Here is a 54,718-nt window from a genome sequence, read left to right on the forward strand (position 1 = left end):
CGCGACGTCGATCGTCCGGGGATCGACCTCGATGGAGATCTCGGCATCGGCCGCGAGGCGGAAGTGACGATGCAGCAAGGCCATCAGCATCGACAGCTCGCGGTCGGCCAGGAAGGTCGGCGTGCCACCGCCGAAATGCAGCTGCGACACCAGCGCGCGCGCCCCGAGCCGCCGGTGCACCAGCACCATCTCCGCCTCCAGCGCGTCGACATAGACCGCCGCGCGTTCGTGATGGCGGGTGACCACCTTGTTGCAGGCGCAGTAGTAGCAGACCGACTCGCAGAACGGGATGTGGACATAGACCGACAGCGGCTGCGTCGCCGCGGGGCCGAACGCGCGCAGCGCCAGCGTCTCTCCATGATGTTCGGCATCGATGCCTGCATGAAAGCGGTCGGCCGTCGGATAGGAGGTGTAACGCGGTCCGGCGATGTCGAACCGGCGCAGCAGATCGGCATCGGGGATGCTGCGGTCCCACGGGGTCGGATCAGGGTTCATGGGCGGCGATCCTCACCCTTTGCTGCCAAATCGTCATTGATTGATGTCATTGCCGGCGCCGGGGCCCCGACAAAGAATCCGCCGCTTCCTCGCATGCCTGACCGCCTCATGTCGAGCCGCCTCCGACTTCCCCCGCCCCCTTCCGCGCCGCACGACCTCTTCAAGATCAGCTGCTCGACTTGCGCACTGCGCCAGATCTGCCTGCCGACCGGCCTGCCCGCCGCGGAGGTGCTGCAGCTCGAACGCATGGTGAGCGATCGGCGCGCGATCGCGCGCGGAGCGGTGCTGTTCAAGACCGGCGACGTCTTCGAGGCGATCTACATCGTCCGCACCGGCTTCTTCAAGACCTCGGCGTCGGCGCAGGACGGCCGCGATCAGGTCACCGGCTTCCACATGGCCGGCGAGCTGCTGGGCCTGGACGGCATCTATGACGGCGCGCACGCGAGCCAGGCGGTCGCGCTGGAGGACTCGCAGGTGTGCGTCGTTCCCTACGGTCGGCTGGAGGACCTCACCCGCGAGTTCGACCGCCTGCAGCGCCAGTTCCATCGGCTGATGAGCCGGGAACTCGTGCGGGACCAGGCCATGATGGTGCTGCTCGGCTCGATGCGGGCGGAACAGCGCGTCGCCGCGTTCCTGATCAACCTGATGCGTCGGCTGCGTGCACGCGGCTTCTCGTCCTCCAGCGTCGTGCTGCGCATGACGCGCGACGAGATCGGCAGCCATCTGGGGCTCACGCTGGAGACGGTCAGCCGCACTTTCTCGCGCATGCAGGAGGACGGCGTGCTGGAGGTGCGGGCGCGCGAGTTGCGCGTCCTCAAGCCGCGCCGGCTGCTGCAGCTGGTCCGCCGCGCCGTGTAGGCACGAGCCCGGACCAGGATCGATCAGGGGGTCTGCCCGCCTGTCGCCGCGTGGTTGCGCGCCTTCATCGCAGGGGCCATCGCGGCGTCGGCGCCCGCTTCCGCTGCCACACCGCTCCGATCGACGCCGTCCGACGAAGGGACGACCGGGTCGGGATGCGTCAGCGCGAGCACCAGGGTGGCCACGCCCGCCACCACGACCATGCCGGGCCCGCCGACCACCAGCCACATCATCGGATGCCGCCACCAGGGACCGCTGCCCGGCGTGTCCAGGTCGTTGATTCGTGTCGTCGTCATGGAAGCTCCCGCTGAAGGCCGGGGCGCCGACGAGGCGCCGGATCGGATGCCGCGCTCATCGCGGCACCATGAAAGTGGATTTCTCGAACAGTTCGCGTGCATCGCCGGCCCCCGACGGCCCGCCGGCCTCCACCCGGCGGATCGAGAACCGCATCGGATGCACGCCCGGTCCCAGCCGCCGCGCCTGCTCCGCGGGCAGACGCAGCGAGACGGTGACCCAGCGCGCCTCGGCGGGCGCCAGCGTCAATCGCCCGGTCGGTGCGGCGACCCGCAGGCCGGGGATGCCCTCGACGTCCAGCACGAACACCTGCGTCGATTCGGCGGCGTTCATCAATTGCAGGCGATAGACGTTCTCCACGACGCCGTCCTCGACCTCCCGCGCCAGCGCGGCGCGATCGCGCACCACATCCACCTTGAAGGGCATCCGCACCGCCAGGCTCCAGACCAGCGCCGCCGACACCGCCAGCAGGATCCCGCCGTAGATCAGCACGCGGGGCCGCAACACACGTCGCCATTGGCGCGCGGCGCCCCAACGATGCTGCATGCCGTTCTGCGTCGCGTATCGGATCAAGCCGCGCGGATAGCCGAACTTGTCCATCACGTCGTTGCAGACGTCGATGCAGGCGGCGCATCCGATGCACTCGTGCTGCAGGCCCTTGCGGATGTCGATGCCGGTGGGACACACGTGGACGCACTGCTGGCAATCGACACAGGCGCCGAGTCCGATCGTCGACAGGTCCGCCTTCTTCGAGCGCGGGCCGCGCGGATCGCCGCGCTCGGCGTCGTAACTGATGATCAGCGTGTCCCGATCCAGCATCGCGCTCTGGAAGCGGGCATAGGGACACATGTACTTGCAGACCTGTTCCCGCAGGTAGCCCGCATTGCCATAGGTCGCCAATCCATAGAACAGGATCCAGAAGACTTCCCATCCGCCGAGCGCCGCCTGCATGGCGTTCTCGCCCAGCATGCGGATCGGTTCGAAGTAACCGACGAAGGTGAAACCGGTCCAGAGCGACACGGCCAGCCACGCGGCGTGCTTCGCCGTCTTGCGTCCCAGCTTGCCAAACGACCAGCCCGCCTTGTCCAGACGGATGCGCGCCGCGCGGTCGCCCTCGGTGTGCCGCTCGATCCACAGGAAGATCTCGGTGTAGACCGTCTGCGGGCAGGCGTAGCCGCACCACAGCCGGCCCGCCACCGCGGTGAAGAAGAACAGCCCGAAGGCCGACACGACCAGCAAGGCGGTCAGGTAGATGAAGTCCTGCGGGTACAGGATCAGGTCGAAGATCAGGAAGCGCCGCGCGTCCAGGTCGAACAGGACGGCCTGGCGGCCGTTCCAGCTCAGCCAGGGCAGCCCATAGAACAGCAGCTGCGTCGCCCACACCAGCGCCCAGCGCCAGAAGGCAAACCACCCATGCACCGCGCGGGGATAGACCTTCGCCTCGGAGGCATACAGCGAGATCGTCTTGAGCTCAGGGCCGCTCATGGGACAGCCCCCAGACATAGGCCGCCAGCACGCGGATCTGCTCGGGGCTGAGCCGGGAGCCGTGCTCCGGCATGTGGCTGTGCTTGCCGTTGTTGATCATCGCGACGATCGCGGGCTCGCCCCAGCCGTGCAGCCAGACCTTGTCGGTGAGGTTGGGAGCGCCCAGCGCCTGATTGCCGCGTCCGTCCATGCCGTGGCAGGCGGCGCAGGCGGTGAATCTGGATTTGCCCAGCGCGGCCGCCACCGAGTTGTGCGGACTGCCTGACAGGCTCAGCACGTAATGCGCCAGGTTGCGCACATCCTCGCCGTTGCCGACCGCCGCCGCCATCGGTGGCATCGTGCCTTCCCGGCCACGCGTGATCGTCTCGATGAGGGTCTCGCCGCTGCCGCCATACAGCCAGTCGTTGTCGGTGAGGTTCGGGAAACCCTTGGACCCCTTGGCATCGGAGCCATGGCAGGTGGCGCAGTTGTTGGCGAACAGGCGTTCGCCGATGCCCATCGCCTGCGGATCCCTGGCCACGGTTTCCACCGGCAGCCCGTCGAACTTGGCGTAGATCGTCCGCATGGCCTCGCGGGCCTGGGCCTGCTCGGCGTCGAACTGGCCGGTGCTCGACCAGCCCAGCCGACCGGCGTAGCCGCCCAGACCCGGATACAGCGCCAGATAGAGCACCGAGAAGACCACCGTCAGCACGAACAGCACCATCCACCAGCGAGGCAGCGGATTGTTGAGCTCCCGGATGTCCTCGTCCCAGACGTGGCCGGTGGAGTTGTCGGCGGCCATCACCTTGCGGCGGCTGGCGATGATCAGCAGGGCCAGGCACAGGGCCAGGCCCAGCACGGTGGCGGCGGCCACGAACAGCGACCAGCCGTTCGAAACGAAATCACTCATGACGACCTCCTTGGAGCGTCACGTCCTCGTCCGACAGGACGAGCGCTCCCTGGTCTTCGAATCGTTCCCGGTTGCGGCGGGCATAGGCCCAGCCCACGATGCCGGCGAATACCAGCAGCGACAGCACGGTCACCGCGGAGCGCAGCACATTCACATCGATGTCAGGCATGACGGCGCTCCGATCAGGGCTTCAGCGCGGTGCCCAGCACCTGCAGGTAGGCGACGACGGCATCCATTTCGGTCCTGCCCTGGACGTCGGCGCCGGCCTGGGCGATCTGCTCGTCCGTGTAGGGCACCCCGACGGTCCGCAGCGCGCGCATCTTGGGCGCGAGGTCCTTGGGATCGAGCGCCGCGCCCGACAACCAGGCGTAGGCCGGCATGTTGGACTCGGGCACCAGGTCCCGCGGATTGGTCAGGTGCAGGCGGTGCCACTCGTCGCTGTACTTGCCGCCGACCCGGGCCAGGTCGGGGCCGGTGCGCTTGCTGCCCCACTGGAAGGGGTGGTCGTAGACGAACTCGCCGGCGACCGAGTAATGCCCGTAGCGCAGCGTCTCGGCGCGCAGCGGGCGGATCATCTGGGAGTGGCAGTTGTAGCAACCCTCACGGATGTAGACATCGCGACCGGCGAGTTGCAGCGGCGAGTACGGCTTCAGATGCTCGACGGCCTGCGTGGTCGAGCGCTGGAAGAACAGCGGGACGATCTCGACGATGCCGCCGACGATCACCGTCAGCAGCACCAGCACGATCATCAGGAAGTTGCTGGTCTCGATGCGCTCGTGACCGGTGGCGGGGGCATGGGCGTTGGCCATGACGTGCTCCTTGGGGTCCGGGCGTTCAGACGGCGGCCGCGAATGCGGCGCCGGGAATGGGATGGCGGGCCGGGCGGCCGACACGGACCGTCATCACGACGTTCCAGGCCATCAGGCACATCCCGCTCAGGTACAGCAGGCCGCCCAGCAGCCGCACCACGTAGAACGGGTAGGTCGCCTTGACGCTCTCGGCGAAGGTCCAGGTCAACGTGCCGTCCGGATTCACCGCGCGCCACATCAGGCCCTGCATGACGCCGGCGATCCACATCGCGGCGATGTAGAGCACGATGCCCAGCGTGGCGATCCAGAAGTGCAGTTCGATGGCGCGCTTGGAATACATCTCCACGCGGCCGTACATGCGGGGGATGAGGTGGTACAGCGCCCCCATCGAGATGAAGCCCACCCAGCCCAGCGCGCCGCTGTGCACGTGGCCGACGGTCCAGTCGGTGTAGTGGGACAGCGCATTGACGGTCTTGATCGACATCATCGGCCCCTCGAAGGTCGACATGCCGTAGAACGACAGCGCCACGATCAGGAACTTCAGGATCGGGTCGTCGCGCAGCTTGTGCCACGCGCCGCTGAGCGTCATGACGCCGTTGATCATGCCGCCCCAGCTCGGCGCCAGCAGCACCAGCGAGAACAGCATGCCGACGCTCTGCGCCCAGTCCGGCAGCGCGGTGTAGTGCAGGTGGTGGGGACCCGCCCACATGTAGGTGAAGATCAGCGCCCAGAAGTGGACGATCGACAGCCGGTAGCTGTAGACCGGCCGGTTCGCCTGCTTGGGGATGTAGTAGTACATCAGGCCGAGGAAGCCGGCCGTCAGGAAGAAGCCGACCGCGTTGTGGCCGTACCACCACTGCACCATGGCGTCCTGGACGCCGGCATAGGCGGAGTAGCTTTTGGTCAGCGAGACCGGGATCTCGGCGCTGTTGACGATGTGCAGCAGCGCCACCGCGATGATGAAGGCGCCGAAGAACCAGTTGGCCACATAGATGTGGCGCACACGTCGAACGCCGATCGTGCCGAAGAAGACAACCGCATAGGCGACCCAGACCACGGCGATCAGGAGGTCGATGGGCCATTCGAGTTCGGCGTATTCCTTGCCGGTGGTCAGGCCCAGCGGCAGGGTGATCGCGGCGAGCACGATGACGAGCTGCCAGCCCCAGAAGGTGAACCACGCCAGCGCGGGGGCGAACAGCTTCACATGGCTGGTGCGCTGGACGACGTGGAAGGCGGTGGCCATCAGCACGCAGCCGCCGAAGGCGAAGATCACCGCGTTGGTGTGCAGCGGCCGGAGCCGGCCGTAGCTGAGCCACGGAATGCCGAAGTTCAACTCCGGCCAGGCGAGCTGCGCGGCGATGACCACGCCGACCAGCATTCCCACCACGCCCCACAGCACCGCCGCCAGCGCGAAGGCGCGGACCACGCCGTCCTCGTAGCTGGGCGCGCCTGCGCGTGCTCCCGTTGACTCTGATTTGCTTGCCATGCTGGCTCCTCGAGGCGCTCTTCGCGCGATTGGCGGCGATTGTTCGGCGCCTGGTTCGCCGGCGTGTTGATGGCGGTCAAGCTCCGGCGTCGTCCTCGAGGATTCGTTGACCTTCCCGGTCCAGCGACTCGAGCTGTCCGTCCTGCACGGCCCAGCCGAACACCATCAGCACCAGCAGGACCAGCACGACCGAGAACGGGATCAGCAGGTAGAGGATGTCCATGTGCGGGTTCCGGAACGACGTCGAGGAATCGGGGATGGCCTCATCGGCGAAAGGTCGTGTCGCGTCCGAGGCGTGCGGCGTTGGCCACCACCAGCAGCGAACTCGTCGCCATGCCCAGGCCCGCCGCCCACGGCGGCAGCCAGCCCACGAGCGCCATCGGCACGCACGCCGCGTTGTAGAGCGCCGACCAGGCCAGGTTCTGACGGGCCACCTGGCGCGTGCGCCGGGCCAGGCCGAGCGCGGTGGTGATCGCGCCGAGCCGGTCCGACACCAGCAGCGCGTCGGCGCGCGACTTGGCGAGGTCGGCGCCCTGCCCCATCGCCACCGAGACCTGCGCACGCGCGAGCACCGGCGCGTCGTTGATGCCATCGCCGATCATCAACACGCGATGGCCGCAGGCCTGCAAGGCCGCCACGTGGGCCAGCTTGTCCTCGGGGCTCGCGCCGCCGCGCCATCGCACCGGGCCGACCTGGTCCGCGATCGCGGCCACGCGCTCGGGTGCATCGCCGGACAGCAGGTGCACCTCCAGCCCGCGCTCGCGCCAGGCGCTCACCGCCGTCCGCGCATCGTCGCGCAGCGCCTCGTCGAACTGCCAGGCGGCCCGGGCGATGCCGTCACAGGCGAGCACGACCTGCGCATCGGCCACGCCGGTTCGCCGCTCCTGCGGCTCGAAGTGCGTCAGCGCCCAGCGCGGCACGCCGAGCCGCCATCGCCGTCCATCGTCGGCCAGCGCTTCCAGGCCACGACCGCTGAACTCTTCGATCACCCACTGCTTTGCCGAAGGCGACGGCGACGGGGGCGGAGCGTCGCGTTCGGACTCCAACGCTCGCGCGAGCGAGCGCGCCAGAGGATGGTGCGACGCGCCGGCCAGCGCGAGCGCCGCCGACCGCGCGTCGGCGTCGAGCGTGTCGGGCCATTGGCGCCGGGGCCGGGGCGATGGATCGGTCAGGGTGCCGGTCTTGTCGAGGACGACGACGTCGATGTCGGCCAGCGTCTCGATCGCATCGAGCCGCGACAGCAGCAGCCCGCGTCGCGCCAAGGTGCCCGCGGCGGCCACCCAGGCCGCCGGCGCCGCCAGCGACAGCGCGCAGGGACAGGTCACGATCAGCACGGACACCGCCACGGCCACCGCCCGCGAGGGATCGATCAGCTGCCACGCGAGCGCAGCCAGGCCGGCCAGCACGAGCACCGCCGCCAGGAACCATCCCGCCACGCGGTCGGCCATGCGCAGCGTCGCCGGGCGGTCCTGGAAGGCCTGCGTCATCAGCTGGCGGATGCCGGCCAGCCGGGTCTGTTCGCCCACCTGCCGCACGCGCAGCATCAGCACGCCCTGGAGGTTCAGGCTGCCGGCGAGCACCTCGTCACCAGGCGCCTTCGCGACCGGTCTGGACTCGCCGGTGAGCAGCGACTCGTCCACCGCGCCAGCACCGGCGTCCACCGTGGCATCGGCGGGAATGCGCTGCCCGGCCGCCATGCGCACGAGGTCGCCCGGCGCCAGCTGCGCCACGGGCACCGTTTCGACGCTGCCGTCCGGCTTCTGGCGCTCGACCCGCTCCGGCAGTTCGCCGGCGGCGTGCTCGAGCGCCTGCGCGGCGCGGTGTCGCGCGCGCAGTTCGAGGTAGCGCGCGCCCAGCAGGAAGGCCACGAACATGGTGATCGAGTCGAAGTAGACCTCGTGCCCGAAGAGCCCGCCCGGATCGAGCGTCGCGCCGCTGCCGGCGACGAAGGCGACCGCCAATCCCAGGGCCACGGGCACGTCCATGCCGATGCGGCGCTGGCGCAGCTGCGAGGCCGCGGCCTGGAAGAACGGGCCCGCCGCCAGCAGCATGACCGGCAGCGTCAACACCCATTGGCCCCAGCGCAGCAGGGCCGCCTGGTCCGGCGCCATCTCGCCGGGCGCGGCCACGTAGGACGGCCACGCCAGCATCATCACCTGCATCATCAGGAAGCTCGCCACGAACAGCCGCCAGACGGCCTGTCGGTGCTCGCGCCGGCGCAGTTCGCGCGCGGGCCCGGCGAGGTCAGGGGCGAGGTCGTAGCCGGCGGCCCTCAGCGATTGCCGCAGCTCCTCGAACGGGACATCCGCCGGCGACCAGTCCAGCAACAAGGTCTGGGTGGAGGCGTTCACCTGCGCCGCGTGAACCCCGCGACGCGCGAGCAGCGTGGTTTCGATCAGGCCGGCGCAGGCGGCGCAATGCATGCCCGAGAGCCGCAAGCGCGTGCGCGCGATGCGCTCGCCGCCCGCTGCTGCATGCCATTGCGTGACGGGGCGCAGCGCTTCGTCGGGCCCGTCGAGCCCATCGGGCGCCGAGGGCGCCGCCGGCGTCAGCGGCGCGTCGCGGCGGGGGCGATTGGCGGGCCGGATGTCGGCGCCCCGGGCGCCGGCATCGGCCGAGGCGGCGGGGGCGGGCAACATGGCCGCGATAATCCGCCCATCCTCGAGGTCACGTCATGCTCAATATCAAACGCGCCGCATCGTCCGCCGCCCTGTCGACCGCCCTGTTGATCACCGCGCTGTCGGCCGCCACGCCCGCCGTGGCCCAGCAGATCCCGCAGACCGGCCTGCCGGTCGTCGAGCTCGGCGCGGGCATGCACCTGATCCATGCCGAGGTCGCCCGCACCGACGAGCAGCGCGCCATCGGCCTGATGGCCCGCAAGGAGATGGCGCCCAACGCCGGCATGATCTTCGTGTTCGAACAGCCCGCGCAGCAGTGCTTCTGGATGCGCAACACGCTGATCCCGCTGTCGGCCGCGTTCGTCGCCGACGACGGCACCATCGTCAACATCGTCGAGATGCAGCCGCTGTCCGACGCCTCGCATTGCTCCACCAAGCCGGTGCGCTACGTGCTGGAAATGAACAAGGGCTGGTTCGACAAGCGCGGCCTGAAGGCCGGCTCGAAGCTGCGCGGCGGCCCCTGGCCCAAGTGAAGCGAAGCCGCGAGGTCGCGGCGCCCCCCTGAAACGACAACGGCCCGGGAGCGATCCCGGGCCGTTGGTCCATCCGGCGCCCGCTCGCGCAGGCGCCGCGGCTTCAGTTGCCGAAGTTGGCTTGCGCGAAGTCCCAGTTGACCAGGCTCTTCAGGAAGGTCTCGACGAACTTCGGACGCGCGTTGCGGTAGTCGATGTAGTAGGCGTGTTCCCACACGTCGATGGTCAGCAGCGCGGTGTCGGCGGTGGTCAGCGGGGTGCCGGCGGCGCCCGTGTTGACGATGTCGACGCTGCCGTCGGCCTTCTTCACCAGCCAGGTCCAGCCGGAACCGAAGTTGCCGACGGCGCTCTTCTGGAAGGCTTCCTTGAAGGCATCGACGCTGCCCCACTTGGCATTGATCGCGTCAAGCAGCTTGCCGGTCGGCGCGCCGCCGCCGTTGGGCTTCATGCAGGACCAGAAGAAGGTGTGGTTCCAGATCTGGGCGGCGTTGTTGTAGATCGGACCGCTCGAGGTCTTGACGATCTCTTCCAGCGTCTTGCTTTCGAACTCGGTGCCCTTCTGCAGGTTGTTCAGGTTGTCCACGTAGGCCTTGTGATGCTTGCCGTGGTGGTACTCGAAGGTCTCGGCGCTGATGTGCGGCTCCAGCGCCTTCTTGTCGTACGGCAGATCGGGCAGGACGTGTTCCATGAGGGACTCCTAATCGGTTGGTGGTGGGACGGATGTCGCGGGCGATTGTAGGCAGCGAAATCAAGCCCCTGCCGGGAGCACGCGTACCCCGCCGCCCCGGGGCGCAGGTCGCCCCTCAGCGCTCCCGGCGGGCGATGCGCCCGACCCGCAGGTCGGCCTCGCCGTCGGCCAGCACGGCGCGCAAGTCCTGGCCCTCATGGAGCTGGTCCACCGAAACGAGCGCCCGCCCCTGGCCATCGTCCAGCCAGGCGTAACCGCGCGCCAGCACCTGGCGCGGGTCGAGCGCCTGAAGGCGCGCCGCCAGCCCCTCCAGCCGCTGGGCGCCGCGCTGCGCCTGTTGCGGCAGCGCGCGGTCCAGCCGCTGCGCCAGGTGCCGCAGCCGCTGCTGTTCCAGGGCGGCGGCGCGGGGCGCGACCTGGGCCAGGCGCTGCGCGAGGTGGCGCAGGCGCTGGGTCTCCATCGACACGGTCCGCGGCGCGACCTGTCTCAGCCGCTGCGACAGCAGATCGAGCCGCCGGCGTTGTCTCGACAGCGCGTCGCCCGGCCGCGCCAGCCGCAGCGCGAGCCGGTCCAGCCGCTGCGCCGCCGCGTCCAGGCGTTGCTCGACACGGCGCCGCAGCTGCCGCTCCAGCGCATCCAGGCTGTCCAGGCATTGCTGGCGTGCCACGGTCGCCAGCTCCGCGGCGGCGGTCGGCGTCGGCGCCCGCAGGTCGGCCGCCAGGTCGGCGAGTGTGATGTCGGTCTCGTGCCCGACGCCGCAGATCACCGGCAGCGCCGATTCGCCCACCGCCTGCACGACGCGCTCGTCGTTGAAGGCCCAGAGGTCCTCGAGCGAACCGCCACCGCGCACGAGCAGCAGCACCTCGGCGTCGGCACGGGCGTTCGCCGCGGCCAGCGCGCGAACGATCGCCGGCGGGGCCTCGCTGCCCTGCACCAGCGTCGGGTAGATGAACACCCGCGCATGCGGCGCGCGCCGGCGCAGCGCCGTGAGCACGTCATGCAGGGCCGCGCCGCCGGTCGAGGTGATCACGCCGATCCGGCGCGCGTAGGGCGGCGGGCGGCGCTTGCGGTCGGGATCGAACCAGCCCTGCGCCTCCAGCCGCGCCTTCAGGCGCAGGAACTGCTCGTACAGCGCGCCCTCGCCGGAGCGCCGCATCGCCTCGACGATGAATTGCAGCTCGCCGCGCGGCCCGTAGAGGTCGAGCCGGCCTCTCAACTCGACGGTCATGCCGTCGCGCGGCGCGAAGTCGACCATCGACGCGGCGCGCCGGAACATCGCGCAGCGCAGCATCGCCGGTTGGCCGTCGGCATCCTTCAGGCTGAAGTAGCAGTGGCCGCTGGCCGCGCGGGTGAAACCCGACAGCTCGCCTTGCACCGTCACGATGGGGAATCTGGCCTGCAATGCGTCGGAAAGGGCCGTCAACAGGGCCGCGACACCCCAGACCATCCGTGGCGATGCGGGTTGTGGGGCGTCAATCATGCGCAAACCCAGCAATGGCGCGGGTCGGGAACTCCACAGCCGCGCCAATGCTGGCTCCGCAGGCCATATTGCCCGTCATGCCCGCGTCACATATCGATAAGCGCTTGTTTTTCAAAAGCTTTTTCCTGCTCATTTTTGAAGCAGGCTAATCCTTGCCGTTTGCTGACGGGCCCTGGCGCGGTTCCGCGACCAGTTGCCCACAAAGTTATCCACAGGTTCGGTGGATGTTTGTAAGGGCTTGTGATGAGGGGCCGCGGTGGTCGAAGCGCGGGCGGCGTGGCGCCATAATGCGCCGCCGGGCCGGAGATGCCCGAACGGAGGGAAAGCCTTGTTTTCGATCATACAAGCCGCCGGTTGGCCGATCTGGCCGCTGCTGCTGTGTTCCGTGGTGGCCCTGGCGCTGATCATCGAGCGCGTCGTGAGCCTGCGCGCCGCCCGGGTGGCGCCGCCCAGCCTGATCGAGGAAGTGCTGGGCGTGACCCAGCTGCAGATCCCGAGCGGTGAGGTCGTCGGCAAGCTGGCCGAGAACTCGCTGCTGGGCCAGGTGCTGGCCGCCGGGCTGCGCGCCTCGCAGGCCGATCCGCGCGCCGGCGAAGCCCGCCTGCGCCAGGTCTTCGAGCTGGCCGGCCGCCACGCGATCCACCAGATGGAGCGCTACCTCAACACGCTGGGCACCATCGCCGCGGCCGCCCCGCTGCTGGGACTGCTCGGCACGGTGGTGGGCATGATCGAGATCTTCGGCAGCCAGAGCCCCACCGGCAACAACCCCGGCCTGCTGGCGCACGGCATCTCGATCGCGCTCTACAACACCGCGTTCGGCCTGATCGTGGCGATCCCGTCGCTGATGTTCTACCGCTACTTCCGCGGCCGCATCGAGGCCTACGTGGTGGACATGGAACAAGCCAGCGAGCGCCTGCTGACGCACCTGGTGAACCGCGCGATGCCCGCCGGCGCCCATGCGGCCAACACCGGTCCGGTGACCGTGCCGCCGCCGGTGGCCACGCCCGCGCCAGGCAAGGCCAAGGCATGAAGTTCCGCCGTCGCCAGAGCGAGGAACCGGAGATCAACCTGATCCCGTTCATCGACGTGCTGCTGGTCGTGCTGATCTTCCTGATGCTGTCGACCACGTATTCCAAGTTCACCGAACTGCAGCTGACGCTGCCGACGGCGGACGCCCAGCAGCTGAAGGACCGGCCGGCCGAGATCATCGTGGCGATCTCGGCGGACGGTCGCTACGCGATCGACCGCAACGCGGTCGAGGGTCGCAGCGTCGACCTGCTGACCGCCGCGCTGCTGCAGGCCGCGCAAGGCAAGCAGGAACCGGTGGTCATCGTCTCCGCCGACGCGGCGACGCCGCATCAGGCGGTGGTCAACGCGATGGACGCGGCGCGTCGCGCCAACCTGACGCGACTGACCTTCGCCGCCAACAAGCCGCAATGACCGCCGTGGGCGCCGCGGCCAGCCGGGCCCGCGCATGACCCGGCCCGCACTTGAAGACCGGCTGCAGCGCGCCTGGCGCGACGACGACCGCCTGGCCCACCTGCTCCGCCCGCTGGCCGCGCTGCACGGCGCGGTGATCCGGCTGCGGGTGCTGCTCTACCGGCTCGGCCTCAAGCGCAGCGAGCCGCTGCCGGTGCCGGTCATCGTCGTCGGCAACTGGGTGGTCGGCGGCGCCGGCAAGACCCCCACCACCCTCGCGCTGCTGGACACGCTCCAGCGCCTGAACCTGCGTGCCGGCGTCATCTCGCGCGGCTACGGCCGCGCCGACGAGGCGCAGGTCCGCGTCATCGCCGACGGCGACCGCGCCGAGGACGTCGGCGACGAACCGCTGCTGATCAAGCTGCGCGCCGGCGTGCCGGTGGCCGTCGGCCGCGACCGCATCGCGGCGGCGCGCGCGCTGCTTGAGGCCAACCCCGACATCCAGCTGCTGGTCTCCGACGACGGCCTGCAGCACTGGCGGCTGCCGCGGCAGCTGAGCCTCCTCGTCTTCGACGAGCGCGGTCTGGGCAACGGCCGGCTGCTCCCGGCGGGGCCGCTGCGCCAGTCACGCGCCCTGCCGCCGCCGCCGGGCTCCTGCGCGGACACCCTGGTGCTCTACAGCACCGGCCGGCCCAGCACCGCCCTGCCCGGCTACGTCGGCACCCGGCAACTGGCCGGCGCGGTCGCGCTGGCGGACTGGTGGCGCGGCGAGCCCGCCCGGCTCGAGCGCCTGCACGCGCTGCGCGGCAAGCCGCTGCTGGCGGCCGCCGGCCTGGCGCGGCCGCAGCGCTTCTTCGACATGCTCGGCGAGCAGGGCCTGAACTTCCGCGCGCTGGCCCTGCCCGACCATGCCGCGCTGGACCCGCTGCCCTGGGCGCGCACCGACGAGGTCGTCATCACCGAGAAGGATGCCGTCAAGCTGCGCCCCGAGGCGCTGCAGGGCTGCCGCATCTGGGTGGTGGCGCTAGACTTCCGCCCCGAACCCGCTTTTGAAGAGGCGCTGCAGCGCGAGTTGCGGCGGCTGCTCCCCCATGGACCATCGACTGATTGAGATGCTGGTGTGCCCCGTCTGCAAGGGCCCGCTGGAAGACCGCCGCAACGCCGCGGCGACCGGCCTGCCGGACCGCGAGCTGGTCTGCCCCGCCGACCGCCTGGCCTTCCCGATCCGCGACGGCATCCCGGTGATGCTGGCCAACGAGGCCCGCTCCACCGACGCCGAAGGCGACCCGGCGTGAGCACGCCCTTCCACATCGTCATCCCGGCCCGGCTGGCCTCGACGCGGTTGCCGAACAAGCCGCTGGCGGACATCGCCGGCGCGCCGATGATCGTGCAGGTCGCGCGCCGGGCCGCGCTGGCCGGCGCGGCCCAGGTCGTGGTGGCCACCGACGCGGCCGAGGTGCGCCAGGCCTGCGAGGCCCACGGCATCCGCGCGCTGATGACCCGGGCCGACCACGCCAGCGGCAGCGACCGCCTGGCCGAGGCCTGCGAGCTGCTGGCCCTGCCGGACGACGCGCTGGTGGTGAACGTCCAGGGCGACGAGCCGCTGATCGCGCCGGCGATGATCCGCGCCTGCGCCGAGCTGCTGGCCGCGCGGCCGCAGTGCGCGATGGCGACGGTCGCGCACGCGATCGACGACGACGCCGAGTTCGCGAATCCGAACGTGGTGAAGCTGGTGACCGACGCGCAAGGCCTGGCGCTGTATTTCTCCCGCGCGCCCATCCCCTGGTGGCGCGACGCGCCCGGCGGCGGCGCCCGCATCAAGCCCGGGGCGGTCCTGCGCCACGTCGGCCTGTATGCCTATCGAGCCGGTTTCCTGCGCCGCTTCCCGACGCTGGCCGTCTCGCCGCTGGAGCAGATCGAGGCCCTCGAGCAACTGCGCGTGCTGTGGCACGGCGAGCGCATCGCGGTGCATGTCAGCGACGAGCGGCCCGGTCCCGGCGTGGACACGCCCGAGGACCTGGAACGCGTCAGACAGCTGATGGCCAGCTGAATCGCGGCCCTGGCCCGACCGGGTGACGGCCCCTGTCATTCGACGGTCGCGTCAGCGGGGCGTAGGCAGGCCCGTGCTATCCTCGCCCGCAGTTTTCGAGGGCGCGTCGACCCGTGCGGCGCGCCCTCTCCCCATATCGAGGAGACCCATGCGACTGATTCTTCTGGGCGCCCCTGGCGCCGGTAAAGGCACCCAGGCGGCTTTCATCTGCCAAAAGTTCGGTATCCCGCAGATCTCCACCGGAGACATGCTGCGCGCCGCCGTCAAGGCGGGCACCGAACTCGGCGTCGCGGCCAAGAAGGTGATGGACGCCGGCGGCCTCGTCAGCGACGACATCATCATCGGCCTGGTCAAGGAGCGCATCGCGCAGCCGGACTGCGCCAAGGGTTTCCTGTTCGACGGCTTCCCCCGCACCATCCCGCAGGCCGACGCGATGAAGGCCGCCGGCGTGAAGCTGGATTTCGTGCTCGAGATCGACGTCCCTGACGCCGCCATCATCGAGCGCATGAGCGGCCGCCGCGTGCACGTCGGCTCGGGTCGCACCTATCACACCAAGTTCAACCCGCCCAAGGTCGCCGGCAAGGACGACGTCACCGGCGAGGACCTGATCCAGCGCGACGACGACAAGGAAGAGACCGTCAAGAAGCGGCTCGAGGTGTACCAGGCGCAGACCCGCCCGCTGGTGGACTACTACTCGACCTGGGCCGCCAGCGGCGACGCGCAGGCGCCGCAGTACCGCCGCATCGAAGGCATCGGCACGGTCGACGAGATCACCGGCCGCGCCCTCGCCGCGCTGGGCTGAGACCCGACGATCCGCGACGCGCGCGCGTCGCGGCAGCAACGATGGCGGCCCACGAGGTCGCCATTTTTCCGCCGACAATTGACGTTTACGTCAACGGCAACCAGCCGGTGCGCGGCCGCCCCGCCGCCGCCCGGACACAGGAACCCCCTGGAAGGAGACATCCCATGGACATCGCGAACAAGGTCTTCATCGTCACCGGCGGCGCGTCGGGACTGGGCGAGGGCACGGCCCGCATGCTGGCGCGCGAAGGCGCGACCGTCGTCATCGCCGACCTGCAGGTCGAGCGCGGCGAAGCCCTGGCCCGGGAGCTGAACGGCGCCTTCGTCAAGTGCGACGTCAGCCAGGAGGCCGACGCGCAGGCGGTCGTCGCCAAGGCGGTCTCGCTGGGCAAGCTGATGGGCCTGGTGAACTGCGCCGGCATCGCGCCGGCCGCCAAGACGGTCGGCAAGGACGGCGCGCATGCGCTGGCGACCTTCTCCAAGGTCGTCACCGTCAACCTGGTCGGCAGCTTCAACATGATCCGCCTGGCCGCCGAGGCGATGAGCCGGAACGAACCCGAGCCGACCGGCGAGCGCGGCGTCCTGATCTCGACCGCCTCGGTCGCCGCCTATGACGGCCAGATGGGCCAGGCGGCCTATGCGGCCTCCAAGGGCGGCGTGGTCGGCATGACGCTGCCGATCGCGCGCGACCTGGCCCGCAACGGCATTCGCAACATGACGATCGCCCCCGGCATCTTCGGCACGCCGATGCTGTTCGGCATGCCGCAGGAAGTGCAGGACGCGCTGGCCGCGAGCGTGCCCTTCCCGTCCCGCCTGGGCCGCCCGGAGGACTACGCCAAGCTGGTCCACCAGATCGTCACCAACGACATGCTCAACGGCGAGGTGATCCGCCTGGACGGCGCGATCCGGATGGCGCCGAAGTGAGCATCGAGGGGGGCGCCGGGCGGACGCTGCGGCGTCCGCCGCGCCTCACTTCAGCCGGTCCAGGCTCTCCCTCAAGCGGATGAACGCGGGGGCCGAACGCAGCGCCTCGGCGCCCGCCTTCTGCAGCTCCTGCACGTCGCGGCCCTCGATGGTGAAGGCCGTCGGCACGCGCAGCAGGCTGTGGCGGATCTTGTCGTCCGGCACGTCATGCAGGCTCACGCTGACGATGTGGAGCTCGGCGTCCGCCGCGAACGGACTCCCCGGCGTGCCGCGCGTGCGCATCAGTTCCGCCTGCCAGCGACGGTGGTCGTCGTTGAGCATGGCCAGCGTGACCTGCGTCTCGCGCGCGCCCGCGCCGAAGACCAGCGTCTCGATGACCTGCCCCGTCGACGGCACCCGGTCGCTGGCGTCGATGCGCTCGGCCAGGTCGCGCTCCGAGTTCACCGTGATCAGGACCATCCGGTGGATCGAGCCGGGCGGCGCGTCCGGGAAGGACGAGGCGATCGAGCCGCCGGCCAGCAGCCGGTCCAGCATCAGCCGCGCGCCGGTGTTGTCCGAGACCCCGCCGTCCACGAGATGGATGTAGGGACGCTCGTTGGCGTCGCGGTAGCTTTGCGCGCTCAGCGCCAGCAGCCGGGTGCGGTAGTCGTCGGACGTCGCCGGGCCGCGCGGCGCCGCCGCCGCGGGGGCACATTCGCCGGCGTGGTTCTTCAGGGTCATCGGCGACAGCAGGATGGGCACCGCCGACGAGGCCGCGACCGCGAACGACAGCGGTGTGCGGTCCAGGTCCGAGCAGATCAGGCCGAACTGCTCGGGCGTGAAATCGAAGGGGGCGCCGGTGGTGAGGTCGGTGGCGGTCACCATCAGGTCCGGCGCATGGGGGCGTGACTTCAGGTCGCCGAAGGTCAGGCCGCGATAGAGCTCGTCGAGCCGCTGCGCCAGGATGTGGCTGCGGCCGTACCACGGCGAGGTCAGGTGATACAGGCGTGTCGGCGCGAAGGCCTGGCGGATCAGACCGGCCTCGAAGGGCACCATCAGGAAGTCGGGCTCGAAGCGCGTCAGCGTCTCGTCGCCGAAGGCCGCGAAGTGCGCGGCCAGGATGCTGCCGCCGGACACCCCGCTGACCAGCGCGACCTGGTCCAGCAGCGTCGTGGGCTGGCCCTCGAGACTGAACGGCGTGGCCTTCAACTCGCGCAGCACGCCCAGGCCGAACGCGGCCGCCCGCGCGCCCCCGCCGGACAGCGTGACGGCGGCCACGACCGCCGGCGGCGTGCGGCGCGGGGCGACCGGCGCNCCCGCCGCGAGGCCGCCATTGATCCAGGGCCGATAGGTCGAGCAACCGGCCAGCGTCGCCGCCAGCACCAGCATTCCGAGACGTCTTCCAATTCCCACGCACATCACCTTCAAGGGCTGACTCCCCGCCGAGATGCGGCCGGGGGACAAGCCGCCGACCGCACCGGGCGCGGAGCATCTCATATTCCGTCCAGGCGCGAGCGAGGCAGATCCTGGCGGTGAAAGCGCGACCTCACCGCGAGCAGCCCGCAGCGATCAGCGCGCGACCCAACCGCCAAGGTCGAGCCGCCACAGCGCGCCTTCACGAACCCAGCCAGGAGCGCGGTAGCTGTATCCGCGGCGCGCGGTTTCCCATCGCCCCCCGATCCATTGGTATCGATCCCCCGTCCAGTCCCAGTAACCACCTACCCACAGGGCGCCTTCGAAGGGCGCGGGCGGGATGCGCTCGACCATCGGAGGCGGTGGCGCCTGGTCGAGCACGATCGCCGACACGGTGACGTGTGGGGGTGGAAGCAGCGGCAATGGCGGCGGCAATGGCGGCGGCGGTGGCAATGGCGGCGGCGGCAGTGGTGGCAATGGTGGCGGTGGCAGGAGCGGCACCGGAAGCGGGACCGGAGGCGGAGGCTCCTGGCCGTGGCCGACGAGCGGCACCAGGCACATGAGGATGACCAGCGCCTGGATGCAACGCACAAGCTTTGTCATGGGACTTCCTTGAGAAGGCGGGCGATCGATGCGACCGGCGAGGGGGCCTGCCGCGCCCATCGCGTGCTCATAGGAGCGCGAAGGCCTTGGCGCCCACCGCCACCGTCAGCGTCAGGCTCGAGATCAGCACCCACCGCGCGGAACGCGATGCCCGGTGCTTCTCCACCGCGCGGTGACTCATGTCGAGCAGCACGAACCGGAGTCCCGCGGCCAGGTGGTGCAGGAAGGCCCACAGCAGGACCAGCGACAGCAGCTTCATGAGCCAGCCCGGCAGGCCGCCCCAACCGGTCGAGAACACCGCCGTCAGCCGTTCGTAGGAGCCCTCGGAGGCGAGCGCGGCCTCGAGGGTCGCGATGACCAGCGGCAGCGCCAGAACCAGGAGCAGGCCGCTGACGCGATGCAGCAGCGACACCCAGGCGGTGGCCGGGAACCTGGCCATGTAGGCCGGCAGTTGCGCAAGCCCGACGTTCCTGTGTGCCGGACGCATTTCTTTTTTCATCGGTGACAAGTCCTCGCGAATCAAGTGGGACGGTTGTGATCGGGCCCCGTCGCGGCGACCCCGGCGACGCAGCCCTCACACCGGCTGGAGCCGCTCCTGCGCCGGCCCGGCGCCGACCAGCCGGCGCAGCGCCTGCGCGAGCGCATGCTCGCCGGCGATGTCCCTGGGCATGAAGGCCATGAACTCGATGAGCGAGCCCATGACCATCGCGTGCGCGAGCTGCACCCGGTGCCGCCGCGCCACGCGGCCGAGCACGTCGCGCCGGGCCACGCAATGCCGCGCCAGGAACCAGGTGACCGCCACCCGCACCCGGGCCATCCGCGCCCGCGCCGCAGCCTCCGACGCGTTGAACAGCAGCGTCACGCAGAGCCCGCGCAGGCGCTCCTGGGTCACGCAGGCCATCACCGCCCGCGCCAGCGTCGTGCAGGGATCCTCCCAGGCCTGCTGCCGCAGTTGCTCCAGCGGCAGCGTCGTCGCCGCGAGCGACTCCTCCACCAGGCGCTCCTTCGACCGGAAGTGCCAGTACACCGCGCCCCGCGACACCCCCGACGCCGCGCACACTTCCTCCAGCGTCATGTTGCGGATGCCGCGCTCCTGCAGCACGCGGATCGCCGTCGACAGCAGCATCGACCGCCGCGACGGCCGGCCGCGCGGCGCGGGCGCCGGGCCCGCTGGTTTCGTGTCGCCTTCCTGGTCCATGGATGCCCTCCTGGTGCTCAACACTGCCCCTCGCGACGCGGTCGCGGCCGGCGCTCAGCCGTTCCAGCCACCGCCCAGCGCCTTGTAGAGCGTCACCCCGTTGGTCAGCCGCGAGAGCCGCATGCCGATCAGCGTCTGCTGCGCGCCGTACCAGGAGCGCTGCGCATCCAGCACGTCCAGGTAGCTGTCGACGCCGCGCGCGAAGCGGGCATCGGACAGCTTCAGCGCGTCGCCGCTCGCTTCGACCAGCGACTGCTGCGCCTGCAGCTGACCGCTCAGCGCCTCGCGCTGCGCCAGCGCGTCCGCCACCTCGCGGAAGGCGGACTGGATCGCCTGCTCGTACTGCGCCACGGCGATGTCGCGTCCGGCGATGGCGCTGTCGAGCGAAGCCCGGTTGCTGCCGCCGTCGAAGATCGGCAGGCTGATCTGCGGCAGGAAGGTCCAGGTCCCCGAACCGCCCTTGAACAGGCCCGACAGGTCCGCGCTGCCACTGCCCGCCGAGGCCGTCAGGCTGATGCGCGGATAGAAGGCCGCGCGCGCCGCGCCGATGTTGGCCGTGGCGGCCTTGAGCTTGTGCTCCGACTGCAGCAGGTCGGGCCGGCGCAGCATCAGCTCGGACGGCAGTCCGGCCGGCAGCTCGGGCAGCGCGCCGGGCCCGTCGCCCAGCGCGCCCGGCGCCAGTTCGCCAGGCACCGGCGCGCCCAGCAGCAACGCCAGCGCGTTGCGGTCCTGCGCGATCTGGCCGGTGTAGCGCGCCACGTCCACGCGCGCGCTGTCGACGCTGGTCTGCACCTGCCGCAGCGTCAGCGCCGAGGCGCTGCCCAGCTCGAAGCTGCGCTGGGTCAGCGTGTAGGTGTCGGACTGGCTGCGCAGCGTCTCGCGCGCCAGCGCCAGGCGCTCCAGGTCCGCGGCCCAGGTCAGGTAGGCCGTGGCCACCTCGGCCACCAGCGAGATCTGGGTGCTGCGCCTCGCCTCCTCGGTGGAGAGGTATTGCTCCAGCGCCTGCGCGCTCAGGTTGCGCACGCGGCCGAACAGGTCCAGCTCGTAGGCGCTGACGCCCAGCGTCGCGCTGTACTGGTGGCTGGTCAGCGCCTCGCCGGTCGCCGAGAGGCTGGCCGGCGTGCGGGTCGCGGTGCCGCTGCCGCTGGCGCTCAGCGTCGGCAAGGTGGCCGCGTCCTGGATGCGGTACTGCGCGCGGGCCTGCGCGATGTTGAGCACCGCCACGCGCAGGTCGCGGTTGTTGTCGAGCGCCAGCTCGATCAGGCCGCGCAGCTTCGCGTCGGCGAAGAAGGTCCGCCAGCCGACGTCCGCGTTCGCGGCGCCGTTCGATCCAGCGTCTGTCGGAGCGTCCGGGTAGTGCTCGGGCACCGGCGCGGCGGGACGCTCGTAGCGCGGCGCCAGGTTGACGCAGCCGCTCAGCAGCAGGGCCGCCGCCAGCGCCGTCAGGCCGGGCCAGGTCGGCGAAGGGACAAGAGAAATCAGTCGGGTCATGTCAGTGGCCCTCGTTCAACAGGGGGGAGGCATCGGCGGCGGGGGCCCCGGCGGACTCGGCCGCCGCGGGCTTGTTGCGCCCGAACAGTCCCTGCACGACGACGAAGAACAGCGGCACGAAGAAGATCGCCAGCACCGTGCCGGACACCATGCCGCCGACGACGGCCGTGCCGAGCGCGTTCTGCGCGCCGGCGCCGGCGCCCTTGCTGACCATCAGCGGCAGCACGCCCAGGATGAAGGCCAGCGAGGTCATCAGGATCGGCCGCAGGCGCATGCGCGCCGCGGCGATCGCGGCCTCGAGGGTGGACATGCCCCTCGCATGCAGCTCCTTCGCGAACTCGACGATCAGGATCGCGTTCTTCGAGGCCAGGCCCACCGTGGTCAGCAGGCCCACCTGGAAGTAGACGTCGTTCATCTTCCAGGTCAGCACCGCGCCGACCAGCGTGCCCAGCACGCCCAGCGGCACCACCAGCACCACCGAGAACGGGATGGACCAGCTCTCGTACAGCGCCGCCAGGCACAGGAACACCACCAGGATGGACACCGCGTACAGCAGGCCCGCCTGGCCGCCGGCCTCGCGCTCCTGGCGCGAGACGCCGGTCCACTCGTAGCCGATGCCCGGCGGCAGCGCGGCCGCGTGGCGCTCGACCAGGTCCAGCGCCTGGCCGCTGGACAGCGCGCCCGGCAGCGCCATGCCCAGGATCTCCACCGACGGCACGCCGTTGTAGCGCTCCAGGCGCGGGGAGCCGAGGGTCCAGCTGGCGGTGGCGAAGGCGCTGAAGGGCACCATGGTCCCGGCGGCATTGCGGACGAACCAATGGTCGATGTCGCCCGGCAGCATCCGGAACGGTGCGTCCGACTGCAGGAAGACCTTCTTCACCCGGCCACGATCGATGAAGTCGTTGACGTAGTTGCTGCCCCAGGCGGTCGAGAAGGTCGCGTTCACGTCGCTCATCGACAGGCCCAGCGCGCCGACCTTGTGCTCGTCGATGTCGAGCCGGAAGTCGGGCGAGTCCTCCATGCCGTTGGGCCGCACGGCGACCAGGCCCGGCTCCTTCATCAGCGCGCCCAGCAGCTGGTTGCGGGCCTGCATCAGCGCGGCATGGCCGAGGTTGGCGCGGTCCTGCAGCATCAGGTCGAAGCCGCTCGCATTGCCCAGCTCCGACACCGCGGGCGGCACGATCGCGAAGACCGTCGCGTTGCGGATCTTCGACAGCGTCTCCATCGCCCGCCCGGCCACCGCCGCGGCCTTCAGCTCCGGCCGGACGCGGTCGCCCCAGGGCTTGAGCTTCACGAAGGCGAAGCCGGCGTTCTGGCCGCTGCCCGCGAAGCTGAAGCCCGCCACCGAGAAGATCGAGTCCACCGCGTCTTTCTGCTCGACCAGGAAGTGATGGTCGACCTGCTGGAGCACCTCCTGCGTCCTGGCCTGCGTGGCACCGGGCGGCAGTTGCACCAGCGTGAACAGCGTGCCCTGGTCCTCTTCCGGCAGGAAACCGGCGGGGATCTTGCTGAAGACAAATCCGACCACTGCCACCAGCACCGCGTAGCCGGCCATGTAGCGCCAGCCGCGGCCCAGCATGTGCTGCACGATGCCCTGGTAGCGGCGATTGCCGCGATCGAAGGCGCGGTTGAACGCGCCGAAGAAGCCGGTCGTGGCCAGCGCATGGCCCTTGGCCACCGGCTTGAGCAGGGTCGCGCACAGCGCCGGCGTCAGGATCATCGCCACCAGCACCGACAGCGTCATCGCCGACACGATGGTCACGGTGAACTGGCGGTAGATCACACCGGTCGAGCCGCCGAAGAAGGCCATCGGCACGAAGACCGCCGCCAGCACCAGCGCCACGCCGACCAGCGCGCCGGTGATCTGCCCCATCGACTTGCGCGTCGCCTCCAGCGGCGACAGGCCTTCCTCGCTCATCACGCGCTCGACGTTCTCGACGACGACGATCGCGTCGTCGACCAGCAGGCCGATGGCCAGCACCATCGCCAGCATCGTCAGCGTGTTGAGCGAGTAGCCGAACACCGCCAGCACGCCGAAGGTGCCCATCAGCACCACCGGCACCGCGATCGTCGGGATCAGCGTGGCGCGGAAGTTCTGCAGGAACAGGTACATGACCAGGAAGACCAGCACCACGGCCTCGACCAGCGTCTTGATCACCTCCTCGATGGAGATGCGCACGAACGGCGTCGTGTCGTAGGGCTTGATCACCTTGACGCCGGGCGGGAAGAACTTGCTGAGCTCGTCGAGCTTCGCATCGATGCCCTTGACCGTGTCGAGCGCGTTCGCGCCGGTCGCCAGCTTGATCGCCAGGCCCGCCGCCGGCTTGCCGTTGAAGTGCGCGACCGTGGCGTAGCTCTCGCTGCCCAGCTCGACGCGCGCCACGTCGCGCAGCCGCACCGCCGAGCCGTCCGCCTGCGTGCGCAGCAGGATGGCCTCGAATTCCTCGGCCGTCTTCAGCCGCGTCTGCGCGGTGATGGTGGCGTTGAGCTGCTGGCTCGGCACCGCCGGCAGGCCGCCGAGCTGGCCGGCCGAGACCTGCGCGTTCTGCGCCTGCACCGCGGCCTTCACATCCAGCGGCGTCAGCTTGAAGCTGTTGAGCTTGCCCGGATCCAGCCAGATGCGCATCGCGTATTGCGAGCCGAACAGCGTCGTGTCGCCCACGCCTTCCACGCGGCTGATCGGGTCCTGCACGTTGGCCGCGACGTAGTCCGACAGGTCGGACCCGGTGAGCCGGCCGTCCTCCGAGATGAAGGCCAGCACATTCAGGAAGTTGTTGGCCGACTTGGCGACCTGAACGCCCTGCTGCTGGACCTCCTGCGGCAGCAGCGGGGTCGCCAGCGCCAGCTTGTTCTGGACCTGCACCTGCGCGGTGTCGGGATTGGTGCCGGTCTCGAAGGTCAGGGTGATGGTCACGCTGCCGGTCGATTCGCTGGTCGAGGCGATGTAGGACAGGCGGTCCAGTCCCTTCATCTTCTGCTCGATGACCTGCGTGACGGTGTCCTCCAGGGTTTTGGAGGAGGCGCCGGGATAGTTCGCCGTGATGGCGATGGCGGGCGGGGCGATGGTGGGGTATTGCGCGATCGGCAGGGTCAGCACCGCCACGGTGCCGGCCAGCATCGTGATGATGGCCAGGACCCAGGCGAAGATCGGACGGTCGATGAAGAAGCGAGCCATGAGGGTCTCCGTCCGGCGCTCAATGCGCGGTCGCGGCGCTGGCCGCGGCGGTCTTCACGGCGACGGGCACGGACGGCGCGGCCGCCGCCTTGACCTCGACCGGCTGCCCCGGACGCGCCTTCTGCTGGCCCTCGACGACGAGCCGGTCGCCCGCCTTCAGGCCGCTGCCGACCAGCCACTGGTCGCCGATGGCCCGCTCCGTCGTCAGCGCGCGCTGCGCGAGCTTGCCGTCGCCGTCCACGACGAAGGCCACCGGCTTGCCGGTGCTGTCGCGACTGACCGCCGGCTGCGGCACCAGCACGGCCTGGTCGATCACGCCCTCCTCGATCACCGCCTTCGCGTACATGCCGGGCAGCAGGTCGCCGCGCGGATTCGGGAACTCGGCCCGCAGCGTCACGGCGCTGGTGTTCTGGTCCACCGTCACCTCGGAGAACTGCAGCTTGCCGGCCTGCGGATAAACGCTGCCGTCCTCGAGCACCAGCCGCACGGCGGCCGTGCCGCTCTTGAGCCGGCCATTCTCCAGCGAGCGCTTGAGCGCCAGCAGCGTGCCGCTCGATTGCGTCACGTCGACATAGATGGGATCGAGCTGCTGCACCGTCGCCATCGCGGCGGCCTGGTTGGCGGTGACCAGCGCGCCCGGCGTCACCGTGGAGCGGCCGATGCGCCCGCTGATCGGCGCGGTGATGCGGGTGTAGGCCAGGTTGATGCGCTGCGTCTGCAGCGTGGCGCGCGCGGCGCCGACATCGGCCTCGGCCTGCAGCAGGCTGGCGGCGGCATCGTCGGCCTCCTGCTGGCTCACGGCCTTGATCGCGGACAGCTCGTGGTAGCGGCCGGCCTTCAGCCGCGCCGACACCAGCGTCGCCTCGGCCTTGGCCAGCGTGGCCTGCGCGTTGTCGACGCTGGCGCGATAGGTCGCCGGATCGATCTGGTACAGCAGTTCGCCGGCCTTGACCTCGCTGCCCTCCTTGAAGCGGCGTTCCTGCACCAGCCCACCGACCTGCGGTCGCACCTCGGCGACGAGCGCCGCCGTGACCCGGCCCGGCAACTCGGTCGTCAATGCCAGGCGCTGCGGCTTGACGGTCGTGACAGCGACCTGCGGCGTGCCGTTGCCGCCCATGTTGGGCGGATGCGGCGGCTCGCCGCAGGCAGCGAGGGCCAGTGCCGCAACAGCGGCCAGCAGCGCCGTGGGCAGGAAGGGATCGTGGCGGATGCTCATGGCGGATCTCCAGGTCGAGCAGTCTTGGTCATTTCTAAAACGTACCGAACGGTTCGGTATTGGCGCGGATTATTGGATTGACAGTTCCCGGGTGTCAAGAAAAAATGGACCGATTGGTACGGTTAAGGAGATGTCGTGAAAGTCCGCACTGAAGCGCGCCGCGAGGCCATCCTCGAAGTGGCCTCGCAGGTATTCCTGGAGTTCGGCTACGAGCGCGCGTCGATGGCCGAGATCGTCAAGCGCATCGGTGGATCGAAGTCGACGATCTATGGCTACTTCGCGTCGAAGGAGGAGCTGTTCCTCGCAGTGACCGAGGCGGCCGGCGACCGGCACATGGCCACGGCGCTGGCGGAGATCGCGGAGTACCGCGGCGGCGACCTCGAGGCCAGGCTCACACGCTTTGCCGAGAAGCTGACGGCGTTCCTGACCAGCGACGAATCGGTGTCGGCGCACCGCATGGTGCTGGGCGCGGCCGGCCATTCGGACATCGGCCGCATGTTCTACGAGGTCGGCCCGCAGCGGGGCATGGCGGTCATGACGGAGATGTTCCGGCAGGCGGTGGAACTGGGCGAGCTGCGCCGCGAGGACCCCGGGCTCCTGGCCCAGTACTTCGGCGCGCTGGTCAACGCGGAGCACTACCACCGGTGGTTCCACCGCGATCTTCCGCCGCCGAGCCGGCTCCAGATCAAGCGAGCGGCGCGACGCGCGGTGGACGTCTTCCTCAGGGCCTACGCCCCCGCCGGCGCGCCCCCCGCCCCTTCCGCCCGGAAGGAAGCGCGATCGTCCTGATCACTCCAGGCGGGCGAGCGTCCATGAAAAAAGCGCCGACGTTACCGTCGGCGCTTCTTGGCGTTTGACCGGCGCCGCGAGGAGCGCCGGGCAGTCTGTCGCGATCAGTGCTTCGCGCTGCGCGCGTACACCGACCACAGGCCGGCCAGGTCGGCCGAGCCGTCGGTGCCCTTGACGGTGCGCCAGGTCGCTTGCGCCTTGGCCTTATCGCCGGCCAGGAACTGCGCCAGGCCCAGGTAGAGCTTGGCATCGTCCGGACGCTTCAGGTTGCCCTTGGCGATGCCTTCCTCCATCAGCTTGATGCCGGCGGCGGCCTGGCCGCGCTGCACCTGCGCGAAACCGACCTTCACCAGCTCGTCGCCTTCACGGGCGCCGCGGGCGGCCGTCTCGGCGGCGGCGGCGCCGGCCTTGGCTTCGGCGATGCGCTTGTCCAGCAGGTCGGCCAGGCGCTTCGGACGGCCGTTGTCGTCGGTCGGCTTCAGGACGCCGGCGGCGAAGCCCTTGTCCAGCACCTTCTTGCCTTCGTCCGGATAACCCGCCGCGCCCGCCAGCTGCGCCAGCTCCATGTAGTCGTTGGCGCCCTGCATGTTGTCGGTCACCAGGCGCAGGCGCAGCACGTCGACCTGGTAGCGGCCGGCGGCGAAGCCCTTCTTGCTCTGCAGCGTGCCCAGCGACTGCGCCCACAGCTTCTGCGTCGGGTAGTAGTTCAGCAGCTTCTGGATCAGCGCCGACTCGGTGGCGCCGTCGCCCTTCTTGTTGGCGGCCCACAGCGCGGTGTTGAGCTTGTCCTGCGACGGCGTGCGACCGGCCTTCTCGTCGGCGGCGATCTCGGCCAGCGTGTCCTTCAGCACCGTCGTCACGTCACCGGAACGCAGCTGCGCGGCGCTCTGGATCTGCTTCATCGTCGGGCTGTTGCCCCCGGCGGCGTTGTACTTGTTGACCCACTCCAGCGCCTTGGCGCCATTGCCCGCGCGGAGGTAGGTGCCGGCGATGGCTTCCATCGTCAGCAGCTTGTTGGCCGCGGGCATCTTGCCGGCGGCGCTCAGCGCGTCATAGGCCTTGGCCATGGCGTCGGCATCGCCCAGGCGCGAGGCGGCGGACAGGCGCAGGCCTTCCAGCGTCGCGTTCTCGTCGGCATTGCGGCCGGGAACGGCCTCGGCCTCGCGGATCTTGGCCATCGCTTCCTGCGCCTTGCCCGCCTTGAGCAGGTCGGACGCGGCCTTGAGCGCGCCGCCGACTTGCGGGCGCACCTGCGCGGCGGCCTGGGACAGGACGCTCAGGCTGCCTTCGGGCGTCGTGCCCAGCACCAGCGCGGCGGCGCCCACGGCGGCGGTTGCCAGCAGTTTGAGTTTCATTCGCTTGCTCTCCTACGAAGAAAAACGCGCCACCCTCGCGGGCAGCGCGTTCTGGTCAGACACCAATCAGACAGGCATCCGGTCTCAGTTCAGGAACTGCTCGTTCCCGACCATCGCCATCTTCTTGACGCCCAGGCGCTGCGCCGACGCCATCACGTTGGCGACATAACCGTACTCGGCCAGCTTGTTCGGCTTGATGTGCACTTCCGGTTGATCCGGAATCGCCGCGATCTCGGCCATCTTGGCCTCGAGCGCCGCGTGGTTCGGCACGGCCGCGCCGTCCCAGAACACGGTGCCGTCGAAGTCGATCGCCACTTCGTGGACGATCGGCTCGGTCGGCGGCGTCTGGTTGTTGGGCGGCGGCATGTCCAGGTTGACCGAATGCAGCTGGATCGGGATGGTGATGATCAGCATCACCAGCAGCACCAGCATCACGTCGATCAGCGGCGTCGTGTTGACGTCCAGCATGGTTTCGGGATCGTCACCACCACCGGAGCTTCCGACATTCATACCCATTCTTCAGCTCCTTCAGCCACCACGAGCCGGCGGCTCGGTGACGAACTTGATGGACATGATGCCCGCGCGCTGGCACGCGACCATCACCTTGCCCACGTTCTCGTAGCGCGATTTCTCGTCGCCACGGATGTGGACTTCCGGCTGAGGATTCAGAACCGCCACCTTCTTCAGGCGCGCCACCAGCGTTTCCGTATCCGGAATCGGCTGCACGCCCCAGTAGATGTCGCCATCCTTGGTCACCGCGATTTCGATGTTCTCCGGCTTGGTGACGCGGACGACGTTCGTCTCCTTCGGCAGGGTCACCCCCACCGATTGCGTCACCACCGGCACGGTGATCAGGAAGATGATCAGGAGCACCAGCATCACGTCCACCAGGGGCGTGGTGTTGATGGTCGAGACCACCTCGTCGTCGCCACCGGACGAACCTACGTTCATCCCCATATTGCGTCTCCGGGACTGCTGTGGATTAGCGGCCGGCGACCTTGCGGCTGCCCATCAGGACGCCGTGCAGGTCAGCAGCGAAGGCACGGACCTGGCCCATGACCGACTTGTTGCGGTTGACCAGCCAGTTGTAGCCCAGCACGGCCGGAACGGCCACGCCCAGACCGATGGCGGTCATGATCAGCGCGGCACCCACGGGGCCGGCGACCTTGTCGATCGAAGCCTGACCGGCCACGCCGATCTGGGTCAGCGCCTGCAGGATGCCCCACACGGTACCGAACAGGCCGATGAAGGGGCTGGTCGAGCCGACGGTGGCCAGGAAGCCCAGGCCGCCTTGCAGGCGCGAGTTCACTTCCTGCACGGCGCGGTCGATGTTCATCGTGACCCAGGTGTTGTGGTCGATGTTCTCGGTCAGCGCGCCTTCGTGGTGTTCCGAAGCTTCCACGCCGGTCTGGGCGATGAAGCGGAATGCGCCGGTCTCGCTCAGGCTCTTCAGGCCTTCCTGCAGGGAAGCCTTCTTGAAGAACGAGGCGCGGACTTCCTTGGCTTCACGGGCGATCTTGGAGGTGTCCCAGAGCTTCGTGAACAGGATGTACCAGGAACCCATGGACATGATGGCCAGGATGGCCAGCACGGCCTGGTCGACCACGTTGCCGTGGGCGACGATGTTGCCCAGGCTGTAGGGGTTGTCGACCGGCTTGGCGGCGGCCGGTTCGGCGACGGCGGCGGGAGCGATGTCGGCAGGAGCGGGAGTGGCTTCAGCGGCGGAGGCGGCGGCCGAGGCAGCCTGGTCCTGCGCTTGGGCGGCCAGCGGGGAGACGGCCAGGGTCGCGGCGCAGGCGACGGCCGCAAACAAGGCAGACAGACGAGAGATCATGGAGTTAGCTCCTACGCAAAAAGTCTTGAACTCAGGGTTGAGGGGTCCGGAGCGCGTCGGGCGCTCCGTATTCAGTCGATCGCGGGTCGGACGGTCCCGCGGATCATTCCATGTTGAACACGAATTCCTGTTCCAGGACCGCGTCCACGCATTCATAGGTCTCCGACAGCGTCGAGGTGATCGCGTTCTTGAGCGCGCGATCCGCCTTGCGGTCGCTGGCGCCACGCAGGGTCGCCAGGGAGATCTCGACCACCTTGCCACCCCTGACGGTGAACGTGGCCTTGTAGCTGGCGGTGCCGCTCCAGTTGAGCGCCGGCATTTCCGGCTTGCCCATCTTGCTGCAGCTGCCGATCGCCGAACGCACCTTCGGGGCCGGCGGGGCCGGCGGCGCGGGAGCGGCCGGCGGCGGTGCCGGGCGGAATTCCTGGGCCGGCGGCGGCGTCGTCGACTGCACGGCCACCGTCTGGGTCGGCGGCGGCGGGGCCGTCACGACGACTTCGGGCGGCGGCACGAACGGCGGCGGCGGCGCCTTGATGTCCGGGGGCGGCGGCACGACCTTTTCAGGCGGCGGCGGCGGCTTGACCTTTTCCTCGACGACCTTGACGTCGATCGGGCCCTTCACCGCCTCCTTGATCTTCGTCGCCAGGCCGCTGGCCAGGGCGCCGACGATCAGGACGTGGACCAAGACAACGAGGCCGAAGCCCGTCAGGCGCGATGACCCGCCTTTATCCTGCGCAAAGTTCATGCGCGCTCCTTCATCAAACTGCGAATTACTTTCATCGAAGCTACAAGGGGAGTTCGACTCAACACAGCGTCTGGTCGGATCAGGCGTTCGCGCCGCAACCTGGGGTCAGCAGCGCCTGTCTTGCCGGCTGTGCGAGCGACGGAAGCGAACGGTGCCAAGCCGCCGAAGCGCCACGGACCGCCGACCCGCCGAATGCAGGATGGACACACGAAGACTCGAAAACCCAGGGCACGATACGAACCCGACTCAACAAAAATGCCCGTCAGCTTGTGGCCGCGGGCGTCTCAAGGATCAGCACAAAACTGTAGGAAAACTACAGATTTCGGCTACCTTTCACGACCTTGATCATAAACGACATGCGCAAGCCGCCAGCCATGGGGTTTGCCCGAGCATGCGGGCATCGCCCATCGCACGGGGCACCTGCGGTTACAGCGGCGCCGTCGCCGGAGGGTCGCCCCTCCGACCCTGGTATTCTACTGGTATGCCCTCTGATCACCTTCCTTGGGGTGCTAGGGCTAACCCGCGAAGAGGTTACGGAACGAACAGCCGCCAGCCTCCAGCAATCCGCGTGCCGCTTACGCCGCGATCAGCCAGCCGGTGATCGCCTGGCGCTCAGCCATGGCGAATGGCGGCACGTAGGAGACGAAATGTCGCTGAGGCACAGTGAACAGCGACAGTGAATTGAAGTGGGGGAAGAAGGTGTCGAGCACCGATCCGTCCTCCGCGGTGAAGTGGAGCATCCCGCCCCAGTCGGGCCGCCAGCGCGGCGTGAGGTTGATCACGTAGGCGATCCGGCGGTCCTCGCGGTCGACATGGTCGTCGTGGGTGGTGAGGAAGTTACCGCGGGAGTACATCGTCGCCTGGGCGAAGACGCCATTGATTTCGGGGTCACCGCTGAGCTCGCGCATCCGCGACAGGAAGGCGTCGTCCGCCATCCAGCGCATGAAGCGGGCCAGCAGGTCGGAGCGGCCGTCCTTGACCGCGCGGACCAGCGAGTCGGAGAAGAACGAAAACTGGAAGCCCTCGCGCGCGATCCCGTGGATGCCTTCGGTCAGCTGCATGCGCTGCTGGGGCGTGAGCGCGCGCAGCTGCTCGCCGGTCAGGCGGCGGTCGCCGGTCGCGTCGCGATAGACCAGCTCCCAGTCGATCGCCTGCAGCGCCCGGTCCAGGGCGTCGGCCACCTGCGGGGTGAAGAAGTCCCGGATCAGCACCCTGCCCTCGGTCCGCAAGGTGCGGCCCAGGGCGGCGAAGTCGAGGTCGGGGTTCAGGTAATCCATGGTGGGCGTCGGATCCGCGATCGGCCGGCAACGTGCCGGCCTCAATGACCGCAGGCCCCGAAGGGCCTGCGGCGTTGGAGGGGAAGTCGCTAATCTAAGTCAGATCAGCGACGGCTCCGCCCTTAGAAGCGGTAGTTGCCGCGCACGTAGAAGGTGCGCTGCTGGACCGCTGCATAGGTCGGGTCGAAACCGACCTGGAAGTAGTCTTCCTGGTTGGTCGTCGGCGGCTTCTTGTCGAACAGGTTGCGGATGCCGGCCGTGATGGTCACGCCCTTGATGCCGCGGAACTGCCCTTGCACGTCGAACAGGTCATAGGCCTTGACGTGGCGAACCTCGTCGTAGTCCTCGTAGCCGTTCTGGCGGAAGTAGCGGATCGAAGCGCCCCACTTGTCCTTGTCCCAGTCCAGCGTGAAGGTCTGCTTCAGCTTGACCACCGGGCCGCCCAGGTTGTACTTGCCCAGGTTGTCGCGGGTGGTGCCGGTGCCGACGATGCTTTCCTCGCTCTTGGTCAGCAGCGTCGCTTCCCAGCCCGGGGTGAAGGTGCCGAACTCGGTACGCAGGCGGGCGCGGGCGCTGAAGTCGAAGCCGGCGGTGCGCAGCTTGCCCACGTTCTCCCACGAGGCGCGCACGTAGTTCAGGAAGCCGGTGGCCGGATCGACGACCAGGCGGTCCGCGAAGATCGACGTGCTGGTGAAGGTGCCCGGGACGCGGTGCTTTTCCCAGTCGCGCATGATGTCGTCACCCGACAGGAAGCGCAGGCCGTTGGTGATCTTCATGTCGAAGTAATCGACGCTGATCGTGGTGTCCTTGATCATCTCGAACACCATGCCGGCGGTGAAGGTCTTGGACTTCTCCGGCTCCAGGTTCAGGTTGCTGTTGTTCTGCACCGTCAGCTGCGTGTCGCAGTAGTTGGTGTTGGGGAACGCCGCGCAACCGCGGATGCGGTCGTAGTTGGGGTCGGTGAAGTTGCCGCCCGAGTTCGTGAACGACGAGGGTGCGAACAGGTTGTCCAGCGCCGGGGCGCGGAAGCCCTTGCCCGCCGACGCGCGGAACAGCAGGCCCGTCATCGGGGTGAACTTGACCGACAGCTTCGGGCTGGTGGCCTGCAGGTCCTTGGTGGAGAACGTGCCGTCGCGCGAGCCGCCGTTGGTGCTGCTGTACTTGTCGTAGCGGACGGCGGCGTTGATTTCCAGCGACTTGAGGACCGGGAAGTTCGCTTCGCCGAACACGCCGCTCACGTCACGGTTCGCGCTGACGCGGCCGGCCGTGCCGGAGCCGCCCACCACGTCGCCGGAACCGGCCAGCTCGGAGTAGCCGTCCAGATACTTTTCCTTGCGGAACTCGCCACCGAAGGCGACACCCAGGTTGCCGGCGCCGACGTTGAACAGCTCGCGCGACAGCGTGAAGTCGCCGCCGGTGTTGCTGGTCTTGGAGTCGCGGTTGTTGCCGGAGAGCTCGGCGCTCTTGAGCGCGGCCAGGCCAGCGGCGTCGTTCGGGCCCCAGGGGTTGATCAGGCCGGTGCGCAGCGCCTGCACCAGGCGGGTGTCGGAGAAGTTGCCGCTGACGAAGTCGTCGCGGGCCTTGCCCTCGGCATAGACGAAAGCGGCCTTGTAGTCGAAGCCACCGAAGGTGCCCTCGGCGCCGGCCACGGTGCGCAGCACCTGGTTGGTCACCTTGGTCTTGCGCTGGCCGCCGTCGACCATCCGCCAGGCCAGCACCAGGTCGCCCCGGTAGCCGGGCAGCACGGCGTCGACCGCGGCGGTCGGGTAGTACTTGCCGCCGGCGGGATACAGGTAGTCGTCCTTGCCCGTGGTCGTCGAAGGCGTCTGCGAGGAGCCCAGGATGATCTCGTTGCGGCTGTAGGCGACTTCAGCGAACAGCTGATGGTCGGGGGCGGCCTGCACCGTGCCCTTCACCAGCGCGCCGTAGCGGTCCTGCTCAGGCACCAGGTCAATGTAATGGGTGTAGTCGTAACGGCAGTTGTTGGCGCCGGGATAGGAATCCGGGCGACGGCAGGTCGGGAAGTTCGCCGCGCCGGGCACGTACTGGCCGGTCGTGGCGATGAAGGTGTTGGCCGGGAAGGTATTGCCCGAGTCCTTCACCACGCCCAGGTCGGGCCGGTTGCCGGTGGACGCATAGGAGCGGTCGGCCGCGCGGATCGGGTCGTACTTCTGGTAGTTGATGGTGGCCAGCAGGTTCCACTTGTCCTTGGACAGGTCGCCCACGCCGCCGCCGGCGGAGAACGAGAACACGTCGCCGACCGACTTGGGCAGCTCCAGGCCGACCGAGATGTCGCCGCCCTGGAAGTCCTTGCGGGTGATGAAGTTCATCACGCCGCCGATGGCGTCCGAACCGTAGGTCGCGGAAGCGCCGTCGCGCAGCACTTCGACGCGTTCGATCGCGGCCAGGGGGATGGCGTTCAGGTCGACGCCCTGGCCGGAGAACGGATAGACCGGCAGGCGCCGGCCATTCAGCAGCACCAGCGTGCGGCCGCGGCCCAGGCCGCGCAGCGAAGCGCCGACCTGACCGTTGGCGGAGCCGTCACCGATCGACTGGCCCAGCGCCAGGCCGCCGCCGTTGTTGTAGCTCAGGCGGTCGACCAGTTCCTGGACGTTGGAAGCGCCGGACTTGTTGATCGAGTCACGGCTGATCACGCTGACCGGCAGCGAGGTTTCGGCGTCAATGCGCTTGATGGACGAGCCGGTGATCTCCACGCGGTCGAGTTGGGTGTTTTGCGCGACCGCGGGCAAGGCCGCGGCGCCGAGCGCGAGCAGCGCGGCAAGGTTGATGCTCTTGCGTTTGAACATGAAGACTCCTTAACCAGAAACACAGGTTGTTGTGTTGCCGGGAACACGGGCGGCCGGGATCTCGGCCTGCCCTCCGAGCGGTGTTCCCGGCTTAGGGCCGGGCCAGTTTCTTGTCCGGTTCGCAAAGCCCCCCCCCGTGATCACCCTAAGCGGGAGGGCCCCGGCCGCTTTACACCCAGAAATCGCGGGTAAACACCCAAGTGCGGAATGCGACTCCCGTTGCTGCGGCGCGACGCGCGGCTGACGCCCTTGAGCAGGGTTTCCAGCCCAAATAAGCGGTGATTTCGCACCAAAAGTGCGCATTCAGGCCAGTTCTTCATCCGCCAATCGCCCCTGCGCACAGAAGTACGGCGCTAAACGGCCAAGCCTCCTGCCGGTCATCCTCGCCCCACCGCCTCCAGAGTCCGCTCGGCACCATCACGGTGCCCAGGCGCCGAGGCCACCTCCGCGTCGCGCAGCGGACATGAAAAAGGGCCGCTGAGCGGCCCTTCGAGGAAAGGAAACGGCTCGAACGCCGTGCTGAAGGAGGCGGTCAGGCGACCGTGCGACGTTCCACGCGCGGCACCGCCGCGAGCAGCGTCCGGGTGTACCCCTCGCGCGGTTGCCCGAGCACCGTGTCGCAGCTGCCCGATTCCACGATGCGGCCGGCCTGCATCACTGCTACCTCGTCGGCGATGTACTCGACGACGCCGATGTTGTGGGTGATGAACAGGTAGGAGAGTCCGCGGCTGCGCTGGAGTTCGCGCAGCAGGTTCAGGATCTGCGCCTGGACCGACACGTCCAGGGCCGAGGTGGGTTCGTCGCAGACGATCAAGCGCGGCTCCACGGCCAGCGCGCGGGCGATGGCGATGCGTTGGCGCTGGCCGCCGGAGAACTCGTGCGGGAAGCGGGCCAGCGCGTCGCGGCGCAGGCCGACCTGGTCCAGCAACTCGTGCAGCAGCGCCAGGCGTGCCGGTGCATCGAGTTCGGGCCGCAGCGCCAGCAGGCCTTCCTCGAGCACTTCCTGCACGCGCAGCCGCGGATTCAACGACGCGAACGGATCCTGGAAGATGATCTGCACCTGCCGGCGCGCCTCCCGGAGCGCGTCGCCGTCGAGCTGGAACAGATCCTGGGGCGCCCCGCCCTGCCCTGCGGCTTCAACCGGAGGATGCAGCAAGGCCTGCCCCCCGATCACCGCCACGCGCCGAAGCAGCTGGACGATCGCCTTGCCGGAGGTGGTCTTGCCGCAGCCGGACTCGCCGACGAGGGCGAGGGTCTTGCCGGCCTCGATCGAGTAGGACACCCCGCCGACGGCGTCGAACCAGCGCTTCGTCCCCCCAAAGAACCCGCGCCCCATCGGATACCGCACGGTCAGGTCCTTCACCTCGAGCAGCAACCGCGGCGACTGCGCGCGCCCCTGCTCGGTCGACTGCGTGGGCGACTGCTCGGTCGGCTGCGTGGGGGACTGCGATGGCGACTGCGCGAAGCCGTCGGCGCCGGTGCCCCTCGGAGCGAATGCCGAGCGTGCGGAGGCGTCTGAGCGGAGAGGGGCACCGGTGCCGACGGCGATCTCCCGATCTGCCACGTCCCCAGATCCTCTCGCCACGCCCCCTGCCCCTTCCGCCACGCCCCCCGTGGCATCGGCATAAAGCAGACACCGCACTTCATGCCCCACAGCCCCATCGGCCAGTCCAGCAAGCACCGGCTGCGTCGACGCGCAATGGGCCATCGCACGATCGCAGCGCGGCGCGAAGCGGCAGCCTGAGAAGGTCTGCCACAACGGCGGCACGGTCCCCGGGATGGCAGCCAGCGGCTCTCCGCGGCGCTGCGCGTCCGGCAGCGCACGCAGCAGCAGGCGCGCATAAGGATGTCTGGGTGCCGCGAAGAACTCCGCGGCCGACGCCACCTCGACGATCTGCCCGGCGTACATCAGCGCCACCTGGTGCGCCATCCCCGACACCACGCCGAGATCATGGGTGATCAGCAGCAGCCCCAGCCCGCGCTCGCGCTGCAGGTCCTTGAGCAGGTCCAGGATCTGCGCCTGGATGGTGACGTCCAGCGCGGTGGTCGGCTCGTCGGCGATGAGGAAGTCCGGCTCGGCCGCCAGCGTCATCGCGATCATGATCCGCTGCTTCTGGCCGCCGGACAGCCGGAACGGGTACTCGTCGATGCGGCGCTCGGGTTCGGGGATGCCCACGCGGCGCAGCCAGTCCACCGCCTTCCGGCGCGCGGCCGCGCCGCGCAGCGGCGTGTGGGCCTCGATCGCCTCGACGATCTGGTCGCCGACCTTCATCACCGGATTCAGGCTGGTCCCCGGCTCCTGGAAGATCATCCCGATGCGTCCGCCGCGCACATCGCGCATGCGGGCTTCGCTCAGGTCGAACAGGTCCTGGCCATCGAGCTCGAGCCGGCCGGCGGCGATGCGCCCGTTGTCCGGCAGCAGCCGCATCAGCGCCAGCGCCGTCATGCTCTTGCCGCAGCCGGACTCGCCCACCAGCGCGAAGGTCTGGCCTTGCGCCAGCGTCAGCCGCATGCCATCGATGGCGCGCACCAGGCCGGCGTCGGCATCCAGGTGGACGTGGAGGTCGTCGATCTTCAGCATCTGGCGTTCCTCAGGCCTGGGCGTTCTTCTTCTTGAGCGACAGCACCTGCGGTCGCAGCTTGCGGGCGCGCGGATCGAAAGCGTCGCGCACGCCGTCGGCGAACAGGTTGGCCGCCAGCACCAGGCTCACCATGAAGCCGAAGGCCGCGACGAAGCTCCACCACACCACCGGGTCGCGGCTCATCTCGGAGCGTGCCAGGTTGATCATGCCGCCGAAGCTGTTCATGCCCGGGTCCACACCCACGCCGACGTAGGTCAGCACCGCCTCGTAGAGGATGAGGTCGGAGAAGTTGAGCACCAGCGAGATCAGCACCAGGTGCATCACGTTGGGCACGATGTGGCGGACCATGATCGTCGTGTCGCGCACGCCGAAGGCGGTCGCGGCCTGCACGAAATCGGCCTCGCGCAGCTTGAGCGTCTCGCCGCGCACCAGCCGGCACAGCGTCGCCCAGCCGGTCACGCCCAGGATCACGCACAGCAGGAAGATCTTGAGGTCGGCGCGTTCGGCGCCGGTCTCGAAGGCCTCCGGATGCTTGTCCAGGAAGACCTGCACCATCAGCACGCAGGCCGCGATCAGCAGCACGTTGGGGACCGAGGTCAGCACCGTGTAGAAGTACTGGATCGCCTCGTCCACCCAGCCCTTCAAGTAGCCGGCGAGGATGCCCAGCACCAGCGCGAAGGGCAGCGTCGCCAGCGTCGACAGCGCGCCGATCACGAAGGCGGTGCGGATGCTCTTGAGCGCCTGGTAGAGCACGTCGTTGCCGGTCTGGTCGGTGCCGAACACGTGGTAGTGGCCCATCAGCGCGATCACCGGGCCCGCCAGCAGCGCGATGACCGACAGCGTCCCGAGCGCCGCGCGCCACGGGTAGTGCGTGCGGTCGGCCAGCAGGTCCTTCAGGCCCTGGCGGAGGCCGCCATGATGCGGCGCCAGGGCCGCCGCCATCGCCAGCCCGATCAGCGCCGACGCCAGCGCGCCCAGCGCCAGGCCGGTCAGCGCGCGCCGCGTCACGTCGCCGGACCAGTCGCGCGCCGGATCCTTCAGGTGCGCGCCGCCGAAGGCCAGGCGTGGGAACTCGCGCACAATCTCGCTGCCGTGGGCGACGCTGTCCAGCGTGAAGCCCTGGTAGGCCAGCGGCGCGGAGTAGCTGGTCTCGCGCATCTCGATCTGGCGCGCGAGCAGCAGGTCCAGGACCGATTCGGTGCGGGTCTCGTAGAACTGCTGGCCCGCCGGGCTGTCCGCGAGCGCGCGGCGGAAGTGCAGGCTGTCCAGCGCCGTGATGCCCAGGAACAGCGCCAGCACCACGCCAGCGCTCAGCGCGGCCGGATCGCGCAGCACGCGCTGCCAGTTGGCGCGCAGATGCGGGCGCCGGATCAGCCGCGCGATGTAGAACACCAGCGCCGCGAACATCGCCCACAGCGCCACATCGGTCCAGAGGATGACGACCTTGAATCCCATGTCGAATCTCTTGTCGGATCGGCGCGAGGCCGCGTCAGGTCAGCCGCACGCGCGGGTCGACCCAGGTGTAGACCACGTCGATCAGCGCGTTGCTCGCGATGTAGAGCAGCGCGCCGAGGAACACCATGGTGCGCACGATGGCGAAGTCCTGGCCGGTGATCGCGTCGATGACGAAGGCGCCCAGGCCCGGGATGCCGAAGAAGCTCTCGAACACCAGGCTGCCCAGGAAGACGTAAGGCAGGTAGGCGCCGGCGCTGGTGATGATCGGGATCAGCGCGTTGCGCAGCACATGGCGCATCAGCACGACAGGCTCCGACAAGCCCTTGGCGCGGGCGGTGCGGACATAGTCCTTGCCGACCTCCTCGAGCAGCATCGCGCGGTACAGGCGGGCCTCGCCGCCCAGCCGCGACAGCAGCGACAGCGCGATCGGCAGCGCCAGGAACTTGAGCGCGTCCAGGCCCGGTTCATAGCCGTTGATCGGCACCAGGCGCAGCACCCGCGAGAAGAAGAACTGCCCGACGATGATGTAGAAAAGGCTGGAGATCGACAGCATCAGCACGCACAGCACGACGCCCCAGAAGTCGATGCGCGAGTTGCGGAAGAAGGTCAGCAGCAGCGCGAAGGCCACGCTCACGATCAGCTGCAGCACGAAGATCGGCACCGCCAGCTGCAGGCTCACGCCCATGCGGGTCTTGATCTCATGGCCGATGTCGACGGCCTGGCGCGCATCGGAGCGGCCGAACTCCAGCAGCATCAGCGAGACCGAGCGCTCCCAGAACACGGTGTGGGTCAGCTGCGCGGTGCCGCTGCGCGAGGCGTCCCAGTACAGCGGCTTGTCGTAGCCGCGCTCGGCCTTCCACTTGTCGATCTGTTCCTGCGAGACGCGCTTGCCGCCGATGTTCAGCCGCGCCATGTCGTCCGGCGTGTTGACGGTGAAGAACAGGAAGAAGGTCAGCAGGTTGACGCCCACCAGGATGGCCAGCCCGTAGGCCAGGCGACGAGTCAGGTACTTGAACATCAGTCGGCTCCCCGGGGGGCGCTCAGGGCGTCGTTGGCGGCCAGCGGCGCGGCGGTGCCGCGCGCGGTCGCGGTTTCGCGCTTGCGGAAGCTGCGGCGCGTCATCCAGACGATGGCGGCGAAACCCACCACCAGCACCAGCAGCGGCCACCAGACCGGCCGGTTCCATTCGCCCTGGCGCTGGGCGCGCTCTTGCGGATCGATGCGGTAGTAGCGCACCGGATCGCGGATCACGATGCTGGGTTTGCCGTTGTAGACCCAGTGCTGGTACGCCTGCCCGGTCCAGGCCCAGTAGCCGAAGGCCCAGGGCGCGTCCTGCTGGGCGATCTGCACCATGCGGTCGATCACCTGCTGCTTCTGCGGGCCGTCGTCGAGGACCTGCACCTGCTTGAAGAGCCGGTCGAATTCGGCGCTCTCGTAGTTGGCCGAGTTCTCGCCTTCATGCAGCGACTTGCTGTTGGGCCCGTAGAGCAGGAACAGGAAGTTCTCCGCGTCCGGGTAGTCGGCGAACCAGCCCCACCAGAAGACCTGGTGCTTGCCCTGGCGGACCTTCTCCTGGAACTGGTTGTAGTCGGTGGCGCGCACGTCGAGCTGGACGCCCAGCTTGGCGAACTGCTTCACCAGCCAGTCGTTCTCGGCCTTCACCTCGGGCGTGACGGTGCGCATGAAGTCGTAGTTGAGCACCAGCGGCTGACCGGTCTTCGCGTCGCGGCCATCGGGGTAGCCGGCCTCGGCCAGCAGCTGCTTCGCGTCCTCGAGCGGACGGCGCTCGACCTTGCCATTGACCAGCCGGTGCGTGACCGGATTGAAGAAGCCCGGCTGCGCCTCGCGCGAACCGAACACGCCCGGCGGCACCGGTCCGTAGGCCGTCACGCCGCCGCGGTTCTTGAAGATGCGGCCGTAGCCCTCCTCCCAGTCGATCGCGATCGACAGCGCCTGGCGCAGCTTGCGGTGGCGCTCCTCTTCCTCCGGCGTCCCGCCCTTGCCGATCACCGGATCGAGCATGTTGAAGCCCAGGTACCAGTTGTTGGGATCGGTCGAGCGCGGGAAGGCGAAGCCGCGCTGGCGGAAGAAGGCTTCGGTCTCGGCGGAGTCGCTGGCGTCGGCGTAGAACTCGACGCCCCAGTCGCCGCGTTCCAGGTCGGGGAGGTCCAGGTAGCCCTGCTTGAACATCTCCTTGCGCGGCACCCGCTCCTTGATCAGCGTGGCGACGATCTTGTCGATGAAGGGCATGGGCTTGCCGCAGTCGGCCAGGCGGCCCGCGGGACCGTCGTCGGGCATGCCCTCGCAGGGGTAGAGATCGTCCTTGCGGTAATTCGGATTGCGCGACATCACATGACGGCGATCCTGCTCGTAGGTCGTCATCATGTAAGGCCCGGTGCCCACCGGCCACTGGTTCCAGGACAGGCCGTGCTCGGCCATGCCGGGCTGGGCGTAGAACAGGTCCGCCTCCCAGGGGATCGGCGCCATGAAGGTCGTCGACATCCAGTAGGACCACTGCGGGTACTTGCCCTTGATGCGCACGCGCAGCAGGTGCTTGTCCACCGCCTCGGCGCCTTCCAGCGGCCACTTGCGGAAGTCCAGGAAGGGCTTGTCGGGCGTGCTCTCCGGCAGGCCCTTGAGCAGCTTCGCGTTCTCCTCGCGGATCAGCGCGCCGTAGGCCTTCAGGCCGAGCACGTGCTCGGAGAACAGGCCGAAGATCGGCGCCTCGATGCGGGTGGTCGCGTGGCGCTTGAGCGCGTAGACGAAGTCCGCGGCCTCGAGCTCCCGGGTGCCCTGGTGCTCGAACTGCCAGGGCGAGCGCTTGTCGCCGAGCTCTTTCGCCGTCAGGTGGTGGTAGCGGTAGTGGCCCTGCTCGTCCTTGGCGAATGCCGGGCTGGGCGCGTACAGGACGCCGGGCCGGATGGGCACGTCGTAGACGCTCTGCGCGATCTGGTCGGCGGGCGCGTCCTCGGGCAGGCGCCGGCCCTGCGCATCCAGGTAGTACGGCTTGACCACCGCCGCCGCGACGCGCGGGATCAGCGTGTAGGGCCGCTTCAGGTAGTGGTAGCCGTAGAGCGGCTCGGTGATCTGGTAGGTGTAGACCGACTCGGGCGCGGTGTAGGACGCGGTCGGATCCAGGTAGCGCGGCGAACGCTCGTCGAAGGACAGGTAGAGGGTGTTGTCCTTGGCCGCGCCGGCCGGATAGGGACTGTTGTTGCACGCGGCCAGCAGCGACGCGGCGCACACCGCCGCCGCCATCGCCCCCGCGCCGCCCAGGCGGCGGATCGCCACGAACCGGGCCCACGCCGCACGCCAGCCCTCAGCCGCGTGCAGCGACGCGTTCCACAGCCCCGACGACATCGTCATCCTTCCCAAAAGCAAACGCCGCATCCTGGGGATGCGGCATTGCCAGATTGTTGCCAAGGCCGCGCCCCTCGTGGAGGCGGGCCGCTGCCGGGGCGGATCATAGCGGCCCCGCTCGCGCGGCGCCCGTGACGTCGGTCAGTGGTCGTGACCGTGGTGGTCGTGATCGTGGCCGGGGTGATCGTGAGCGTGAGCGTGCGGCTCGTGATGATCGTGTCCATGGCCGACATGGCCCCAGGCCACGATCACGTCGCGGCCCTCGACCATCATCTCGGCCTTCGCGCCCACGGGCAGGCACACCTTGGTCGGCACATGGCCGAAGGGCAGCCCGGTGAGGACAGGCACCTTGACGCGCTCGCGCAGCGCCTGCACGCAGCTCTTCATCGAGTAGCCGCGATCCAGCGGCGACTTCTTCCAGCCGCTGAAGCTGCCCAGGATCACCGCCTTCTGCGCGTCCAGCACGCCCGCCTGCCAGAGTTGCAGCAGCATGCGCTCGACGCGGTAGGGATGCTCGTTGACGTCCTCCAGGAAGAGGATGCCGCCCTTGATCTTCGGGAAGTGCGGCGTGCCCAGCAGCGAGCACAGCACCGCCAGGTTGCCGCCCCACAGCGTGCCGCGCGCCTCGACGCCGTCCAGGCCCGCCTCGGTGCGGAAGCCGATGGCCTCGAGCGAGCCGTCCATCGCCTCGAGGAAGCAGTCGCGGGTGATCTCGTCGACGCCGCCATCGGCCTCGGCACGGCCGAAGTCGTCGCAGGCGATCGGACCGGCCCAGCTCGTCTGCTTGGTGTGGGCCAGCAGCGCCAGCTGCAGCGCGGTGACGTCGCTGAGGCCGACCCAGCGGGTGCCGCGCTCCACGCTGCGCGCCATCAACGCCCAGTCGATGCGGTCGAGCAGCCGCGTCAGGCCGTAGCCGCCGCGCGTGGCCAGCGCCACCGACGGCCCCGCCTCGGCGACGCGGTGCAGCGCGGCCAGCCGCGTGTCGTCGTCGCCGGCGAAGCGCTGGTGCTTCGCCAGCGCGGCCTCGTCGATGCTCACGTCGAAGCCGAGCGCCGCCAGCCGCTTGGCCGCGCGCTTGAGCGGCTGCGCCTGCGCCAGGATGCCGGAGGGGGTGTAGAGGATCAGGGAGCTCATCGCTGCGGGTCGTCCTGCGGAGGATCGGAATTCGGGGAAAGGTATTGCGCGTCGCCCACCGGGATCACCGGGAACTCCTGCACCTCGGGCAGCGCGGTCAAGGCGGGCAGGCCGTCGGCATCCACGGCGGCGCCGGCTTCGATGGCCCGCTCGGCGGCCGCCTGGCGACGCGTCTCGCGCAGCTGGCGCGCCGCCTCGCGGCGCTCGGCGAAGAACTCGCGCAGCAGCTTGGCGGAGGCCTCGGCCAGCACGCCGCCCTGCAGCGCGGTGTGGTGGTTGAGCTGCTTCTGCCCGAACAGGTCCAGCACCGAGCCGGCCACGCCGGTCTTGGGATCCGGCGCGGCGAAGACCACGCGCTTGAGCCGCGCATGCATCATCGCCATCGCGCACATCGCGCAGGGCTCGAGCGTCACGTAGAGCTCGCACTCGGGCAGCCGGTAGTTGCCCAGCAGCTGCGCGGCATGGCGCAGCGCCACGATCTCGGCATGCGCGGTCGGGTCGTGGGTGGTGATCGGGCGGTTGTAGCCGGTCGCGATCACCTGGCCGGCGCGCATGATGACGGCGCCCACGGGCACCTCGCCCACCAGCCAGGCGTTCTGCGCCTGGTCGAGGGCGAGCCGCATCGCATACTCGTCGGCGGGGAGGAGGGAGGAAGGCTCGATGGACATGGCGAAGCTCGCGCGGCAGTGTAGCCGTGCCCGCTATGCTGCCGGCCCATGCAACAGGAGTTCCCCGGCCATCAGGACGATCTCTTCGGCGAGCTGCTGCCGCCAGCGCCCGCCCCCGGCGCGCGGCCATTGACGACCGGGCGGCAGGCGCGCGGCGCCGACAGCGACGACCGCGCCGACGCGGGCGATGCAGACGATCCGGACGATCCGGACGACACCAGCGGCGCGACCACCGCAGGCGCGCCCTCGCCCGCCACCGACGGCGCGCCGAAACGCCGCCGCGCCGGCGTCCAGCCGCAGCCGGTGGACGAATCGCAGGCTGCCCTCGCCGCCGCGCTGTCGCCGCGGATCCGGCTGGGCACCTCGTCGTGGAGCTATCCGGGCTGGCAGGGCATCGTCTGGGCCGGCCGGCACGGCGAATCCACCCTGTCGCGCAACGGCCTGAGCGCCTATGCGCAGCAGCCGCTGCATCGCGCGGTCAGCATCGACCGCGGGTTCTACCAATCGCTGACGGCCAGCCAGTACGAGCGCTACGCGCAGCAGGTGCCCGAGGACTTCCGCTTCACGGTCAAGGCGCCGAGCGTGGTGACCGACGCGCAGGTGCGGACCGAGGACGGCCGCGGCCGCCAGGCCAACACGGCCTTCCTCGATCCGCGGCTGGCGGTCCAGGAATTCCTCGAACCCGCAATGCAAGGGCTGGGCGCGCGCATCGGCGCGCTGGTGTTCCAGCTCAGTCCGCTGCCCCTGGCCATGCTGGGCCGGATGCCGGAGCAGCTCGACCGGCTGCACGCGATGCTGGCCGCCCTGCCCTCGCTGCGCGACGTGGCGCCGGAGGCGGTGGTGGCGGTGGAGGTCCGCGATCCCGAATGGCTCACGCCGGACTTCGTCGCCGTGCTCAAGGACACCGGCGCGCGCTACTGCCTCGGGCTGCATCCGAAGCTGCCCCCGATCCAGGACCAGCTACCGCTGCTGCGCGCGATGTGGCCCGGGCCGCTGGTCTGCCGGTGGAACCTGCACCGCGTCCATGGCCCGTTCGGCTATGAGGACGCGGAGAAGAAGTACGGCGAGTACGCCGAGGTCATGGATCCCGATCCGGAGACCCGAGCCGTGCTGGCGAAAGTCGTGCGCGCCACCGCCGAGGCCGGCCAGCCCTGCTACGTGACGATCTCCAACCATGCGGAAGGTTCCGCCCCGCTGAGCCTGCGCGCGCTGGCGCGAGAGATCGTCGACCCGGCCTGAGCGGGGCCAGTTCCACGGGCGGGTTGAGCCGTCGATCGGCGAGGCCCGCTGACGCCCGGTCCGGGCTCAGTCCAGCGGCCAGCGGGCCAGGTCCACGTGCGTGGACTGTCCCTGCAGGCTGTCCAGCAGCAGGAACTCGGAGGCGGTCCAGCCGGGCACGATGAAGGGTTGCGGCTGGACGGCGACGTCGTCGTAGAAGAGCGTGAGATGCGGCGTGAAGTGCGGATCGGTCCGCAGGCCCGCCGCATGCAGCCGCTCGCCGAGCGCGGCCCGCATCGCGCGCACGCCGTCCAGGCAGGCGCCGCCGCTGAGCACCAGCGGCAGGTTGCGCGGCTTGCGGGTGAAGCTCAGCAACTGGTCGAAGTCGACCCGGACCGGCCCGTGCCGCAGCGCCGCGGCGGCGTCCTCGGCGAGTTGCCGGACTTCGGCCATCGCTTCGGCCTGGTCGGTCTCATCGTCATACCAGCCGAGGTGGTGGAGCGTCACATGCAGGCGCTCGGTGCGGGGCGGTCGAACGCGCAGCCCGAAGCGCCGGGCGATGTCGACCGACACGGCGCTCAGCCTCGCCGCGGTGGCCGGATCGGGCCGCAGGCAGAAGAAGAGCGCATGCACGGTCATCGCGCGTCAGCCTCCGAGGCGCGCCGCTCGCCCTGCTTCATGAGGTCCTGCACCTGGCGCCCGACGGCCTCGGGCTGAGGCAGGTCCGACGGCGCGGTCGCGCCCGGGGACGCGGTGGACGCCGCGGGCGGGCGGGGCTTCATGGTTTCCATCTGCTTCTTCGCGGTGAGCATGATGATGCTGAGCACGATCACGACGGCCAAGATGGACAGGGCGCTGCGCATGGGGAGATCCGGAAATCGAGGCAATGGCGGGCAGCATAGCCAAGCGGGCGCGGCGCGGTGCGTCGATCCGGCTCAGCGCAGGGCCGAGCCGACGCTCGGTCGCAGCCGCAGGATCTGCGGTGCCCGTTCCTGCGCGTCCAGCCAGCGCGGTGCCAGCGCGCGCCAGGCCGGCGCATGCCGGCACGCGCTCCAGCGCAGGGCCCAATCGTCCGCATCGGCGGCACGTGTCATCCAGACGAAGACCTTCTCGCCCTCGCGCACCGGCAGTCGCGGGAAGTTGTTGGGCGAGCGTTCCGGGATGAAGCTGCCGATCACCGGCAGTCCCGCGGCCTCGATCACCGGCGCGACCTCGTGCTCGAAGAAGCGCGCGAAACCGTCCTCCGGATCGGCGGGATCCTTCCAGAGGTAGCACAGGTGGAGCAGCACGAGTCCGGCGCCACCGTCGCTGCCCGCGCCGAGCGCGCCGCCCGCCCTGCCCGCTCGGCCCGCTTCACGTGCCAGGTCGATGCGCGCCGGCACCGGCCCGCTTGTCGTCGGCCGCAGCAACAGGACGTTGTCGTTGTCGTCGAGCAGCGGGTTGGCCTCGTCGCGGCGAGCCTGCCAGACCGGGCCGGAATAGAACGCGTGGAGCGCCCGCTCGCGCGCCGCCATGTCGTCGAAGCCGCGGATCCAGACGAAGCGGCCGGGGTCGTCCAGGTCGGCGAACTGGCCGTACAGCCGCATCCCGACCGCTTCCTGCGAGTCGACGAACGCCTCGTCGAACAGCCGCATGAAGCGGTCGCGCTCGCCCTTGACGATCTTGTACTGGCGCAGTTCGAAGACGGGGTGGGCGTCGGACATGGTGGACCTCCTGGGTCGTGAGCGTCGAAGTGATCGTGCGATTCTGGGGAGATGCCCTGTCACCGCGTGTCAGCAACGGCCGGCGCGCCATGGGTTCATGGCGATGGCGAACGTCAACTGCTCATCAACGTCGACAGCACCTCGACCTTCGGTAGTCGCGGCGTGGCGACCACTCGTCAAGGTCGTAGTCCTCAGAGAGCCGGGAGCGAAGAATCGGCCGCTTCCCGCTTCACTGATCGCCATGGAGGACACATGCCCGCACCCACCGGAGAACTTTCTCCTCGCCACCGCATCGAGCTGCCCAAAGAGCTTCGAGACTCCTTGAAATGGAAGTCGGGGCAGAAGCTGATGTTCATCCGCCGAGGCAACGGCATCTTCATTTGCCCACACGTCACGCCGCAGGAACTCTTCGGGATTGCCAAAGGCGCCAACACGGAGGGATACCGTGATCGCAATGACCGCTACTAGCGCCCACCCCGAGGGCCCACGCAGTCCGACCGTGGTCGATACATCGGTCTGGATCGAGTGCTTTTCCCAGACCGCCCTGGGACAGCGAATTGCTGCTGCGCTCCCGGCCAAGGCCCATTGCATCGTTCCAACAATCGTGCAGCTGGAGCTCTCCAAATGGGCCCTGCGCGAACTGACCGAAGCAGAACGGGAGCGGCTGGAACAGTCGCTGGAGGACTGCCAAGTCGAACTGCTCGATTCCGAAACCGCAGCGCTCGCGGCGCAGGCCAATGTGCAGCACAAGCTCGCCACTGCGGATGCGGTCATCTACGCCACTGCGCTGCGGCTTGGCGCAGAAGTTCTCACCTGCGATGCGCACTTCAGGGACCTTCCGCTGGTCAGGCTGTTCGCCAAGGGAAGTGCAGCAGGCAGTGCCACTTCAGCGTCCGAGCCGACCGGACGATGGGATCGCTGGTCAACGGCGAAGCAGCTGGCTCCAACGGCGCAATAGCACGGCAACGACGCGGCAATAGCGCTGCAATAGCGTCCCGCCGTCGCCGCGAGGTTCAACCACCCATGCAAGTGGGCCCGTCACTGGTTCTCGGCAAGCAGCGGTCGATTCACATGGGTCCAGGTCGTGGATGCCGTCGAGCGGAAGGCGAAGAATCTTTCGTTCTTCGTTCTGCTGGACGCCATGGAGGCCACATGCCCGCACCGATCGCCGAACTGTCCCCCCGCCACCGCATTGAACTTCCCAAGGAGCTTCGCGAGGAATTGAAATGGAAGCCCGGTCAGAAGCTCATGCTGATGCGACGCCACGACGGCGTCTTCATTTGTCCCGAGGTGACGTTCGAGCAGCTGCGGGGCATCGCCAAGGGCGCGAACACGGAGGGATGTCGTGATCGCAACGACCGCTACTGACCCACCCGCAGCAGCTACAGGGCCGAAGTTGGTCGTCGACACATCGGCTTGGATCGAGTGGTTCGTCGACTCGGACATCGGCCGCCTGGTGGATGCGGCCCTCAGCCAGCCCGAGCGCTGCATCGTCCCGACGATCGTGCAGATGGAACTTGCCAAGTGGGCCTTGCGCGAACTCCCCGAGGATCAACACCTTCGGCTCGTCCAACGCTGGCCGACCTCGGACCAGTTCGATCACCCCCAATTGACCTGGCCACGGCAATAGCGAACAAGTGTCCCGAAGGGCCCTTGTGCATCAGCGTCGAGCGCTCATTCCCATTCGATCGTCGCCGGCGGCTTGCTCGACACGTCGTAGGTCACGCGGTTGATGCCGCGCACCTCGTTGATGATGCGTCCCGAGCAGCGCTTGAGCAGGCTGTAGGGCAGCTCCGCCCAGTCCGCCGTCATGAAGTCGCTCGTCTGCACCGCGCGCAGCGCGACGACGTAGTCGTAGGTCCGGCCGTCGCCCATCACGCCCACGCTCTTCACCGGCAGGAACACCGTGAAGGCCTGGCTGGTCAACTCGTACCAAGTCTTGCCCGTCGCCTCGTCGCGGGTGTTGCGCAACTCCTCGATGAAGATCGCGTCGGCGCGGCGCAGCAGGTCCGCGTATTCCTTCTTCACCTCACCCAGGATCCGCACGCCCAGACCCGGGCCCGGGAACGGATGGCGATAGACCATCTCCGGCGGCAGGCCCAGCGCGACACCCAGCTCGCGGACCTCGTCCTTGAACAGCTCGCGCAGCGGCTCCAGCAGCTTCAGGCCCAGTTGCTCTGGCAGGCCGCCCACGTTGTGGTGACTCTTGATCGTCGTGGCCTTCTTCGTCTTCGTGCCGCCACTCTCCACCACGTCCGGATAGATCGTGCCCTGCGCCAGGAAGGTCGCGCCCTTGTGGCCGCCACCGCTGGCCTTGAGCTTCTCCGCCTCGGCCTTGAACACGTCGACGAACAGGCCACCGATGATCTTGCGCTTGCGCTCCGGGTCGGTCACGCCGGCCAGTTGGCCGAGGAACAGCTCGCTCGCATCGACACGGATCACCTTCGCGTGCAGCTTGCCCGCGAACATGTCCATGACCATGTCGCCTTCGTTCAGGCGCAGCAGGCCGTGATCGACGAACACGCAGGTCAGTTGGTCGCCGATCGCGCGGTGGATCAGCGCCGCCGCCACCGACGAGTCCACGCCGCCGGACAGACCCAGGATGACTTCCTCGTCACCGACCTGCTCGCGGATCTTCTGGACGGCTTCCTCGATGTAGTCGCCCATGATCCAGTCGCCGCGGCAGCCGCCGATGTCGCGCACGAAGCGCGTGATCATCGCGGCGCCCTGCACCGTGTGCGTCACTTCCGGGTGGAACTGGAACGCGTAGTAGCCCTTCTCCTCGTTCGCCATGCCGGCGATCGGGCAGCTCGGCGTCGAGGCCATCAGCACGAAGCCCGGCGGCAGCGCGGTGACCTTGTCGCCGTGGCTCATCCAGACCTTCAGCATCCCGTGACCCTCGGGCGTCGAGAAGTCCTGGACGCCGGCCAGCAGCTTGGTGTGGCCATGCGCGCGGACCTCGGCGTAGCCGAACTCGCGGTGGTCGCTCCACTCGACCTTGCCGCCGAGCTGCACCGCCATCGTCTGCATGCCGTAGCAGATGCCCAGCACCGGCACGCCCAGGTCCCACACCGCCTGCGGCGCGCGCAGTTCGTGGTCCTCGTAGGTCGACGCATGGCTGCCCGACAGGATGATCGCCTTGGGCGCGAACGAGCGGATGAAATCGTCGCTGACGTCGTTGGGATGGATCTCGCAGTAGACGTGGGCTTCGCGCACGCGGCGCGCGATCAGCTGGGTCACCTGGGAGCCGAAGTCGAGGATGAGGACTTTGTCGTGCATGGTCAGCTTCTAGCGATGCTTGGGAATTCGATTGCGGACGGAGCGGCGGCGCTCATGCCTTGGCCGCGGCGGCCTGCGCCGGTGGCTCCGCGGTGAAGTGGCGCCAGGCGAAGGCCAGCGAGGCCAGCTGCAGCAGCGCGCACAGGTAGAACGGGGCGCCGATGCGCCAGTCGGTCTTGGGCAGCTCGGCCACCAGCGCCATCAGGCCCAGGCCGGCGATCGGCGAGATCACCGCCATCAGGCTGTTGATCGCGGCCACCGCGCCCATGGTCTCGCCCTGCGTACGCGCGTCGGCGGCATTGGAGATCACCCCCTGCATCGCCGGACCGGCAGCCACGCCGCAGACGTTCAGGAAAATCGCGGCGACCATCATCCAGGCCTCGGTCGAGAGACCCCAGATCAGGTTGGTCGCGATCGAGGTCGTCAGGCCGATCAGCACCAGCCGGCGCGGCCCCAGCCATCTCAGCAGTGGCTGCAGCAGCACGCCCTGCACCAGCACCGCCACCAGGCCGACAACGAACAGCGACAGGCCGTTCTCCTTCGGGCCCCAGCCGAATTTGTGCTGGTTGTAGAGCACCCAGCTGGTCTGGATCACCAGTTGCGCCAGGCCCGAGCAGGCGATGACGTAGATCAGCGGCCCGACCCCGTGCAGCTTGCGCAGCCGGCCGAGCGCGGCGAACGGGTTGGCCTTGCGCCAGTCGAAGGACCGGCGGTGCTCCGGCGCCAGCGATTCCGGCAGCACGAAGAAGCCATACAACCAGTTCATCAGCGCCAGCGTGCCCGCGACGTAGAACGGCAGGTGCAGGTCGATCGCGCCGAGCAGCCCGCCCATCACCGGCCCCAGGATGAAGCCCATGCCGAAGGCCGCGCCCAGCATCCCGAAGCGCTTGGCGCGATCGGCGGGCGGGGTGATGTCGGCGACATAGGCGTTGGCGACGGCCGCATTGGCCTGCATCGCGCCGGAGAACAGCCGCACCACGACCAGCATCCACAGCGCCTGCGCCATGGCCGTCACGAAGAAGCTCAGCGCCAGCCCGCTGAAGCCGACCAGCATCACCTTGCGGCGGCCGAAGCGGTCGGAGAGCCCGCCCAGGATGGGCGAACCGAAGAAATTCGCGAGACCGAAGGCGAAGGCCACCGCCAGTTGGGCGAGCGCGTGCTGGGTCTCGTTCTGGGTGAAGGTTCCGACCAGCGGCGGCAGCACCGGGATGATCAGGCCGATCGACACCATGTCGATCAGCACCGCGATCAGGATGAACGACATGGCGGCCTTGCGGCCGCCATGCGTGGTCGAGGCTGCGACGGCGTCGGGGCCGTCGCGCTGCGCCGGGTCGGACAAGGGCGTCACTCCAGACGGTAGTTGGGCGCTTCCTTGGTGATCTGCACGTCGTGGACGTGGCTCTCACGGATGCCCGCCGAGGTGATCTCGACGAACTCGGCCTTCTCGTGCATGTCGGCGATGCTGGCGCAGCCGCAGTAGCCCATCGAGGCCCGCAGCCCGCCGCCCATCTGGTGCACGATCGCGACCATCGAGCCCTTGTACGGGACGCGGCCTTCGATGCCTTCCGGCACCAGCTTGTCCGCGTTCGGGTTGGTCGTCTCGTCGTTTTCCTGGAAGTAGCGGTCCGCCGAGCCGGCCTTCATCGCGCCGATCGAGCCCATGCCGCGGTAGCTCTTGTAGCTGCGGCCCTGGTACAGGATCACTTCGCCCGGGGCTTCCTCGGTGCCGGCGAACATGCCGCCCATCATCACCGTGCTCGCGCCGGCGGCGATGGCCTTGGCGATGTCGCCCGAGTAGCGGATGCCGCCGTCGGCGATGGCCGGCACGCCGGTGCCCTTGAGGGCGGTCGCGACGAAATCGATCGCCGCGATCTGCGGCACGCCGACGCCCGCCACGATGCGGGTGGTGCAGATCGAGCCCGGGCCGATGCCGACCTTGACCGCATCCGCGCCGGCTTCCACCAGCGCCAGCGCCGCGGCGCCGGTGGCGATGTTGCCGCCGATGACCTGCACCTGCGGGTAGTTCTTCTTGACCCAGCGCACGCGCTCGATCACGCCGCTGCTGTGGCCGTGCGCCGTGTCGACGACGATCGCGTCCACGCCGGCCTTCACCAGCAGCTCGACGCGCTCCTCGGTGCCCTCGCCCACGCCGACGGCGGCGCCGACGCGCAGCTTGCCGTGGTCGTCACGGGCGGCATTGGGGAAGTTGGTCTGCTTGGTGATGTCCTTGACGGTCATCAGGCCGCGCAGCTCGAAGCTGTCGTTGATGACCAGCACCCGCTCCAGCTTGTGCTTGTGCATCAGCGCCTTGCCGTCGTTGAGCGAGGCGCCCTCCCGGACGGTGATCAGGCGTTCGGCCGGGGTCATGATCTCGCTGACCGGCGCGTCCATGCGGGTCTCGAAGCGCAGATCGCGGCCGGTGACGATGCCGACGACCTTCTTGCCCTCCAGCACCGGGAAGCCGGAGATGCCGTGCTGCTCGCTGAGCTGCTTGACCTGGCGGACGGTGGTCTGGGGGGTGATCGTGATGGGGTCGCGGAGCACGCCGGACTCGTAGCGCTTGACGCGGGCCACTTCGGCCGCCTGCTGCTGCGGGGTCAGGTTCTTGTGGACGATGCCGATGCCGCCTTCCTGGGCGATGGCGATCGCCAGTCGCGCTTCGGTCACGGTGTCCATCGCGGCGGACACGAGGGGAAGATTCAGGCGGATGCCACGCGTGAACTGCGTGGCCAGACTGGTGTCGCGCGGCAACACCTGGGAGAACGCCGGCACCAGCAACACATCGTCGAAGGTGAGCGCTTTTCCGAGTAGGCGCATGAGGGAAGCTCCAGACGCAAAGGCGCATTATAGAGAAGCCCGGCAGTACACTCCACGCCCATGATGAATCCCCGACTCCCGCGACGCCCGCTGGGCGTGATGTGCGCGCTGGCGCTGATGGCGCTGACCTCGATCGCGCACGCCCAATGGAAGTGGCGCGATGCCGATGGCCGCACGCAATACAGCGACCGTCCGCCGCCGCCGAGCGTGGCCGAGAAGGACATCCTGCAGCGCCCCACCAATGCCGTGCGCGTGGCCCCGGCGCCGGGCGTGCCGGCTTCGGCCGCGGCCTCCGGCGCCTCCGCGCCGGGCCGGGCCGCCAGCGAGCCGTCTTCACGCGAGAAGGTCGAGCGTGAGCGCAAGGCGCAGGAGGACAAGGCCCGCACCGAGGCGATGGCCGAGAACTGCCGCCAGGCGCAGAACCGCCAGCGCATGCTCGAGTCCGGCGTGCGCCTGCGCTCCGGCACGGCCGGTGGCGAATCGCAGCCGATGACCGAGCAGATGCGCCAGGACGAGATCCGCCAGATGCAGACGGTGATCACCGCGAACTGCAAGTAAGGCCCGGAACGCGTCCGGGAAACAACACCGGGCGGCAAGCCGGACGTAAGTCCGGTGACCGCCGGTAAGACGAAAGGCCGCTCACGCGGCCTTTTTTGCTGCGCGCCTCCCGACGCTCCTTGGCGCTCCTTGGCGCTTCCCCGCTCTCCGTCAGGCCTTGCGGCCCAGCGGTCGATGCCGCGTCACGATGCGGCTGCCCGCCGCTTGATAGCGCTGGCGGCGCGCCTCCTTCGGGTCAACGGTCAGCGGGCGGTAGACCTCGATGCGGTCGCGCTCGCGCAGCGGCGTGTCCAGCGGCACGGTCCGGCCCCAGATGCCGGCTGTCAATGCCTCGATCCGGTCAGGCTCGAACCACCGGCTACCCAGCAAGGCATCCCGCAGCGTGCTGCCCGCGGGCAGACGCAGTTGCTGTTCACGAAGCTCCCCGCGAACGGGACTCCAGAAGAGTTCGACCGACAGTTCAGCGGGGTCCATGGACCTGCTCGGCGCGCTTCACGAAGCTGTCGACGAAGGTGTTGGCGATGCGATCGAACACCGGGCTGACGACCGCCTCGAGCGCGAAGCTCGAGAACGCGTAGCGCAGTTCGAACTCGACCTTGCAGGCCTTGGGCTCGCTGCCCGGCGGCGTGCCGGGGCGGTTCAGCGGCAGGAAGCGCCAGTCGCCGTCGAGTTTGGAGAACGGCCCGTCGACCAGTTCCATGCGCACGCGCTGGTCGGTCTCGTGCGTGTTGCGGGTGGTGAAGGCGTGGCGCAGGCCGGCATAGTGCAGCGACAGCCGGGCGGTCATGCCGTGGTCGTCACGCTCGAGGATGTCGGCCGCCGAGCACCACGGCAGGAACTCCGGATAGCGCTCGACCTGGGTCACCAGCTCGTACATCTCGCGCGGCGAGTACCAAAGGAGGACTGTCTTCCGGACGTGCTTCATGGCGGTTCTTAGAATGGCGGGATTGTAGGCGGCCCGATCGCCCCCATCTGGCCGCCATCCGGCTGTCACGCCCGCCGTGCGCCGCACGAGAAGAACACCCCCGCCTATGTCCATCGCAGAAAACCGCCGCGCCCGATTCGAGTACCACATCGAGGAGCAGTACGAGGCCGGCATCGTCCTGGAAGGCTGGGAAGTCAAGGCGATCCGCGCCGGCCAGGTCCAGTTGCCGGACGGCTACGTCCTCATCCGCGAGGGCGAGCTCTTCCTGATCGGCTGCCGCATCAATCCACTGCGCACCGCCTCCACCC

56 protein-coding genes (2 of these 56 cut by a window edge) are annotated in these 54,718 nt (G+C 69.2%); 17 read left to right on the plus strand and 39 right to left on the minus strand.

Features of this window, described 5'->3' with window-relative positions; translation table 11 throughout:
• Positions 1–495: the 5' end (the start) of an oxygen-independent coproporphyrinogen III oxidase gene (gene hemN / locus ACTJKJ_RS15055; RefSeq protein WP_297388339.1), read on the minus strand. It extends 969 nt beyond the left edge of the window; 495 of the gene's 1,464 nt are visible here — the first part of the coding sequence; it begins with the start codon at positions 493–495; the stop codon falls past the left edge of the window.
• Positions 496–603: 108 nt separating this feature from the next.
• Between hemN and ACTJKJ_RS15060 the strand changes: the two genes are divergently transcribed.
• Positions 604–1,353 carry a helix-turn-helix domain-containing protein gene (locus tag ACTJKJ_RS15060; RefSeq protein ID WP_297388342.1) on the plus strand — a complete coding sequence of 250 codons (750 nt, stop codon included), beginning with the start codon at positions 604–606 and terminating at the stop codon, positions 1,351–1,353.
• 23 nt (positions 1,354–1,376) lie between these two features.
• On the opposite strand, the gene ACTJKJ_RS15065 is transcribed toward ACTJKJ_RS15060, so the two are convergent.
• The 8 genes from ACTJKJ_RS15065 to ACTJKJ_RS15100 form a co-directional block, all read right to left on the minus strand.
• A complete protein-coding gene (locus tag ACTJKJ_RS15065; RefSeq protein WP_091732289.1) occupies positions 1,377–1,649 on the minus strand; it encodes a hypothetical protein in 273 nt (90 codons plus the stop codon).
• A 55-nt stretch (positions 1,650–1,704) separates the two neighbouring features.
• On the minus strand, positions 1,705–3,132 hold the full coding sequence (gene ccoG / locus ACTJKJ_RS15070; protein ID WP_440820962.1) for a cytochrome c oxidase accessory protein CcoG: 1,428 nt from the start codon (positions 3,130–3,132) through the stop codon (positions 1,705–1,707).
• A complete protein-coding gene (gene ccoP / locus ACTJKJ_RS15075) occupies positions 3,119–4,021 on the minus strand; it encodes a cytochrome-c oxidase, cbb3-type subunit III (protein ID WP_440820963.1) in 903 nt (300 codons plus the stop codon). The genes ccoG and ccoP overlap by 14 nt, the downstream gene beginning before the upstream one ends.
• Entirely contained in the window at positions 4,014–4,190 is a 177-nt protein-coding gene (locus tag ACTJKJ_RS15080) for a cbb3-type cytochrome oxidase subunit 3 (RefSeq protein ID WP_343604579.1), read from the minus strand. The genes ccoP and ACTJKJ_RS15080 overlap by 8 nt, the downstream gene beginning before the upstream one ends.
• 13 nt (positions 4,191–4,203) lie before the next feature.
• Positions 4,204–4,830, minus strand: a complete 627-nt coding sequence (ccoO, locus tag ACTJKJ_RS15085; protein ID WP_440820964.1) for a cytochrome-c oxidase, cbb3-type subunit II — start codon at positions 4,828–4,830, stop codon at positions 4,204–4,206.
• A gap of 25 nt (positions 4,831–4,855) precedes the next feature.
• The gene (gene ccoN, locus ACTJKJ_RS15090; RefSeq protein WP_440820965.1) at positions 4,856–6,316 is read right to left on the minus strand and encodes a cytochrome-c oxidase, cbb3-type subunit I; all 1,461 of its coding nucleotides are present in this window, start codon (positions 6,314–6,316) and stop codon (positions 4,856–4,858) included.
• A 76-nt stretch (positions 6,317–6,392) separates the two neighbouring features.
• Complete coding sequence (gene ccoS / locus ACTJKJ_RS15095) at positions 6,393–6,539, minus strand: cbb3-type cytochrome oxidase assembly protein CcoS (RefSeq protein ID WP_091732264.1); 147 nt, start codon at positions 6,537–6,539, stop codon at positions 6,393–6,395.
• 40 nt (positions 6,540–6,579) lie between these two features.
• Entirely contained in the window at positions 6,580–8,955 is a 2,376-nt protein-coding gene (locus tag ACTJKJ_RS15100; protein WP_297388361.1) for a heavy metal translocating P-type ATPase, read from the minus strand.
• Between the two features lie 35 nt (positions 8,956–8,990).
• Here ACTJKJ_RS15100 and ACTJKJ_RS15105 point away from each other — a divergent pair, with 35 nt between their 5' ends.
• Positions 8,991–9,467: a DUF192 domain-containing protein gene (locus ACTJKJ_RS15105; protein WP_297388364.1), complete on the plus strand. Its 477-nt coding sequence runs from the start codon at positions 8,991–8,993 to the stop codon at positions 9,465–9,467.
• Between the two features lie 103 nt (positions 9,468–9,570).
• Here the strand turns inward: ACTJKJ_RS15105 and ACTJKJ_RS15110 are convergent, their stop codons facing one another.
• Both ACTJKJ_RS15110 and xseA read right to left on the minus strand, forming a co-directional pair.
• A complete protein-coding gene (locus tag ACTJKJ_RS15110) occupies positions 9,571–10,155 on the minus strand; it encodes a superoxide dismutase (RefSeq protein WP_297388368.1) in 585 nt (194 codons plus the stop codon).
• A 115-nt stretch (positions 10,156–10,270) separates the two neighbouring features.
• Positions 10,271–11,635 (minus strand): exodeoxyribonuclease VII large subunit, encoded by a 1,365-nt coding sequence (xseA, locus tag ACTJKJ_RS15115; RefSeq protein ID WP_297388371.1) that lies wholly within the window; start codon positions 11,633–11,635, stop codon positions 10,271–10,273.
• Positions 11,636–11,963: 328 nt separating this feature from the next.
• Here xseA and ACTJKJ_RS15120 point away from each other — a divergent pair, with 328 nt between their 5' ends.
• The 7 genes from ACTJKJ_RS15120 (at position 11,964) to ACTJKJ_RS15150 (ending at position 16,829) form a co-directional block, all read left to right on the plus strand.
• The gene (locus ACTJKJ_RS15120; protein WP_091732246.1) at positions 11,964–12,665 is read left to right on the plus strand and encodes a MotA/TolQ/ExbB proton channel family protein; all 702 of its coding nucleotides are present in this window, start codon (positions 11,964–11,966) and stop codon (positions 12,663–12,665) included.
• Positions 12,662–13,075: an ExbD/TolR family protein gene (locus ACTJKJ_RS15125; RefSeq protein ID WP_091732241.1), complete on the plus strand. Its 414-nt coding sequence runs from the start codon at positions 12,662–12,664 to the stop codon at positions 13,073–13,075. Before ACTJKJ_RS15120 ends, ACTJKJ_RS15125 begins: the two co-directional genes overlap by 4 nt.
• Positions 13,076–13,109: 34 nt before the next feature.
• The gene (gene lpxK, locus ACTJKJ_RS15130; protein ID WP_440820966.1) at positions 13,110–14,165 is read left to right on the plus strand and encodes a tetraacyldisaccharide 4'-kinase; all 1,056 of its coding nucleotides are present in this window, start codon (positions 13,110–13,112) and stop codon (positions 14,163–14,165) included.
• Positions 14,146–14,349, plus strand: a complete 204-nt coding sequence (locus ACTJKJ_RS15135; protein WP_091732234.1) for a Trm112 family protein — start codon at positions 14,146–14,148, stop codon at positions 14,347–14,349. Before lpxK ends, ACTJKJ_RS15135 begins: the two co-directional genes overlap by 20 nt.
• Positions 14,346–15,104, plus strand: coding sequence for a 3-deoxy-manno-octulosonate cytidylyltransferase (gene kdsB, locus ACTJKJ_RS15140; RefSeq protein ID WP_183480759.1), 759 nt, complete (start codon positions 14,346–14,348; stop codon positions 15,102–15,104). Before ACTJKJ_RS15135 ends, kdsB begins: the two co-directional genes overlap by 4 nt.
• Before the next feature lie 148 nt (positions 15,105–15,252).
• Positions 15,253–15,906, plus strand: coding sequence for an adenylate kinase (gene adk / locus ACTJKJ_RS15145; protein WP_091732226.1), 654 nt, complete (start codon positions 15,253–15,255; stop codon positions 15,904–15,906).
• A gap of 164 nt (positions 15,907–16,070) precedes the next feature.
• A complete protein-coding gene (locus ACTJKJ_RS15150; protein ID WP_183480761.1) occupies positions 16,071–16,829 on the plus strand; it encodes a 3-hydroxyacyl-CoA dehydrogenase in 759 nt (252 codons plus the stop codon).
• Positions 16,830–16,874: 45 nt separating this feature from the next.
• Here the strand turns inward: ACTJKJ_RS15150 and ACTJKJ_RS15155 are convergent, their stop codons facing one another.
• The 7 genes from ACTJKJ_RS15155 to ACTJKJ_RS15185 form a co-directional block, all read right to left on the minus strand.
• Complete coding sequence (locus tag ACTJKJ_RS15155; RefSeq protein WP_440820967.1) at positions 16,875–18,305, minus strand: patatin-like phospholipase family protein; 1,431 nt, start codon at positions 18,303–18,305, stop codon at positions 16,875–16,877.
• 72 nt (positions 18,306–18,377) lie between these two features.
• Entirely contained in the window at positions 18,378–18,824 is a 447-nt protein-coding gene (locus tag ACTJKJ_RS15160; RefSeq protein ID WP_440820968.1) for a hypothetical protein, read from the minus strand.
• Positions 18,825–18,891: 67 nt separating this feature from the next.
• The gene (sdhC, locus tag ACTJKJ_RS15165) at positions 18,892–19,311 is read right to left on the minus strand and encodes a succinate dehydrogenase, cytochrome b556 subunit (protein WP_255511910.1); all 420 of its coding nucleotides are present in this window, start codon (positions 19,309–19,311) and stop codon (positions 18,892–18,894) included.
• 87 nt (positions 19,312–19,398) lie between these two features.
• A complete protein-coding gene (locus ACTJKJ_RS15170) occupies positions 19,399–20,022 on the minus strand; it encodes a TetR/AcrR family transcriptional regulator (RefSeq protein ID WP_297388393.1) in 624 nt (207 codons plus the stop codon).
• A 54-nt stretch (positions 20,023–20,076) separates the two neighbouring features.
• On the minus strand, positions 20,077–21,513 hold the full coding sequence (gene adeC, locus ACTJKJ_RS15175; RefSeq protein WP_440820969.1) for an AdeC/AdeK/OprM family multidrug efflux complex outer membrane factor: 1,437 nt from the start codon (positions 21,511–21,513) through the stop codon (positions 20,077–20,079).
• A gap of 1 nt (position 21,514) precedes the next feature.
• A complete protein-coding gene (locus tag ACTJKJ_RS15180) occupies positions 21,515–24,688 on the minus strand; it encodes an efflux RND transporter permease subunit (RefSeq protein WP_440820970.1) in 3,174 nt (1,057 codons plus the stop codon).
• Between the two features lie 19 nt (positions 24,689–24,707).
• Positions 24,708–25,898 carry an efflux RND transporter periplasmic adaptor subunit gene (locus ACTJKJ_RS15185; RefSeq protein WP_404935728.1) on the minus strand — a complete coding sequence of 397 codons (1,191 nt, stop codon included), beginning with the start codon at positions 25,896–25,898 and terminating at the stop codon, positions 24,708–24,710.
• A gap of 141 nt (positions 25,899–26,039) precedes the next feature.
• On the opposite strand from ACTJKJ_RS15185, the gene ACTJKJ_RS15190 reads away from it, so the two are divergent.
• Entirely contained in the window at positions 26,040–26,693 is a 654-nt protein-coding gene (locus ACTJKJ_RS15190; protein WP_091732200.1) for a TetR/AcrR family transcriptional regulator, read from the plus strand.
• A gap of 104 nt (positions 26,694–26,797) precedes the next feature.
• Here ACTJKJ_RS15190 and ACTJKJ_RS15195 read toward each other — a convergent pair whose 3' ends face one another.
• From ACTJKJ_RS15195 to tadA, 13 genes are all read right to left on the minus strand, one after another.
• Positions 26,798–28,048 (minus strand): hypothetical protein, encoded by a 1,251-nt coding sequence (locus tag ACTJKJ_RS15195; protein WP_440820971.1) that lies wholly within the window; start codon positions 28,046–28,048, stop codon positions 26,798–26,800.
• Positions 28,049–28,132: 84 nt separating this feature from the next.
• Positions 28,133–28,564, minus strand: coding sequence for an ExbD/TolR family protein (locus ACTJKJ_RS15200; RefSeq protein ID WP_175538449.1), 432 nt, complete (start codon positions 28,562–28,564; stop codon positions 28,133–28,135).
• A gap of 12 nt (positions 28,565–28,576) precedes the next feature.
• Positions 28,577–29,005, minus strand: coding sequence for an ExbD/TolR family protein (locus ACTJKJ_RS15205; RefSeq protein ID WP_091732187.1), 429 nt, complete (start codon positions 29,003–29,005; stop codon positions 28,577–28,579).
• 25 nt (positions 29,006–29,030) lie between these two features.
• Positions 29,031–29,882: a MotA/TolQ/ExbB proton channel family protein gene (locus tag ACTJKJ_RS15210; RefSeq protein WP_091732184.1), complete on the minus strand. Its 852-nt coding sequence runs from the start codon at positions 29,880–29,882 to the stop codon at positions 29,031–29,033.
• A gap of 103 nt (positions 29,883–29,985) precedes the next feature.
• Positions 29,986–30,627: a hypothetical protein gene (locus tag ACTJKJ_RS15215; protein WP_091732181.1), complete on the minus strand. Its 642-nt coding sequence runs from the start codon at positions 30,625–30,627 to the stop codon at positions 29,986–29,988.
• 575 nt (positions 30,628–31,202) lie between these two features.
• Positions 31,203–31,904, minus strand: a complete 702-nt coding sequence (locus ACTJKJ_RS15220) for a 2OG-Fe(II) oxygenase (RefSeq protein WP_297388416.1) — start codon at positions 31,902–31,904, stop codon at positions 31,203–31,205.
• Between the two features lie 122 nt (positions 31,905–32,026).
• Entirely contained in the window at positions 32,027–34,711 is a 2,685-nt protein-coding gene (locus tag ACTJKJ_RS15225) for a TonB-dependent receptor (RefSeq protein ID WP_440820972.1), read from the minus strand.
• A 532-nt stretch (positions 34,712–35,243) separates the two neighbouring features.
• Complete coding sequence (locus ACTJKJ_RS15230) at positions 35,244–37,292, minus strand: ABC transporter ATP-binding protein (protein ID WP_440820973.1); 2,049 nt, start codon at positions 37,290–37,292, stop codon at positions 35,244–35,246.
• Between the two features lie 10 nt (positions 37,293–37,302).
• Positions 37,303–38,748, minus strand: coding sequence for an ABC transporter permease (locus ACTJKJ_RS15235; protein WP_440820974.1), 1,446 nt, complete (start codon positions 38,746–38,748; stop codon positions 37,303–37,305).
• 34 nt (positions 38,749–38,782) lie between these two features.
• A complete protein-coding gene (locus tag ACTJKJ_RS15240; protein ID WP_147240069.1) occupies positions 38,783–39,766 on the minus strand; it encodes an ABC transporter permease in 984 nt (327 codons plus the stop codon).
• Positions 39,766–42,006, minus strand: a complete 2,241-nt coding sequence (locus ACTJKJ_RS15245; RefSeq protein WP_440821021.1) for an ABC transporter substrate-binding protein — start codon at positions 42,004–42,006, stop codon at positions 39,766–39,768. The genes ACTJKJ_RS15240 and ACTJKJ_RS15245 overlap by 1 nt, the downstream gene beginning before the upstream one ends.
• 243 nt (positions 42,007–42,249) lie before the next feature.
• Positions 42,250–43,242 (minus strand): LD-carboxypeptidase, encoded by a 993-nt coding sequence (locus ACTJKJ_RS15250; protein ID WP_440820975.1) that lies wholly within the window; start codon positions 43,240–43,242, stop codon positions 42,250–42,252.
• Positions 43,239–43,910, minus strand: a complete 672-nt coding sequence (gene tadA, locus ACTJKJ_RS15255) for a tRNA adenosine(34) deaminase TadA (protein WP_091732151.1) — start codon at positions 43,908–43,910, stop codon at positions 43,239–43,241. The genes ACTJKJ_RS15250 and tadA overlap by 4 nt, the downstream gene beginning before the upstream one ends.
• Before the next feature lie 48 nt (positions 43,911–43,958).
• Between tadA and ACTJKJ_RS15260 the strand changes: the two genes are divergently transcribed.
• Complete coding sequence (locus tag ACTJKJ_RS15260) at positions 43,959–45,149, plus strand: DUF72 domain-containing protein (protein WP_440820976.1); 1,191 nt, start codon at positions 43,959–43,961, stop codon at positions 45,147–45,149.
• A 66-nt stretch (positions 45,150–45,215) separates the two neighbouring features.
• On the opposite strand, the gene ACTJKJ_RS15265 is transcribed toward ACTJKJ_RS15260, so the two are convergent.
• The 3 genes from ACTJKJ_RS15265 to ACTJKJ_RS15275 form a co-directional block, all read right to left on the minus strand.
• Positions 45,216–45,767 (minus strand): 2'-5' RNA ligase family protein, encoded by a 552-nt coding sequence (locus tag ACTJKJ_RS15265; RefSeq protein ID WP_440820977.1) that lies wholly within the window; start codon positions 45,765–45,767, stop codon positions 45,216–45,218.
• Positions 45,764–45,991, minus strand: a complete 228-nt coding sequence (locus tag ACTJKJ_RS15270; RefSeq protein WP_297383713.1) for a hypothetical protein — start codon at positions 45,989–45,991, stop codon at positions 45,764–45,766. The genes ACTJKJ_RS15265 and ACTJKJ_RS15270 overlap by 4 nt, the downstream gene beginning before the upstream one ends.
• A 72-nt stretch (positions 45,992–46,063) precedes the next feature.
• Complete coding sequence (locus ACTJKJ_RS15275) at positions 46,064–46,831, minus strand: NIPSNAP family protein (RefSeq protein WP_297383715.1); 768 nt, start codon at positions 46,829–46,831, stop codon at positions 46,064–46,066.
• A 252-nt stretch (positions 46,832–47,083) separates the two neighbouring features.
• Between ACTJKJ_RS15275 and ACTJKJ_RS15280 the strand changes: the two genes are divergently transcribed.
• The 4 genes from ACTJKJ_RS15280 to ACTJKJ_RS15295 all read left to right on the plus strand — a co-directional run bounded on the left by ACTJKJ_RS15280 (position 47,084) and on the right by ACTJKJ_RS15295 (position 48,461).
• The gene (locus ACTJKJ_RS15280; protein WP_141225424.1) at positions 47,084–47,299 is read left to right on the plus strand and encodes an AbrB/MazE/SpoVT family DNA-binding domain-containing protein; all 216 of its coding nucleotides are present in this window, start codon (positions 47,084–47,086) and stop codon (positions 47,297–47,299) included.
• On the plus strand, positions 47,286–47,789 hold the full coding sequence (locus tag ACTJKJ_RS15285) for a type II toxin-antitoxin system VapC family toxin (RefSeq protein ID WP_297384046.1): 504 nt from the start codon (positions 47,286–47,288) through the stop codon (positions 47,787–47,789). The genes ACTJKJ_RS15280 and ACTJKJ_RS15285 overlap by 14 nt, the downstream gene beginning before the upstream one ends.
• A gap of 194 nt (positions 47,790–47,983) precedes the next feature.
• Positions 47,984–48,199, plus strand: a complete 216-nt coding sequence (locus tag ACTJKJ_RS15290; protein WP_297383717.1) for an AbrB/MazE/SpoVT family DNA-binding domain-containing protein — start codon at positions 47,984–47,986, stop codon at positions 48,197–48,199.
• Positions 48,177–48,461: a PIN domain-containing protein gene (locus ACTJKJ_RS15295; protein ID WP_297383719.1), complete on the plus strand. Its 285-nt coding sequence runs from the start codon at positions 48,177–48,179 to the stop codon at positions 48,459–48,461. Before ACTJKJ_RS15290 ends, ACTJKJ_RS15295 begins: the two co-directional genes overlap by 23 nt.
• 44 nt (positions 48,462–48,505) lie before the next feature.
• On the opposite strand, the gene guaA is transcribed toward ACTJKJ_RS15295, so the two are convergent.
• Genes guaA through guaB form a run of 3 tightly spaced genes read right to left on the minus strand, consistent with a single transcriptional unit; the run spans position 48,506 to position 52,927 of the window.
• On the minus strand, positions 48,506–50,110 hold the full coding sequence (gene guaA, locus ACTJKJ_RS15300) for a glutamine-hydrolyzing GMP synthase (RefSeq protein ID WP_091732129.1): 1,605 nt from the start codon (positions 50,108–50,110) through the stop codon (positions 48,506–48,508).
• A 52-nt stretch (positions 50,111–50,162) separates the two neighbouring features.
• Positions 50,163–51,458, minus strand: coding sequence for an MFS transporter (locus ACTJKJ_RS15305; protein WP_409072698.1), 1,296 nt, complete (start codon positions 51,456–51,458; stop codon positions 50,163–50,165).
• Positions 51,455–52,927 carry an IMP dehydrogenase gene (guaB, locus tag ACTJKJ_RS15310; protein ID WP_440820978.1) on the minus strand — a complete coding sequence of 491 codons (1,473 nt, stop codon included), beginning with the start codon at positions 52,925–52,927 and terminating at the stop codon, positions 51,455–51,457. The genes ACTJKJ_RS15305 and guaB overlap by 4 nt, the downstream gene beginning before the upstream one ends.
• 63 nt (positions 52,928–52,990) lie before the next feature.
• Between guaB and ACTJKJ_RS15315 the strand changes: the two genes are divergently transcribed.
• Positions 52,991–53,485: a DUF4124 domain-containing protein gene (locus ACTJKJ_RS15315; protein ID WP_175538448.1), complete on the plus strand. Its 495-nt coding sequence runs from the start codon at positions 52,991–52,993 to the stop codon at positions 53,483–53,485.
• Positions 53,486–53,635: 150 nt separating this feature from the next.
• On the opposite strand, the gene ACTJKJ_RS15320 is transcribed toward ACTJKJ_RS15315, so the two are convergent.
• Complete coding sequence (locus ACTJKJ_RS15320; protein WP_297383726.1) at positions 53,636–53,959, minus strand: RnfH family protein; 324 nt, start codon at positions 53,957–53,959, stop codon at positions 53,636–53,638.
• Positions 53,946–54,410, minus strand: coding sequence for a type II toxin-antitoxin system RatA family toxin (locus tag ACTJKJ_RS15325; RefSeq protein WP_091732114.1), 465 nt, complete (start codon positions 54,408–54,410; stop codon positions 53,946–53,948). The genes ACTJKJ_RS15320 and ACTJKJ_RS15325 overlap by 14 nt, the downstream gene beginning before the upstream one ends.
• A 106-nt stretch (positions 54,411–54,516) precedes the next feature.
• On the opposite strand from ACTJKJ_RS15325, the gene smpB reads away from it, so the two are divergent.
• Positions 54,517–54,718, plus strand: partial view of an SsrA-binding protein SmpB gene (gene smpB, locus ACTJKJ_RS15330; protein ID WP_091732110.1) — the 5' end (the start) only. Its footprint extends 263 nt past the window's final position; 202 of the gene's 465 nt are visible here — the first part of the coding sequence; the start codon lies at positions 54,517–54,519; its stop codon lies off the right edge, out of view.

Origin of the sequence: Roseateles sp. 22389 (assembly GCF_052044995.1) — a bacterium.
Classification (GTDB): Bacteria; Pseudomonadota; Gammaproteobacteria; order Burkholderiales; family Burkholderiaceae_C; genus Roseateles.

Bases quoted from the DNA above. Each gene is read 5' to 3' on its own strand.
- ACTJKJ_RS15205 (WP_091732187.1), bottom strand. From the start codon at position 29,005: ATGGGGATGAACGTAGGTTCGTCCGGTGGCGACGACGAGGTGGTCTCG.
- lpxK (WP_440820966.1), top strand. From the start codon at position 13,110: ATGACCCGGCCCGCACTTGAAGACCGGCTGCAGCGCGCCTGGCGCGAC.
- ACTJKJ_RS15260 (WP_440820976.1), top strand. From the start codon at position 43,959: ATGCAACAGGAGTTCCCCGGCCATCAGGACGATCTCTTCGGCGAGCTG.
- ACTJKJ_RS15280 (WP_141225424.1), top strand. From the start codon at position 47,084: ATGCCCGCACCCACCGGAGAACTTTCTCCTCGCCACCGCATCGAGCTG.
- ACTJKJ_RS15325 (WP_091732114.1), bottom strand. From the start codon at position 54,410: ATGAAGCACGTCCGGAAGACAGTCCTCCTTTGGTACTCGCCGCGCGAG.
- ACTJKJ_RS15180 (WP_440820970.1), bottom strand. From the start codon at position 24,688: ATGGCTCGCTTCTTCATCGACCGTCCGATCTTCGCCTGGGTCCTGGCC.
- ccoN (WP_440820965.1), bottom strand. From the start codon at position 6,316: ATGGCAAGCAAATCAGAGTCAACGGGAGCACGCGCAGGCGCGCCCAGC.
- ACTJKJ_RS15275 (WP_297383715.1), bottom strand. From the start codon at position 46,831: ATGTCCGACGCCCACCCCGTCTTCGAACTGCGCCAGTACAAGATCGTC.
- ccoG (WP_440820962.1), bottom strand. From the start codon at position 3,132: ATGAGCGGCCCTGAGCTCAAGACGATCTCGCTGTATGCCTCCGAGGCG.
- ACTJKJ_RS15065 (WP_091732289.1), bottom strand. From the start codon at position 1,649: ATGACGACGACACGAATCAACGACCTGGACACGCCGGGCAGCGGTCCC.
- ACTJKJ_RS15315 (WP_175538448.1), top strand. From the start codon at position 52,991: ATGAATCCCCGACTCCCGCGACGCCCGCTGGGCGTGATGTGCGCGCTG.
- guaB (WP_440820978.1), bottom strand. From the start codon at position 52,927: ATGCGCCTACTCGGAAAAGCGCTCACCTTCGACGATGTGTTGCTGGTG.
- ACTJKJ_RS15245 (WP_440821021.1), bottom strand. From the start codon at position 42,006: ATGGCGGCGGCGGTGTGCGCCGCGTCGCTGCTGGCCGCGTGCAACAAC.
- ACTJKJ_RS15290 (WP_297383717.1), top strand. From the start codon at position 47,984: ATGCCCGCACCGATCGCCGAACTGTCCCCCCGCCACCGCATTGAACTT.
- guaA (WP_091732129.1), bottom strand. From the start codon at position 50,110: ATGCACGACAAAGTCCTCATCCTCGACTTCGGCTCCCAGGTGACCCAG.
- adeC (WP_440820969.1), bottom strand. From the start codon at position 21,513: ATGACCCGACTGATTTCTCTTGTCCCTTCGCCGACCTGGCCCGGCCTG.
- ACTJKJ_RS15270 (WP_297383713.1), bottom strand. From the start codon at position 45,991: ATGCGCAGCGCCCTGTCCATCTTGGCCGTCGTGATCGTGCTCAGCATC.
- ACTJKJ_RS15195 (WP_440820971.1), bottom strand. From the start codon at position 28,048: ATGAAACTCAAACTGCTGGCAACCGCCGCCGTGGGCGCCGCCGCGCTG.
- ACTJKJ_RS15110 (WP_297388368.1), bottom strand. From the start codon at position 10,155: ATGGAACACGTCCTGCCCGATCTGCCGTACGACAAGAAGGCGCTGGAG.
- ACTJKJ_RS15170 (WP_297388393.1), bottom strand. From the start codon at position 20,022: ATGGACCAGGAAGGCGACACGAAACCAGCGGGCCCGGCGCCCGCGCCG.
- ACTJKJ_RS15250 (WP_440820975.1), bottom strand. From the start codon at position 43,242: ATGAGCTCCCTGATCCTCTACACCCCCTCCGGCATCCTGGCGCAGGCG.
- ACTJKJ_RS15200 (WP_175538449.1), bottom strand. From the start codon at position 28,564: ATGGGTATGAATGTCGGAAGCTCCGGTGGTGGTGACGATCCCGAAACC.
- ACTJKJ_RS15210 (WP_091732184.1), bottom strand. From the start codon at position 29,882: ATGATCTCTCGTCTGTCTGCCTTGTTTGCGGCCGTCGCCTGCGCCGCG.
- ACTJKJ_RS15240 (WP_147240069.1), bottom strand. From the start codon at position 39,766: ATGTTCAAGTACCTGACTCGTCGCCTGGCCTACGGGCTGGCCATCCTG.
- ACTJKJ_RS15320 (WP_297383726.1), bottom strand. From the start codon at position 53,959: ATGGACCCCGCTGAACTGTCGGTCGAACTCTTCTGGAGTCCCGTTCGC.
- ACTJKJ_RS15125 (WP_091732241.1), top strand. From the start codon at position 12,662: ATGAAGTTCCGCCGTCGCCAGAGCGAGGAACCGGAGATCAACCTGATC.
- ACTJKJ_RS15135 (WP_091732234.1), top strand. From the start codon at position 14,146: ATGGACCATCGACTGATTGAGATGCTGGTGTGCCCCGTCTGCAAGGGC.
- tadA (WP_091732151.1), bottom strand. From the start codon at position 43,910: ATGTCCATCGAGCCTTCCTCCCTCCTCCCCGCCGACGAGTATGCGATG.
- ACTJKJ_RS15080 (WP_343604579.1), bottom strand. From the start codon at position 4,190: ATGCCTGACATCGATGTGAATGTGCTGCGCTCCGCGGTGACCGTGCTG.
- ACTJKJ_RS15235 (WP_440820974.1), bottom strand. From the start codon at position 38,748: ATGGGATTCAAGGTCGTCATCCTCTGGACCGATGTGGCGCTGTGGGCG.
- ACTJKJ_RS15225 (WP_440820972.1), bottom strand. From the start codon at position 34,711: ATGTTCAAACGCAAGAGCATCAACCTTGCCGCGCTGCTCGCGCTCGGC.
- ACTJKJ_RS15150 (WP_183480761.1), top strand. From the start codon at position 16,071: ATGGACATCGCGAACAAGGTCTTCATCGTCACCGGCGGCGCGTCGGGA.
- ACTJKJ_RS15215 (WP_091732181.1), bottom strand. From the start codon at position 30,627: ATGAACTTTGCGCAGGATAAAGGCGGGTCATCGCGCCTGACGGGCTTC.
- sdhC (WP_255511910.1), bottom strand. From the start codon at position 19,311: ATGCGTCCGGCACACAGGAACGTCGGGCTTGCGCAACTGCCGGCCTAC.
- ACTJKJ_RS15060 (WP_297388342.1), top strand. From the start codon at position 604: ATGTCGAGCCGCCTCCGACTTCCCCCGCCCCCTTCCGCGCCGCACGAC.
- ccoO (WP_440820964.1), bottom strand. From the start codon at position 4,830: ATGGCCAACGCCCATGCCCCCGCCACCGGTCACGAGCGCATCGAGACC.
- ACTJKJ_RS15160 (WP_440820968.1), bottom strand. From the start codon at position 18,824: ATGACAAAGCTTGTGCGTTGCATCCAGGCGCTGGTCATCCTCATGTGC.
- xseA (WP_297388371.1), bottom strand. From the start codon at position 11,635: ATGATTGACGCCCCACAACCCGCATCGCCACGGATGGTCTGGGGTGTC.
- ccoS (WP_091732264.1), bottom strand. From the start codon at position 6,539: ATGGACATCCTCTACCTGCTGATCCCGTTCTCGGTCGTGCTGGTCCTG.
- ACTJKJ_RS15100 (WP_297388361.1), bottom strand. From the start codon at position 8,955: ATGTTGCCCGCCCCCGCCGCCTCGGCCGATGCCGGCGCCCGGGGCGCC.
- ACTJKJ_RS15105 (WP_297388364.1), top strand. From the start codon at position 8,991: ATGCTCAATATCAAACGCGCCGCATCGTCCGCCGCCCTGTCGACCGCC.
- ACTJKJ_RS15265 (WP_440820977.1), bottom strand. From the start codon at position 45,767: ATGACCGTGCATGCGCTCTTCTTCTGCCTGCGGCCCGATCCGGCCACC.
- ACTJKJ_RS15220 (WP_297388416.1), bottom strand. From the start codon at position 31,904: ATGGATTACCTGAACCCCGACCTCGACTTCGCCGCCCTGGGCCGCACC.
- adk (WP_091732226.1), top strand. From the start codon at position 15,253: ATGCGACTGATTCTTCTGGGCGCCCCTGGCGCCGGTAAAGGCACCCAG.
- ACTJKJ_RS15230 (WP_440820973.1), bottom strand. From the start codon at position 37,292: ATGCTGAAGATCGACGACCTCCACGTCCACCTGGATGCCGACGCCGGC.
- ccoP (WP_440820963.1), bottom strand. From the start codon at position 4,021: ATGAGTGATTTCGTTTCGAACGGCTGGTCGCTGTTCGTGGCCGCCGCC.
- ACTJKJ_RS15285 (WP_297384046.1), top strand. From the start codon at position 47,286: ATGACCGCTACTAGCGCCCACCCCGAGGGCCCACGCAGTCCGACCGTG.